General features: G+C 57.4%; 48 protein-coding genes and 5 pseudogenes (2 of these 53 cut by a window edge). 29 read left to right on the forward strand and 24 right to left on the reverse strand.

The window, feature by feature from the left end; all coding sequences use genetic code 11:
- Positions 1-254, reverse strand: the 5' portion of a protein-coding gene (locus tag H1Y61_RS25160; protein WP_180575554.1) for a CHASE3 domain-containing protein. 436 nt of this gene lie to the left of the window's left edge; the window shows 254 of its 690 coding nt (coding positions 1-254); it begins with the start codon at positions 252-254; its stop codon lies off the left edge, out of view.
- Between the two features lie 98 nt (positions 255-352).
- On the opposite strand from H1Y61_RS25160, the pseudogene H1Y61_RS27185 reads away from it, so the two are divergent.
- Both H1Y61_RS27185 and H1Y61_RS25165 read left to right on the forward strand, forming a co-directional pair.
- Positions 353-600, forward strand: a pseudogene (locus H1Y61_RS27185) (IS6 family transposase); the annotation flags it as partial.
- 192 nt (positions 601-792) lie between these two features.
- Positions 793-873, forward strand: a pseudogene (locus H1Y61_RS25165) (IS6 family transposase); the annotation flags it as partial.
- A 78-nt stretch (positions 874-951) separates the two neighbouring features.
- Here the strand turns inward: H1Y61_RS25165 and H1Y61_RS25170 are convergent.
- Positions 952-1,668, reverse strand: coding sequence for an IS6 family transposase (locus H1Y61_RS25170; protein ID WP_180575555.1), 717 nt, complete (start codon positions 1,666-1,668; stop codon positions 952-954).
- A 96-nt stretch (positions 1,669-1,764) separates the two neighbouring features.
- Here H1Y61_RS25170 and H1Y61_RS25175 point away from each other — a divergent pair.
- The 3 genes and pseudogenes from H1Y61_RS25175 to H1Y61_RS25185 form a co-directional block, all read left to right on the forward strand.
- Positions 1,765-2,103 (forward strand): annotated as a pseudogene (locus H1Y61_RS25175) (transposase); the annotation flags it as partial.
- A gap of 422 nt (positions 2,104-2,525) precedes the next feature.
- On the forward strand, positions 2,526-3,404 hold the full coding sequence (locus H1Y61_RS25180; RefSeq protein ID WP_409364015.1) for a 3'-5' exonuclease: 879 nt from the start codon (positions 2,526-2,528) through the stop codon (positions 3,402-3,404).
- A 171-nt stretch (positions 3,405-3,575) separates the two neighbouring features.
- A complete protein-coding gene (locus tag H1Y61_RS25185; RefSeq protein ID WP_180574108.1) occupies positions 3,576-3,722 on the forward strand; it encodes a DUF1127 domain-containing protein in 147 nt (48 codons plus the stop codon).
- Positions 3,723-4,045: 323 nt separating this feature from the next.
- Here H1Y61_RS25185 and dinB read toward each other — a convergent pair whose 3' ends face one another.
- The 3 genes from dinB to H1Y61_RS25200 form a co-directional block, all read right to left on the reverse strand.
- Positions 4,046-5,125 (reverse strand): DNA polymerase IV, encoded by a 1,080-nt coding sequence (dinB, locus tag H1Y61_RS25190; protein WP_180575618.1) that lies wholly within the window; start codon positions 5,123-5,125, stop codon positions 4,046-4,048.
- 84 nt (positions 5,126-5,209) lie between these two features.
- Complete coding sequence (locus H1Y61_RS25195) at positions 5,210-5,887, reverse strand: SOS response-associated peptidase (RefSeq protein ID WP_180575556.1); 678 nt, start codon at positions 5,885-5,887, stop codon at positions 5,210-5,212.
- A gap of 12 nt (positions 5,888-5,899) precedes the next feature.
- Complete coding sequence (locus H1Y61_RS25200) at positions 5,900-7,966, reverse strand: ATP-dependent helicase (protein ID WP_180575557.1); 2,067 nt, start codon at positions 7,964-7,966, stop codon at positions 5,900-5,902.
- A gap of 201 nt (positions 7,967-8,167) precedes the next feature.
- On the opposite strand from H1Y61_RS25200, the gene H1Y61_RS25205 reads away from it, so the two are divergent.
- The 3 genes from H1Y61_RS25205 to H1Y61_RS25215 are packed head-to-tail and all read left to right on the forward strand — an operon-like array spanning position 8,168 to position 13,618.
- Positions 8,168-8,923, forward strand: a complete 756-nt coding sequence (locus tag H1Y61_RS25205) for an ImuA family protein (RefSeq protein ID WP_180575558.1) — start codon at positions 8,168-8,170, stop codon at positions 8,921-8,923.
- Complete coding sequence (locus tag H1Y61_RS25210) at positions 8,844-10,355, forward strand: Y-family DNA polymerase (RefSeq protein ID WP_180575559.1); 1,512 nt, start codon at positions 8,844-8,846, stop codon at positions 10,353-10,355. Before H1Y61_RS25205 ends, H1Y61_RS25210 begins: the two co-directional genes overlap by 80 nt.
- Entirely contained in the window at positions 10,355-13,618 is a 3,264-nt protein-coding gene (locus H1Y61_RS25215; RefSeq protein ID WP_180575560.1) for an error-prone DNA polymerase, read from the forward strand. Before H1Y61_RS25210 ends, H1Y61_RS25215 begins: the two co-directional genes overlap by 1 nt.
- Before the next feature lie 64 nt (positions 13,619-13,682).
- Here H1Y61_RS25215 and H1Y61_RS25220 read toward each other — a convergent pair whose 3' ends face one another.
- The 3 genes from H1Y61_RS25220 to H1Y61_RS25230 form a co-directional block, all read right to left on the reverse strand.
- On the reverse strand, positions 13,683-13,886 hold the full coding sequence (locus tag H1Y61_RS25220) for a cold-shock protein (protein WP_060511813.1): 204 nt from the start codon (positions 13,884-13,886) through the stop codon (positions 13,683-13,685).
- Positions 13,887-14,011: 125 nt separating this feature from the next.
- Positions 14,012-15,103 carry a nucleotidyl transferase AbiEii/AbiGii toxin family protein gene (locus H1Y61_RS25225; protein ID WP_180575561.1) on the reverse strand — a complete coding sequence of 364 codons (1,092 nt, stop codon included), beginning with the start codon at positions 15,101-15,103 and terminating at the stop codon, positions 14,012-14,014.
- Positions 15,084-15,791 carry a DUF6088 family protein gene (locus H1Y61_RS25230; protein WP_180575562.1) on the reverse strand — a complete coding sequence of 236 codons (708 nt, stop codon included), beginning with the start codon at positions 15,789-15,791 and terminating at the stop codon, positions 15,084-15,086. The genes H1Y61_RS25225 and H1Y61_RS25230 overlap by 20 nt, the downstream gene beginning before the upstream one ends.
- Positions 15,792-16,409: 618 nt before the next feature.
- Here H1Y61_RS25230 and H1Y61_RS25235 point away from each other — a divergent pair.
- From H1Y61_RS25235 to H1Y61_RS25250, 4 genes are all read left to right on the forward strand, one after another.
- Complete coding sequence (locus tag H1Y61_RS25235; RefSeq protein ID WP_180575563.1) at positions 16,410-16,589, forward strand: hypothetical protein; 180 nt, start codon at positions 16,410-16,412, stop codon at positions 16,587-16,589.
- 175 nt (positions 16,590-16,764) lie between these two features.
- Entirely contained in the window at positions 16,765-17,700 is a 936-nt protein-coding gene (locus H1Y61_RS25240) for a DUF3991 and toprim domain-containing protein (RefSeq protein ID WP_180575564.1), read from the forward strand.
- 131 nt (positions 17,701-17,831) lie between these two features.
- Entirely contained in the window at positions 17,832-18,437 is a 606-nt protein-coding gene (locus H1Y61_RS25245; protein WP_180575565.1) for a DUF1419 domain-containing protein, read from the forward strand.
- Positions 18,438-18,535: 98 nt separating this feature from the next.
- Positions 18,536-23,623: a helicase-related protein gene (locus H1Y61_RS25250; RefSeq protein WP_180575566.1), complete on the forward strand. Its 5,088-nt coding sequence runs from the start codon at positions 18,536-18,538 to the stop codon at positions 23,621-23,623.
- 226 nt (positions 23,624-23,849) lie between these two features.
- Here the strand turns inward: H1Y61_RS25250 and H1Y61_RS25255 are convergent, their stop codons facing one another.
- On the reverse strand, positions 23,850-25,610 hold the full coding sequence (locus H1Y61_RS25255; RefSeq protein ID WP_180575567.1) for a phospholipase D-like domain-containing protein: 1,761 nt from the start codon (positions 25,608-25,610) through the stop codon (positions 23,850-23,852).
- Between the two features lie 131 nt (positions 25,611-25,741).
- On the reverse strand, positions 25,742-27,457 hold the full coding sequence (locus tag H1Y61_RS25260; protein ID WP_180575568.1) for an amidohydrolase family protein: 1,716 nt from the start codon (positions 27,455-27,457) through the stop codon (positions 25,742-25,744).
- A gap of 331 nt (positions 27,458-27,788) precedes the next feature.
- On the opposite strand from H1Y61_RS25260, the gene H1Y61_RS25265 reads away from it, so the two are divergent.
- From H1Y61_RS25265 to H1Y61_RS25275, 3 genes are all read left to right on the forward strand, one after another.
- Complete coding sequence (locus H1Y61_RS25265; protein WP_180575569.1) at positions 27,789-29,504, forward strand: ParB/RepB/Spo0J family partition protein; 1,716 nt, start codon at positions 27,789-27,791, stop codon at positions 29,502-29,504.
- An 81-nt stretch (positions 29,505-29,585) separates the two neighbouring features.
- Positions 29,586-30,422 (forward strand): DUF7007 domain-containing protein, encoded by an 837-nt coding sequence (locus tag H1Y61_RS25270; RefSeq protein ID WP_235681007.1) that lies wholly within the window; start codon positions 29,586-29,588, stop codon positions 30,420-30,422.
- A gap of 360 nt (positions 30,423-30,782) precedes the next feature.
- Positions 30,783-31,367, forward strand: a complete 585-nt coding sequence (locus H1Y61_RS25275; protein WP_180575619.1) for a hypothetical protein — start codon at positions 30,783-30,785, stop codon at positions 31,365-31,367.
- 95 nt (positions 31,368-31,462) lie between these two features.
- Here H1Y61_RS25275 and H1Y61_RS25280 read toward each other — a convergent pair whose 3' ends face one another.
- On the reverse strand, positions 31,463-32,290 hold the full coding sequence (locus tag H1Y61_RS25280; protein WP_180575570.1) for an oxidoreductase: 828 nt from the start codon (positions 32,288-32,290) through the stop codon (positions 31,463-31,465).
- Positions 32,291-32,371: 81 nt separating this feature from the next.
- On the opposite strand from H1Y61_RS25280, the gene H1Y61_RS25285 reads away from it, so the two are divergent.
- Together H1Y61_RS25285 and H1Y61_RS25290 are read left to right on the forward strand one after the other, a co-directional pair.
- Complete coding sequence (locus H1Y61_RS25285) at positions 32,372-33,298, forward strand: AraC family transcriptional regulator (RefSeq protein WP_180575620.1); 927 nt, start codon at positions 32,372-32,374, stop codon at positions 33,296-33,298.
- 416 nt (positions 33,299-33,714) lie between these two features.
- Positions 33,715-34,026, forward strand: a complete 312-nt coding sequence (locus H1Y61_RS25290; protein ID WP_041699667.1) for a DUF736 domain-containing protein — start codon at positions 33,715-33,717, stop codon at positions 34,024-34,026.
- Positions 34,027-34,071: 45 nt separating this feature from the next.
- Here H1Y61_RS25290 and H1Y61_RS25295 read toward each other — a convergent pair.
- The 10 genes and pseudogenes from H1Y61_RS25295 to H1Y61_RS25340 form a co-directional block, all read right to left on the reverse strand.
- Positions 34,072-34,191, reverse strand: a pseudogene (locus H1Y61_RS25295) (HU family DNA-binding protein); the annotation flags it as partial.
- 72 nt (positions 34,192-34,263) lie between these two features.
- A complete protein-coding gene (gene ltrA, locus H1Y61_RS25300; protein ID WP_180575571.1) occupies positions 34,264-35,805 on the reverse strand; it encodes a group II intron reverse transcriptase/maturase in 1,542 nt (513 codons plus the stop codon).
- A gap of 608 nt (positions 35,806-36,413) precedes the next feature.
- Positions 36,414-36,581, reverse strand: a pseudogene (locus H1Y61_RS25305) (HU family DNA-binding protein); the annotation flags it as partial.
- An 83-nt stretch (positions 36,582-36,664) separates the two neighbouring features.
- The gene (locus tag H1Y61_RS25310) at positions 36,665-36,937 is read right to left on the reverse strand and encodes a WGR domain-containing protein (protein ID WP_180575573.1); all 273 of its coding nucleotides are present in this window, start codon (positions 36,935-36,937) and stop codon (positions 36,665-36,667) included.
- A gap of 209 nt (positions 36,938-37,146) precedes the next feature.
- The gene (locus H1Y61_RS25315; protein ID WP_180575574.1) at positions 37,147-37,680 is read right to left on the reverse strand and encodes an AP2 domain-containing protein; all 534 of its coding nucleotides are present in this window, start codon (positions 37,678-37,680) and stop codon (positions 37,147-37,149) included.
- 162 nt (positions 37,681-37,842) lie between these two features.
- On the reverse strand, positions 37,843-38,127 hold the full coding sequence (locus tag H1Y61_RS25320; protein ID WP_180575575.1) for a PAAR domain-containing protein: 285 nt from the start codon (positions 38,125-38,127) through the stop codon (positions 37,843-37,845).
- Positions 38,128-38,149: 22 nt separating this feature from the next.
- Positions 38,150-39,025, reverse strand: a complete 876-nt coding sequence (locus tag H1Y61_RS25325) for a hypothetical protein (RefSeq protein ID WP_180575576.1) — start codon at positions 39,023-39,025, stop codon at positions 38,150-38,152.
- Positions 39,022-39,684 carry a hypothetical protein gene (locus H1Y61_RS25330; protein WP_180575577.1) on the reverse strand — a complete coding sequence of 221 codons (663 nt, stop codon included), beginning with the start codon at positions 39,682-39,684 and terminating at the stop codon, positions 39,022-39,024. The genes H1Y61_RS25325 and H1Y61_RS25330 overlap by 4 nt, the downstream gene beginning before the upstream one ends.
- Complete coding sequence (tssI, locus tag H1Y61_RS25335) at positions 39,681-41,825, reverse strand: type VI secretion system tip protein TssI/VgrG (protein ID WP_180575578.1); 2,145 nt, start codon at positions 41,823-41,825, stop codon at positions 39,681-39,683. Before tssI ends, H1Y61_RS25330 begins: the two co-directional genes overlap by 4 nt.
- A 381-nt stretch (positions 41,826-42,206) precedes the next feature.
- Positions 42,207-42,464 (reverse strand): WGR domain-containing protein, encoded by a 258-nt coding sequence (locus tag H1Y61_RS25340; protein WP_180575621.1) that lies wholly within the window; start codon positions 42,462-42,464, stop codon positions 42,207-42,209.
- A 358-nt stretch (positions 42,465-42,822) separates the two neighbouring features.
- On the opposite strand from H1Y61_RS25340, the gene H1Y61_RS25345 reads away from it, so the two are divergent.
- Positions 42,823-43,032 carry a hypothetical protein gene (locus tag H1Y61_RS25345; RefSeq protein ID WP_071205425.1) on the forward strand — a complete coding sequence of 70 codons (210 nt, stop codon included), beginning with the start codon at positions 42,823-42,825 and terminating at the stop codon, positions 43,030-43,032.
- A gap of 282 nt (positions 43,033-43,314) precedes the next feature.
- Here the strand turns inward: H1Y61_RS25345 and traG are convergent, their stop codons facing one another.
- The 3 genes from traG to traC are packed head-to-tail and all read right to left on the reverse strand — an operon-like array spanning position 43,315 to position 45,785.
- Positions 43,315-45,282, reverse strand: coding sequence for a Ti-type conjugative transfer system protein TraG (gene traG / locus H1Y61_RS25350; protein WP_180575579.1), 1,968 nt, complete (start codon positions 45,280-45,282; stop codon positions 43,315-43,317).
- Complete coding sequence (traD, locus tag H1Y61_RS25355) at positions 45,269-45,484, reverse strand: type IV conjugative transfer system coupling protein TraD (RefSeq protein WP_071205423.1); 216 nt, start codon at positions 45,482-45,484, stop codon at positions 45,269-45,271. Before traD ends, traG begins: the two co-directional genes overlap by 14 nt.
- Before the next feature lie 4 nt (positions 45,485-45,488).
- The gene (gene traC / locus H1Y61_RS25360) at positions 45,489-45,785 is read right to left on the reverse strand and encodes a conjugal transfer protein TraC (protein WP_071205422.1); all 297 of its coding nucleotides are present in this window, start codon (positions 45,783-45,785) and stop codon (positions 45,489-45,491) included.
- 255 nt (positions 45,786-46,040) lie between these two features.
- Here traC and traA point away from each other — a divergent pair, with 255 nt between their 5' ends.
- The 11 genes from traA to tnpB all read left to right on the forward strand — a co-directional run.
- Positions 46,041-49,343 carry a Ti-type conjugative transfer relaxase TraA gene (gene traA, locus H1Y61_RS25365; protein ID WP_180575622.1) on the forward strand — a complete coding sequence of 1,101 codons (3,303 nt, stop codon included), beginning with the start codon at positions 46,041-46,043 and terminating at the stop codon, positions 49,341-49,343.
- Positions 49,340-49,870 (forward strand): conjugative transfer signal peptidase TraF, encoded by a 531-nt coding sequence (gene traF, locus H1Y61_RS25370; protein WP_180575580.1) that lies wholly within the window; start codon positions 49,340-49,342, stop codon positions 49,868-49,870. Before traA ends, traF begins: the two co-directional genes overlap by 4 nt.
- The gene (locus H1Y61_RS25375) at positions 49,791-51,026 is read left to right on the forward strand and encodes a conjugal transfer protein TraB (RefSeq protein WP_235681010.1); all 1,236 of its coding nucleotides are present in this window, start codon (positions 49,791-49,793) and stop codon (positions 51,024-51,026) included. The genes traF and H1Y61_RS25375 overlap by 80 nt, the downstream gene beginning before the upstream one ends.
- An 11-nt stretch (positions 51,027-51,037) precedes the next feature.
- Complete coding sequence (locus tag H1Y61_RS25380; RefSeq protein ID WP_180575582.1) at positions 51,038-51,694, forward strand: TraH family protein; 657 nt, start codon at positions 51,038-51,040, stop codon at positions 51,692-51,694.
- Between the two features lie 725 nt (positions 51,695-52,419).
- On the forward strand, positions 52,420-53,298 hold the full coding sequence (locus H1Y61_RS25385) for an AraC family transcriptional regulator (RefSeq protein WP_235681011.1): 879 nt from the start codon (positions 52,420-52,422) through the stop codon (positions 53,296-53,298).
- A gap of 102 nt (positions 53,299-53,400) precedes the next feature.
- A complete protein-coding gene (locus H1Y61_RS25390; protein WP_180575583.1) occupies positions 53,401-54,315 on the forward strand; it encodes a DMT family transporter in 915 nt (304 codons plus the stop codon).
- A complete protein-coding gene (locus H1Y61_RS26850) occupies positions 54,312-55,529 on the forward strand; it encodes an argininosuccinate synthase-related protein (RefSeq protein WP_235681012.1) in 1,218 nt (405 codons plus the stop codon). The genes H1Y61_RS25390 and H1Y61_RS26850 overlap by 4 nt, the downstream gene beginning before the upstream one ends.
- Positions 55,530-55,550: 21 nt before the next feature.
- Positions 55,551-56,297 (forward strand): 2OG-Fe dioxygenase family protein, encoded by a 747-nt coding sequence (locus H1Y61_RS26855; protein WP_235681013.1) that lies wholly within the window; start codon positions 55,551-55,553, stop codon positions 56,295-56,297.
- A gap of 288 nt (positions 56,298-56,585) precedes the next feature.
- Entirely contained in the window at positions 56,586-56,792 is a 207-nt protein-coding gene (locus H1Y61_RS25400) for a hypothetical protein (protein ID WP_180575584.1), read from the forward strand.
- Positions 56,793-56,981: 189 nt separating this feature from the next.
- On the forward strand, positions 56,982-57,344 hold the full coding sequence (gene tnpA, locus H1Y61_RS25405; RefSeq protein ID WP_180572727.1) for an IS66-like element accessory protein TnpA: 363 nt from the start codon (positions 56,982-56,984) through the stop codon (positions 57,342-57,344).
- A protein-coding gene (gene tnpB, locus H1Y61_RS25410; protein ID WP_012478058.1) for an IS66 family insertion sequence element accessory protein TnpB crosses the window boundary here: on the forward strand, positions 57,341-57,671 show its 5' portion. Its footprint extends 17 nt past the window's final position; only the first 331 of its 348 coding nucleotides appear in the window; its start codon is at positions 57,341-57,343; its stop codon lies off the right edge, out of view. The genes tnpA and tnpB overlap by 4 nt, the downstream gene beginning before the upstream one ends.

Here is a 57,671-nt window from a genome sequence, read left to right on the forward strand (position 1 = left end):
AGGTAGCGACGATCGCCACTCAGAAGATATCCGCGTTGGCCGGTCTCGGCATCATCAAGACCGATCAGTACGTCCTTCGTCGTATCGATAATCTGATAGGTGCGAACGACAAGCTGCTGATGGTTGCTCAGAAGATTGTGCGTCCAGGCTGTCGCAATGACACCGGATGCGATCACGATGCCAACTGGGATCGACCGCAATAAAACCGATGTCGTCAGATAATTGCTACGCAGGCTGGGCCAAGACCAGTCCATGATCGATCTCCCTTCGCCAAAAAAAGGCTCGTGTTGGTGTTGTCCCATTAACTGCCTAGCAGTTGCCTGCATTTTGGGGGCGGGCGTAAATCCCGGCGATGCAGATATCAGATATCAGCTTCAAGCGTCACCATTTTTCGCCGCAGATCGTTTCTCACGCGGTCTGGCTCTACCTGCGGTTCAACCTGAGCCTTCGTGAAATTGAGGAAATGCTGCTCAAGCGGGGATCGATATTTCCTTCGAGACGGACCGCCGCTGCATCGCCAGATTAGGACCCAAGTTTACCCGCAACTTGGGGTGGCGGCAGGCCCGGCCAGGCAATGTGTGGCATCTGGACGAAGGTGTGCCGCGAGGCACTCACAGCAGTGTGGGAGCCGAGTTGCACGGAAGATGAGGGTAGGTCCGTAGGTCCCTCGAAACCGACCGTCAGGGGTAGCTTTCAAAGGTTTTGTCGCAAAATTTCCCGATGGTTAGCGGCCTCGATAATCATGCGATAGATGTGGCCTGAAGGAAAGCAGGCAGGCAGGGTTGAGAGGTCATGGTCGATTTCAAAGGCAGTTATTATCCGAAAGAAGTGATTTTATACGCCGTGTTTTTCTATGTCCGATATGCGGGTTCCTAGCGCTGTCTGGAAGAGATTATGGCGGCACTGTAAACTTAACGCTCTGAAAACAAGATCTGGGAGTGAGGCTTTGATTCACGCGGCGTGAAGACGTGCGATTTGGCGCCAAGTATCCACGGCCGCCGCCCGCAGTTCGCGATAGTGGGCGGACGGAATATCGTGGCGGGGGACGTGAAAGAGGTTGGCAATCGGGTCGTGGATGGAAACGAAACGCTGAAGCTGTCGTGCTGACTTGAAGCGTTTCATGATCTTCTCCCGTCGTCGGACGGGCTGATGCGAGTTTTCTGCCAGATTGTTCAGTCCTTTGTGAGAACGATGCTCAATGCCGGGCATGACCTCCCGCTTTGCTGCACCGTAGGATCGCAGTTTGTCGGTGATCATCACACGCGGCGCACGGCCTTGGGCTTTCAGAAGCTTGCGCATCAAGCGCTTTGCCGCTTTGGCATTGCGGCGGCTTTGCACCAACACGTCGAGAACAAAGCCATCCTGATCAACGGCGCGCCAAAGCCAGTGTTTCCTTCCACCGATGGTGATGACAACCTCATCGAAATGCCATTTGTCCCCGAGCCTGCCGGCAGATCGCTTGCGGATATCATTGGCAAAATGTCTACCGAATTTCTCAGCCCAGAGCCGCACGGTTTGATGAGAGACGATGATGCCACGCACTGCCAGCAGATCCTCGACCATACGCAGGCTAAGCGGAAACCGGAAATACAGCCAAACGGCGTGGGCAATCACTTCCGCTGGAAATCGGTGGCGACGATAAAGAGGATCACGGCTACACCTGGTCATCCCACCAGATCCCACATTTTGATCGCCGCCCGGTTAACGTTACAGTACCGTTTCAGTCTATGTAGCTGCGATTGAAAACAGCTTGATTGATCATCCATGCCACACAAACATAACGCCGCTCGCCGTCATCACATCGGCAAGATGAAGTTCAAGATGACGAACTGGGCCGAGTATGATGCGGGTCTGCGCCAGCGTGGCAGTCTGACCCTTTGGGTAACGTCGGAGGCTATTGACGGTTGGGCAGCGTCACGAAACAAGACAAGAGGAGGCCACCAGCATTGTTCCGATCTGGCGATTGAAACCGCTCTGACCCTGGGGCTCGTATTCGGCTTGCGCCTATGCCAGGCGGAGGGCTTTCTGACATCAGTGTTGCGGCTGGTGGGACTTGATCTCGCCGTTCCCGACCATACGACGCTGAGCCGTCGGGCAAATTCACGGCCGATGGCGCTTATGACGGCAAACCAACCTATGCCGCCGCCATGCATAGCACCGACGCTGCGGTGGTCATTCCGCCACGCGGTTGAACGGCCAGACACCGATCTCTCCTGGCAACAAAACCGCCATATCGCTGCTATAAACGCCGATGGCAGGATGAGATGTCAGGCATGCCACGGAAACCACTCACCACTTTTATGGGCGTCTCTGTTGTCTATGACCGCCGGGCTCGTTGATGTTGTCTCGTGTCAACATGGTTGATCTGCCCACCCTGCCGTGGTTTGAAGGTGAACACCGGCGACAGGATGATGACAGCAAGAATGGCAGAACAGTTCGACATGTTTTCGGGAGAAGTTTCTCGCGACCGGCTCGTTGTTCGTGCCAAATCAAAACCCGTGAAGCCTGAGCAGCCGGCCGCTTCCATGAGTGAAGAGGAGATGGTTCGCCATCTGTCGGATACGGGCCGCTACCGCATCCTCACAAAACTTATGCCGCGGGAGGTCGTACCGTTCCCACGCCCGGAATTCCAGCTCAAAGGCATCATCCTCGACACCGAGACCACGGGCTTGAATTGGCGCAAGGATGAGATCATCGAGATCGGGCTGATCGCGTTCACTTTCGATTCCAATGGAAACATCGGTGACGTGACCGAGGTCTATGGCGGGCTTCAGCAGCCAAGCGTGTCCATTCCCGCTGACATCACGAGGCTCACCGACATCACCGATGAGATGGTCGCCGGTCAATCGATCGACATGGCCGCCGTCCAGGCGCTGATCGAACCCGCGGATTTGGTGATCGCCCACAATGCCGGTTTCGACCGTCCATTCTGCGAGATGTTGTCTCAGATGTTTGCGGGCAAGGCCTGGGCCTGCTCGAATGCTGAGATCGATTGGTCGTCACGGGGATATGAAGGCACCAAGCTTGGCTATCTGATCGGGCAGGCGGGTTTCTTCCACGAGGGCCATCGTGCGGTTGACGATTGTTTCGCGCTTCTGGAAGTTCTCGCAAGGGACAATGATGGAACGGCGTCCATCGTTTTTGCTGAACTCTATCAAGCAAGCCAGCGATCGCGTGTCCGGATCCTTGCCGAGAATAGCCCCTTTGACATGAAGGACCACCTGAAAGCGAGAGGCTATCGTTGGTCTGACGGAAGTGACGGCCGTCCGAAATCCTGGTGGATCGAAGTCGATGAACAGGCGCTCGACGAGGAGCTTTCTTACCTGCGAACCGAAATCTACCGCTATCCGGATGCCGACCCCCCGATCAAGCGCCTGACTGCCTTCGACCGTTTTAGGGCTTGATGCCATCGCTTTGATCAGTTTCCGAGAAGACCAATGCTTTGAGTGCATGGCTGACCTCAGACCTTGTGTCTTATCGACGGGCGGGCAAGGGCCTATATTCCAATTATCGAAACGACGTTGGAACCAAGGCAAGGTTGCTGGCGTCAAGAGACCTCACGAAAGGGGATCATCATGAACGTAGCACGCACTTTCAACAATTGGCGCAAGTATCGTCAGACCGTTACCGAACTGGGTCGCATGAGCACACGTGAGCTGCAGGATCTGGGCATCAATCGCGCTGACATCAACAGCGTTGCCCGCCAGTCGGTTGCTCGCTAAGCGGCTTTTTCCCAAGCTATTGAATTGATACTACGCCCGCTGATGACGCGGGCGTTTTTGTATGTGGCCCACCACGGAACCTCAGCTCGATACTTCTGACGCCGCAAAAGGGCATTGCGCTTCTCGCATAGCTGCACTGCAGCAATGTCTGTTTCGTGTGCGGCGGAAACTGGTATCTGATTTTCATCGAAGCGATGCACCTCCTCCCGCAGAGCTTCGAATTCAGACGGCCCACTCCTCCTCCCAGCCGTTGTTCGGTTCTTTTCGGAAAGCCTGCCGCACCTCCTCCCGCGGCAGGCTTTTTCGTTTTTAGGGCCGTCGCATCAGAGTTCGAGCGCGAGCTGCGGTGTCTGCTCGCTTTCTTCGGTGTTCAGCGATGACAGGGTGATCCCAAGCAGCCGCACCGGATGTTTGAACGGGAATACTGAAGTGAGCAGGGGCTCCGCTATCCCGAGGATCATGTCGATGTCCGACACGTATCCTGCCACGGTCCTGCTGCGTGTCGCCTGGCTGAAATCTGAATATTTGATTTTGACGGTTACCGTCTTTCCTTTGATGTCGTGCGCCTCGCAATAGCGCCAGACTTTTTCGGCCAGGGGCCGCAGCTCCGCCCTGGCCGGATCGAGATCATCGATGTCCTCGACAAACGTATCCTCAGCACCAACAGATTTGCGGATGCGATCTGCTCTGACCTGCCGGTCGTCGATGCCCCGCGCGATGCCATAGAAGTAAGATCCGGACTTGCCGAAATGCGTCTGAAGAAACTGAAGCGACTTCGATTTCAGATCGAGCCCGGTTTCGATCCCATGGCGTTGCATGCGCTCGGCCGTGGCGGGCCCCACGCCATGGAATTTCTTGACGGGGAGGGCCTCGACAAACCCTGGCCCGTTTTTTGGCGTGATGACAGCCTGGCCATTCGGCTTATTCAGGTCGCTCGCCATCTTTGCCAGAAACTTGTTGTAGGAAATGCCGGCTGAGGCGTTGAGACCTGTGGCTGCCTTGATCTTTGCCCGGATTTCCAGCGCGATCTCGGTGGCGATCTCCATGCCCTTCAGATTTTCTGTGACATCGAGATAGGCTTCGTCCAATGACAGCGGCTCGATCAACGCCGTGTATTCGGCGAAGATCTCGCGTATCTGGTGAGAGACCTGCCGGTAGACGTCAAAGCGGGGTGGTACGAAGATCAAATCCGGGCACTTGCGCTTGGCGGTCATGGAGGGCATCGCCGAGTGGACGCCAAAGGCGCGTGCCTCATAACTTGCGGCCGCCACCACGCCACGGGCCGCGGACCCGCCAACGGCGACGGGCTTGCCGCGCAGCTGCGGATTGTCGCGCTGTTCAACAGAGGCATAAAAGGCGTCCATATCGGCATGGATGATTTTGCGCACGGGCGCGCTACCAATCGGTTCGGCTCACGAAGCGGGACGGCGAAGTCGGAGCTTCCTGAATGGGCAGTTGGCTGTCCGTGCAATGATGGCGCCCGCTGATCACAGCAACGAACCTTCATCATCTGAAGTGGGCTTGGGCTGCGGCGGCACGATCACCAGCATGCTGGAGGGGAGGGGGCGCTGCAGATGCATGGCCTCGTCCCAAGGCGCCGTCAACCAGGTATCGACCTCTGCCGGCGTGGTAAGAATTACCGGCATGGCCTTTTCATGAATGGGAGAAACGATCTCGTTCGGCGACGTCGTTAGAAACCCGAACAGTTCATATTCCTGCTCGCCATCCCTGACTTTGCGTACCCCCTTCCACGGTGTCCAGAAGCCTGCGAAAAACATCAGCGGCCGGTTTTCATTGTGGGCAAACCATGCATTCGGCACACGCCCGCCTGCGACCTTGGTGGCCGGATCAGGCTCGGCAAAAGACGTGAAAGGCACGACGCATCGGCTGCTCGCCCCAAGCCAGCGACGCCAGTGCGGGGAACCTACATTGCGGATGTTGGTGACGCCAGAATCGTAGTTCTTCACATAAGCAGGTGGTGACGGCATGCCCCAGGTCGCCCGGGCAATTTCGCGTTGTCCGTCCTCTGCAACGCGGACAATTGGCGCCTGATAGCCTGGATAGACATCGAAGCTCGCTTCATTCCAGCCGGCGCGATCCCGGAAGGCTTTCGTGAACTGCAGAACCGCGTCACGTGTGGTGGTGACATTATAGAGATTGCACATTCAACCCTCTCCCTATTTCCACATGGCCCGCATGCGCGCGCCGACATTGATGCGGATTTGCTGGGCGCTTCGCTCGGACGCGGCCGGCGAGACCTTCGGCCAAGTCGTCTTCTCGAAGAACTGCAGCAGGGTTGCCGGAATGAACCGCGTCCTTGCTGCATAAACGTGCCGGTCGCCTTGCGCGTTCTGCCCGTGGGTAAAAAATCGCTGCGGCGTGATCAGGGCCAGATGATCGCGGGCGCGGGTCATGGCGACATAGAGCAGGCGGCGCTCTTCCTCGAGTTCCTGGCTGGTGCCGGTTCCAAGATCAGACGGAATGCAGCCATCCACCACATTGAGCATGAAGACAGCGCGCCATTCCTGCCCCTTTGCCGAGTGAATGGTCGACAGGACCAGATAGTCCTCATCGAGCAACGGCACCCCGGCCTGGTCGCTGGTGGCATCTGGCGGATCAAGTGTCAGTTCGGTCAGGAAGCGTTCGCGCGAGGGATAGCCGCTGGCGATCTGCTCAAGCTGCAGCAGGTCGGCCTTGCGGGTGTCGGCATCCTCATGGATGCGGTCGAGATGTGGCTCATACCACAGGCGTGCCCGCCCGATATCCGAGGGCCAGGCATCCCTGGTCTTCACCAAACCGACGAGCAACTGGACGAACGATGTCCAGTCTTCGCCGGTCTTGGGCGGCGGCGGAATTTCTGCAAGGGCCAACAAGGGTTCAGGATCGGCTGCGATCGTCTCGAGAATATTGCCGGCCGTCTTTGGCCCGATCCCCGGCAGCATCTGCAATAGCCGGAAGCCGGCTACACGGTCGCGCGGGTTCTGGGCAAACCGCAGAACGGCCAGCATGTCCTTAACATGGGCGCTGTCGAGAAATTTCAGGCCACCGAACTTGACGAAGGGAATGTTGCGGCGGGTCAATTCGACCTCCAGCGGGCCGCTGTGACTGGATGTGCGAAACAGCACGGCCTGGTTCTTCAGCGTCATGCCCGTCTCGCGATTGGCAAGCACCTGGTCGACGATGAAATTCGCCTGCTCGGTCTCGTCCTTGACGGTGACGAGTTTCGGTCGCTCCAGCGATTGCCGGTCGGTCCACAGGTTCTTGGTAAAGCGCTCGCGTGCCAGATCGATGACGCCATTTGCTGCGGCGAGGATCGGCTGTGTCGAACGGTAATTGCGATCCAGCGTGATGATGTCGGCGGCGGGGCTGAAGGAAGATGGGAAATCGAGGATGTTGCGAACCGTCGCAGCCCGGAACGAATAGATCGACTGCGCATCGTCGCCGACAACGGTCAGACCACGCCCGCCGGGCTTGAGCGCCATCAGCACCGAGGCCTGCAGCTTGTTGGTATCCTGATACTCGTCAACCATCACATGGTCGAAGCGGTTGCCGATATCGTCGGAGAGATCTGGGTCGCTGACCATCTGCGCCCAATAGAGAAGCAGATCGTCGTAGTCGAGCACGTTCTGGGCCTGCTTCGCTTCGACATAGGCGGCAAACAACTGTCTCAGCTGCTCTTCCCAGCTCGCCACCCAGGGATAGTGCTGGCGCAGGATGTCGTTCAACGGCGATTGCGAATTGACCGCCCGCGAATAGATCGACAGGCAGGTGCCCTTTGTCGGAAAGCGGTTCTCGGTCTTGGAAAATCCGAGCTCGTGACGGGCAAGGTTCATCAGATCGGCGCTGTCTTCGCGATCATGGATGGTGAAATCCACGTTCAGCCCGATCTGCTCGGCATAGATCCGCAGAAGTCGCGCGCCGATCCCGTGAAACGTGCCAGACCAGGCCAGCGCGTCGGTGAGAATGCCAGCATTGGCGCCAAGCACCTGTTTGCAGATCCGCTCGACACGACGCGCCATTTCGGACGCGGCACGTCTCGAAAACGTCATCAGCAGCATGCGGCGCGGATCGGCCCCGTTGACGATCAGGTGGGCCACCCGGTGCGCCAAGGTATTGGTCTTGCCGGATCCGGCGCCGGCGATGATCAGCAATGGGCCGGCCGTCTGGCCGTCTGCCAGCCCAACGCCGTGCTCCACAGCCTGGCGCTGCTGCTCATTCAGTTTTTCCAGATAGGCAACTGTCATGCCGTGATCCCTGATAAGTGACTGTCTGTTCTGGTTTTTTAGTCAAGGTGCCCGTCGCTTGTGCGCGGCGTTCCGCCATTTGCACCCCGCCTACCGCCAGAATCAGCATTGACTCATTTACAAGATAAGAACAAATAATGAACATATCAGCAGTGATCGCCGCTGGAAAGCCCTGAGCAGCATCAGAAAGATCCGCAGCCTATGCTTAACTCCGCCGTCAATCCGACAATTGCAGATCTTCGCGAGCGCATACAGCGCCTCGAAGGCGCGGCTGTGCGCAAGGGTGATGTTCTGTCATTCGGTCTTGCCGAGATCGACGCAAAGCTTCCCGGGGGTGGGCTGGCCTGCGGCGCCTTGCACGAAGTGGCAGGTGGTGGCGCCGACGCGGTCCATGGTGCTGCGGCCGCTCTGTTCGTCGCGGGCATCGTGGCGCGCACAAAGGGCGACATTCTCTGGTGCCTGACGCGACCCGACCTGTTTGCACCGGCCCTGGCACAGGCGGGCCTCCATCATGATCGGGTGATATATGTCGAGGCCGACCGGGAAGAGGACGTGCTCACGAATTTCGAGGAGGGCCTGCGTTTTGGCGGGCTTGGCGCCGTCGTTGCCGAGCTTGTGCGCCTGCCGATGACCGCCTCACGGCGGCTGCAGCTGGCCGCCGAAGCTTCAGGAACGATCGGAATTGCGCTTCGCCGATGGCGTCGCCCGACGGAGGCGGCTGATTTTGGACAGCCGACGGCCGCCACCACGCGCTGGCGCATCAGCCTCCTGCCTTCCGAGCCGCTTCCCGTGCCGGGCATCGGGCGGGCACGGTGGCTGGCGGAATTGATCAGAGCAAGGGCGGGAGAAGCCGCAGAATTTGAAATAGGTGCCTGCGATGCCACGGGTCGTATCAGTCTTTCTCCCCACGCTATCAACGGACAGGATCAGGCGCGCGGATCCCGGAATTTTGCCTGAAACACCGGTCGTGGTCGTTTCCCGCAGTGGATCGAAACGCACAGTCTCTGCAGTCGATGCTGCGGCCTTCAAGGCCGGCGTCCGCATCGGCATGCCCGCCGCCAAAGCCCAGGCGATGATATCCGGCCTGCACATAGTTGATGCCGACCCGAACGGCGATGCCGCGGCGGTCGAGCGTCTGGCGCTGTGGATGCTACGCCAATATACGCCGGTCGTGGCAATGGACGGTCCCGACGGCATTGTCATGGATACCGAGGGCGCCGATCACCTGCGTGGCGGCGAGTTGCCGATGCTGACTGGTCTCGTCAACGCGTTGAGAGGTCATGGTCTTCGGGCCCATGGCGCCATCGCCGATACGTGGGGCAGTGCCCATGCGATCGCCCGCGCCACGCGGCGAGAGGTGATCATCGTGCCAGTTGGTGAGACAGCAAAGGCCGTGGTCAACCTGCCGATTTCCAGCCTTCGTCTGTCGCCCGACATCGTCAGCGGTCTGGCGGTACTCGGGTTTCGCACCGTCGGCGAGCTCTCGGCCACGCCGCGGGCGCCTTTGTCTCTGCGTTTCGGACCGGAGGTCGGCCGCCGGCTCGATCAGATGTTCGGACGCCTTGCCGAACCGATCGACCCCATTCGCACCGCAGACCTGATCGAAGTGATCACATCCTTTTCCGAACCGATCGGCGCGGCCGAGACTATAGCCAAATATATTGGCCGCTTGGTGGTCGAACTCTGCGCCGCGTTGGAAACGCGCGGGCAGGGCGTTCGCCGCGCCGATCTGATTGTCTACCGCGTCGACAACACATTGCAGTCTCTGCGCACCGGCACGGCAAAACCGGTACGCGATATCCCTCATCTGACAAAGCTTCTCTGTTCCAGCATCGAGAAGATCGATCCGGGTTTCGGCATCGAGAAACTGTCCCTAACTGCTACCATGATCGAACCGTTCGAAGAAAAGCAGTCCGTCTCCTCGCTGGTCGAAGAAACCATCGTCGATGTCACGCCGCTGCTCGACAGTTTTGGAAATCGCGGTCAGCGCATGTACCGGCTGGCGCCTGTTGAAAGCGACGTTCCCGAGCGCAATGTCGGGCGTGTCTCCCCCGTTTCCGCAAAACTGGGTCAGGCCTGGCCGACCCGCTGGCCCCGACCGAGCCGGATGCTGGCACGCCCGGAACGCATCGAGGTGATTGCGCTCACACCCGACCATCCGCCGGCATCGATGACCTGGCGGGGAAAACGCCGGCGCATCAAGCGTGGTGACGGGCCGGAACGGGTATTCGGCGAGTGGTGGGTCCGAAGTTCCGAGATGGAGGCGGTCAGGGACTACTATTCCGTTGAGGATGAGGACGGCAATCGCTTCTGGGTCTATCGCTCCGGCGACGGTGTGGATCCTGCGACCGGAACGGCCAAATGGTTCCTGCACGGGATTTATGGCTGATGCGCTACGCCGAGCTCCAGGTCACCAGTCATTTCTCCTTCCTGCGTGGCGCGTCAGGCTGCGATGAGCTGTTTGCGACGGCCCAGGCACTCGGCATCGAGGCGCTTGGCATCGTCGATCGCAACAGCCTGGCTGGGATCGTGCGGGCCTGGGAAGCGGCCAAGGAAACCGGCGTCCGGCTGGTCGTCGGCTGCAGGCTCGATCTGGCGGACGGCATGTCGATGCTGGTCTATCCGACGGACCGGGCCGCCTATTCGAGGCTTTGCCGGCTGCTGTCACTCGGCAAGGAGCGCGGCGGCAAAGGAAAATGTATCCTCGATCTGACGGATGTGGCTCTTTATGCAGAGGGCCTGCTCGCCGTCCTGATCCCCGACGAGGCCGATGATGCATGCGCCGTCCAGCTGCGCAAGGTGAAGGAGATATTTGGTGACCGCGCCTATATGGCACTGACGCTGCGCCGGCGACCGAACGACCAACTGCGCCTGCATGAGCTCAACACCCTGGCGATCCGGCAAAAGGTCCGGCCGGTCATCACCAATGACGTGCTGTTTCACGAGCCGGGCAGGCGACAGCTGCAGGATATCGTCACCTGCATTCGCCATCGCACGACCATCGACCGGGCCGGGTTCTTGCGCGAACGGCACGCCGATCGTTTTTTGAAGCCCCCTGAGGAAATGCACCGTCTGTTCGGCCGCTATCCTGAGGCACTCGCCCGCACCCGCGAGATTGTCGATCGCTGTCGCTTCGACATGAGCGAGCTCACCTACCAATATCCCGAGGAGGCGATCATCCCCGGACTGACGGCGCAGCAGACGCTGGAAAAATTCACCTGGGAGGGCGTTCACGATCGGTATCCCGAGGGTGTGCCGGATGATGTGGTGAAGACGCTCAATCACGAACTCGATCTGATCCGCAAACTCGACTACGCCCCGTACTTCCTGACGGTCTACAGCATCGTCCGCTTCGCGCGATCTCAAGATATCCTCTGCCAGGGTCGTGGAAGTGCGGCCAATTCAGCCGTCTGTTATGTGCTTGGGATCACGTCGATCGATCCGGCCGCCAACGATCTGCTGTTCGAGCGCTTTATCTCGGAGGAGCGCAACGAGCCACCTGATATCGACGTCGATTTCGAACATGCCAGGCGCGAAGAGGTGATCCAGTGGATCTACAAGACCTACGGCCGGCAGAAGGCTGCCCTTTGCGCGACCGTCACGCGCTACCGCGCCAAGGGTGCGCTGCGTGATGTCGGCAAGGTGCTCGGCTTGCCCGAAGACATGATCACGGCGCTGTCGGCAGGCGTCTGGGGCTGGAGCAAGGAGGGCGTCGGTGAAAAGCAGGTCAACGAGCTGAACATGAACATGTCCGACCGCCGCCTGCGGCTGACATTGGAACTGGCGCAGCAACTCATGGGCGCCCCGCGTCATCTGGGCCAGCACCCCGGCGGTTTTGTCCTGACCAATGACCGCCTCGACGAGCTGGTGCCGGTCGAGCAGGCCCGGATGGAGGATCGGCAAACGATCGAATGGGACAAGGACGACATCGAGGCGCTCAAGTTCATGAAGGTTGATGTGCTGGCCTTGGGAATGCTGACCTGCATGGCCAAGGGCTTTGCATTGCTGGAAGAGCACAAGGGAGTGAAGCTTGATCTCGCCACCATCGAGCAGGAGGACCCGGCCACTTACGCGATGATCCGCAAGGCCGACACGCTCGGCACCTTCCAGATCGAATCCCGCGCGCAGATGTCGATGCTGCCGCGGCTGAAACCCCAGACCTATTACGATCTGGTCATTCAGGTGGCCATTGTTCGCCCCGGTCCGATCCAGGGCGACATGGTGCATCCTTATCTGAGACGGCGCGAAGGCAAGGAGGCGGTCGTTTATCCCAAGCCGGAACTGGAGGCTGTGCTCGGCAAGACGCTGGGCGTGCCGTTGTTTCAGGAGAGTGCCATGAAAGTCGCGATCGTCTGTGCCGGTTTTACCGCCGGCGAGGCCGATGCCCTCAGACGCTCGATGGCGACCTTCAAGTTCACCGGCGGGGTCAGCAAGTTCAAGGACAAGCTCGTCCAGGGGATGGTGAAAAACGGCTACACCGAGGAATTCGCCGAAAAAACCTTCTCGCAGCTCGAAGGCTTTGGCTCCTATGGTTTTCCAGAAAGCCACGCGGCGTCTTTCGCCCTCATCGCCTATGCCTCGTCCTATGTGAAATGCCACTATCCGGATGTGTTCTGTGCCGCCCTCATCAACGCGCAACCGATGGGGTTCTATGCGCCGGCTCAGATCGTCACCGATGCCCGAGACCATGGTGTTGCGATCCGGCCGGTTTGTATCAACCGTTCACGATGGGATTGCACGCTCGAAGAGATCAAGGGAACCGACGATCATGCCGTGCGCCTCGGGATGCGACTGGTCAAGGGTTTGCCCGAACAGGATGCGGCGAAGATCGCGGTGGCGCGCGGCGGCGATCACTTCGTTTCCATCGACGATATGTGGCGGCGCGCCGGCGTGTCGTCGGCCTCCCTGGTCAAGCTCGCCGAAGCTGATGCGTTCCGGCCGTCCTTAAACCTTGAAAGACGGGACGCGCTCTGGGCGATCAAGGCATTGCGCGACGAGCCGCTCCCTTTGTTTGCTGCGGCTGCCGATCGCGAGCGGGCGGTAATTGCCGAACAGCAGGAACCGGACGTGACGCTTCGGCAGATGACGGAGGGCGCCAATGTCGTAGAGGACTACGGGCATAAGGGGGTCACTCTGCGAGCCCATCCGGTCAGTTTCCTGCGGGAGGATCTCGCCCGCCGAAACATCGTCACCTGTGCCGAGGCAACATCGGCGCGTGACGGGCGATGGCTGATGACATCAGGCCTTGTCCTCGTCCGGCAGAAACCGGGTAGCGCCAAGGGTGTGATGTTCATGACCATCGAGGATGAGACAGGCGTTGCCAATATCGTCGTCTGGCCAAGCCTGTTCGAAAAGCAGCGTCGCGTCGTGCTTGGATCGGCCATGATGGCGATCAACGGCAGGATCCAACGCGAAGGCGGCGTGGTGCATCTGGTGGCGCAACGGCTGTTCGATCTGACCAGCGATCTGGCGAGCCTCGGCGAGCGGGACACATTCCGGGTGCCGACAGGGCGTGGCGATGAATTCGCACATGGATCACCCGGCAGTCCCGACAGTCGTGAGCGGCCGCCGATGGGCGTCAAGGCCCGGGAAATTTACGTGCCTGACTTGCATATCGACACGTTGAAGGTGAAAAGCCGGAATTTTCAGTAAATCCGCAGATGTAGGGTGCAGTTAGCCTGCCACTTCATAGGCATGCTAATCGACTCATCAAGGATCAGAGTACGCTGACGTTCTCGGCCTTGGACTTTCCGGTCTTGCGATCCTGGCCAACCTCGAAGCTGACTTTGTCACCTTCTCTCAGCGACCCGCCTTGTTGCAAAGCAGATACGTGCACGAAGACATCCGTTCCGCCTGTCTCCGGTGTGATGAAACCAAATCCCTTGTCATCATTGAAAAATTTTACAGTACCGGTGGGCATGACAGTTCCTCTTCAAATCCCGCAGCCATTTGACTCTGCGACAGGCTTTTTATAGTGCGATTGCTTGCTCAACAACTGCCAACAGGGCGATAGCGGCATCGAGGCCTATTCTTAGAGGGGATGGGCTATTTGGTCGTGTTGACCGCTGCCTCAAGCTCCTCAATACTTTTCATCACCGCTTCGAAGCCGGGCGGCGTTGCAAAGATCATTGCCGACATTCTTTCGTAGTCAGCGGCGAGTTTCTTGCGCATGGTTGGTGTCGGCACGAGGCGATATGTGCCGGGCACGGCCCGATCATATCGGTGGTCTGGAGATCGGAACATGAGTTCCTTATGCTGTCTGCATGCCTCTGCGAGTTCACGCATTGAAGCCGTTGCCAGACCGTAGTCCTGATGTGTCCAAATCTGGTGGACGTCGTAATAGTGACGTGAATATCGATTGAGGTCCGGGATCCTTCTTTCCGGGTCTTCCTCAGCGCTGCGCTTTTCGGTCGTTTCCGTCATCGCGTGCAGAATGAGAACCTTTTCCCAAAACGTCCTCTCCGGCTTAACGGTCGTGACGTTGGGAACAGTGAAATCGCTTTCACCCATTTCCTTGGCGACATAGGCCAGAATCGTCCGCACCTCCGCCGGAAGTGGGTCTGGGCGCGCTCCGCCTTCAATACGCACTGCTGCCTCAACATAGCCCGCGCTTGTATCGAAAACGCTTTTGTATCCGACCACGAGAATGTCGAGGGCATCTTTCTTCCGGTAGGCATCGTAACCGAAATTGAGAGAGAAATGCCCGGCTTGGCCGATCTCGGCCTCGACCGCATCAATTTCTTGGCTAAGGCTTTCCTTGAGGGGGCCGGACATATATTGGCGTGCGGCCTCGTCGACCTCTTCCGCCAGTGCCTTTTGCTGCTTGGTCACCGAGGAGAGAGCCGCAATCTCAGGCTCAGTCGGCACTTTCAGATCGGCTTTGTAAATGCCGATATCGATATCCTCGGAAAAGCGATTGATCAGGCCATAGGCCTTGCTGAGGCTGGTGCCACCCTTGAAGTAGAGGCCGATCGGATCGTCGGTGCGCCCATTGAACAGGAAGTCGAGAACCCAGCAGACGTAGAGATCCTTTTCGATATTCTCGGCGCGCGTTTGTAGGTCGGAAGCCACTGTTTCGAACAAGGCCCGGCGCTCATCGGCGCTACTGCGAAGCACATTAATGAAGCCCTGGCGCATTTTCTTCCTCTGTGACGCGAGTGTCGCGCGTTATTGTCTCCACCACGGGATACATCCATGCAGGAAGTGCGCGAATGTTCTCGCGCAGATCTTCGACGATTGATCGCTTTTGCGAGCTTTGCGCGAGATGACGGACCACTCCGTCGACGATGGTTTCGAAATTCGACCGTTCGTCCCGAAACCAGCTCAGGGCCTGGACGATCCGCATGGCAGGTCGCCCGGCCCAAAAAGCCGTCTTTGCCGCTATTCTCTTGAAATCAAGCCGGTAGATGACCGGCTTCGTTGCGTTCGGATCGCCGGAGTTTGCTTGGATCTCAATCGTGCGAGGGTAGGTATCCGCGTAGATCGTCGAACGTGCGGGGACAGCTGTTGTCAAGCCAAGGTCGTTAGCGGCGGTCATGCCGTCAACCAAAACCCGCAGCTTGTCACGCCGCGCAATCGCGTCGACGAACGCGGCGCGCGGCGGGAACACCATTTTCCCAGTCAACTGGCTGATGCCCGGCTTGTCGTAGAAGCCTCGATATGGGCGCCGAATATCTCCGCGGGTGGTGAGCCTCTGCAGCGCCTTTTCGACCGCATTGGGTGTTCCGATATCGAGGAAGTCGTCACGCGACCAAACGCCTCCGGGGGACGCCGCAGCTATGCGATCGTGAATGCGCTCAAGAGTGTCCGATGTCGGATTCGGCATGGTTGTCCTACCTTCTGACCGAAGATTATATACAAACTTTGGTCACTAGCAACCGGCGCTGCCCTACTGACCAATTTTTATATCTAAATATTGGTCAGTAAAGCGCATGCAAAATTCGACGCATGCGTTGTTCCCAATCGTTGCAAACCGGAGAGAACGAGGCCTTCACAGTTGGACATAACGTCGCCCTGTCGGCCGGACTGTTGGCTATGCAGAAGCCTCGGGACGCGACTCTTCTCCCTTCTGGCTTTCATCCCTGACGCGTTCAGTGACTACGTTGGTCTGGCACCATCAAGCGTTGCCCCACAGTTCCCCTTTCGGAAAACCACAAGCAGCAACTGCCCAACACTTTCTTTGTATCGGAACCTGCAGGTCGCCTGATCAGCAAGCGGCAAGGCAATTCAGGCCGAGCGCAATAATGCTTCAACCATTGGCGTTGCCAACCCAGCTCTCTTGTCTGGCATCCCTAATCCAGTCCCGACCTTGGACGGTCAACCCACAGGGGGTTCGCAGCTACTGCGACCTCTCTGGCTACGCCGCCGAGGTGACCGCGGCCGGGTCCGGATCAAACGGGTGCCATCGAGCGGGGATCGGCCCCGCCAACGGATGGAGCCTCACATGTCGGATCTGACCCTTGCACAAAACCACGCATTCGATCTAGCCCGGACCCTGATGGTCCCGGTCACCCTCTTCGAAATCGATGGCGAGATCGGCGTCATGCTTTCCGCCGAGTATGACGGCGACGAGGACGCCATCATCAATATCTATGATCCCTTTGCCTACGGATCGGCTCATTGAGCCGATCACCCCTTTCGGGGGAAGGCGTGCCGCTTGCGCTGTTGCGCGCGCAAGGGAGGCTTCGCCGCGAGCTTACCTCGCAGATCTGCACATTGCGAACCGCGCCCTTGCGCGCTTCCATCTTCGCGGCCTGGGCGCTGCCAGTCCAAAAAGTCAGGAAAGCAGAGGAAGCGAAATGGGAAAAAATGATATCGAGGAGCTGCGTGCCCGGGTGGGCTGCGCAGCCGTCCTTGAGCATGAGGGGTTCGCGATAGACCGGAAAGAAAGCACGCGCCGGGCAGTCAAATTCCGCTGCGACGACGATATCATCATCGTGATTCATGACGACAGAGGCTGGTTCGACGCCCGTTCGGATGCCAAGGGCGATGTTTTCGCGCTCGCAAGCTATCTCCACGGGATCGGCTTTACGGAGGCCTTGGCGGTGGTCGGCGATCTCGTCGCGTTTCAGCCGACCGAGCCGGCCTGGGAGAGGCCTCTCCGTCAAACGCAAACAGGGGCTTCGATCCCTGGCCGGTGGAACCACCGAAAACGGCCATGGCGCGCATCGGCGACGTGGAGCTATCTTCGACAGAACCGGGCGCTGCCATGGCAGGTCATTTCTGCGGCGATCGAGGCGGACGTTCTTCGAGAAGGCCCATTTGGCTCGATGTGGGCAAAGCATGTCGATAAGGCGGGCGCGGTCATTGGCTGGGAAGAGCGCGGTCCGGACTGGCGCGGGTTTTCCACCGGCGGCGCCAAGGCGCTCTTCCGGTTTGGAATGAACGACGTTCGTCGGATCTGTGTGACCGAGGCGGCGATCGATGCGCTCAGCCTGGCCGCAATCGAGCAGACACGATCCGACACGCTCTACGTCAGCACCGGCGGCGGGTGGTCGCCGCTAACCGCGCTCGCGTTGAAAAACTTAGCGTCCGGGGAAGGCACGTGGCTGGTGGCCGCGACCGACAACAATGTTCAGGGTGAGGTTTTTGCCGATCGTCTGCGCCAGATGGCGGAATGCGCCGGCTGCGATTTCTCCCGGCTGAGGTCGCGATGTGAAGACTGGAATGAGGAACTGAAGGCCAGGAGGGAAAGAGGAGAGCTGCCGCATACGCGGCCAGCGCATCAAGGGTAAAGCTGCCGCCCGCCTGACGGCGGCCCTTGACCCGCTGCCCGCGAGGCGCCGGCTGAGGAGGGGTAATCAAAGGACTGAACAGAGAGGTCGATCAGGCTTCGCTTCAGTCGCAACCCCCAGAGGAGCCGCAGATGTTCGTTTCCCCCGCTATCCGTAAGGTGTTCGAAGGCGTGGCCAGCCGCCATGAGATGTACGCCCTGTTCAACCGCCACAGCCAGTCGCCATTCGACGATGACCGTATTTCCGGCACGCGTTATGTCGGTGAGTGGTTCGAGATATCCGAAGCCGACCACGACCGCATGTTCGAGATCCTCCCTCCGCTGTTTTACCGCGGTGACATGTTCGCCATGCGCGAGTTTCTGGCCGCCAGCGTCACCAGCGTGTTCTTCGCGTTGACGATCGATGATCGGTCTCGCTGGTTCCATGGCTATTGCGATCTCGGTGATCGCCAGTCGCCCGACCGGATGCGCGGCGAGATTATTGCCCGGGAATCCCGCCCGGTGCGCGCAATGAGCGCCCAAGAAAAACTCGATCATATCTGGAGCATGACCGGCCCCGATTTTCGTGCCTATGCCGACAACCGCTGGCCTGCGGATCTTCGCAATCGCCAGATCGTGCTCATCTATCCCTCTGCCCAGGGCAAAATCTGGAAGCTTCTGGCCGATCTGACCGACGAGGAGATCGCCGCCAAACTCCCGGTGCAATTCCGTCTTCTGCCGGAAACCATCGCTGCCTGACGGCAGTCTTCACGTCCAAACCTCCACCATCCGCAGCCTGGCAACACCGCTTCTTCCCGCGAGTGTGCCTCGGCGCGCCCACTCACAGGAGTTTTCCAATGGCGCATGACGATCCTTTCACGTCAGACTTGTTCGGTAACACAGCTCTCGCATCGGGTTTTGATCGCGGAGTGCCGGGTTTCGCAGCAGACTTCGGTACCGATATCGATATCGACCCCTGGCGCTCGACACCTGCGCCGGCCGCTCCGGTCCGCAAAGAACCCAAGCCCACACCACAGATACGCACGAAGGTCAATTTCCGGCTGCAGGGTTCACGCGGTCTCGCCAAGTCCTGGCGCGACCGTGCGCGTGACAATATCGCCGCCATCCTTTTCGCCCATGAGATCGAGCGTCAGGGCCTTCCGGCCCGACCTGACCAGCAGGCCAGGTTGATCAAGTTCACCGGCTTCGGCGCCTCCGATCTGGCCAACGGCATATTCCGGCGTCCGGGCGACGAGGCATTTCGCAAAGGTTGGGAGGAGCTCGGCGGCAATCTCGAAAGTGCCGTTGCGCCGGGTGATTACGCGTCTCTGGCGCGCTGCACGCAATATGCCCACTTTACTCCGGAGTTTATCGTTCTTGCCATCTGGGCAGGGCTGATCCGCATGGGCTTCAAGGGTGGCCGGATCTTGGAGCCGGGTATCGGGACTGGCATGTTTCCGGCGCTGATGCCGGAGGCGCTCTCCAAGGTGAGCCACGTCACCGGCGTCGAGCTCGATCCCGTCACCGCCCGCATCGTTCGGTTGTTGCAGCCGCGGGCCAAAATCATCAACGGCGATTTCGCGCGGACGGACCTGCCTGCGCATTTCGATCTGGCGATCGGCAATCCGCCCTTTTCCGACCGTACGGTGAAAAGCGACCCGGCCTTCCGCTCTTTCGGCTTGCGGCTGCATGACTATTTCATCGCCAGATCCATCCACCGGCTAAAGCCTGGCGGGCTTGCTGCCTTTGTGACCTCGTCCGGCACGATCGACAAGGCCGACGCCCGCGCCCGCGAACACATCGCCGGCATGGCCGATCTCGTTGGCGCGATCCGCCTTCCCGAAGGCAGTTTCCGCGCTGACGCCGGCACGGATGTTGTCGTCGATATCCTCTTTTTCCGGAAGCGCCGCGCCGACGAGCCGGCTGGAGACGATAGCTGGCTCGATCTTGCGGATGCGTCGGTGGCAGGCGAGGGCGGTAGCATGCGTACCAATAAGTGGTTCGTTGATCATCCCGAGATGGTGCTGGGACGCCATGCGATCACCTCAGGGCCATTCGGTGAGACCTACACTTGCCAGCCGACGGGTGATGATCTTGAAACGAGCCTGAACGCTGCCATCGAATGGCTTCCTGCGGACATCTATAACAGCGAGCCAACCACAATCGATTTCGAACTTGAGGATGAGGTGGCGGATGCGATGGCAGAGCGGCCTGATGATCCCAAGGTCCGCGAGGGCAGCTATTTCATCGGCAAGGGCACGGCCCTGATGCAGGTGGTGGATGGGGTTGCTGTTCCGGTCGAGGTCAGGAAAGGTCGCAGCACCAATGGCATCTTTGCCAAGCATGCCCTGATCATCCGCAAACTCATCCCAATCCGCGACGCGGTCCGGCTCATCCTCACGCTTCAGGAGCGCGACCAGCCCTGGCAAACGGCGCAGGTCTCATTGCGCATCGCCTGGTCGAGCTTCGTGCGCGAATTCGGCCCGATCAACTTCACCTCCGTCTCGACATCGGAGGATCCGGAAACCGGTGAAGTCCGCGAGACCCATCGCCGGCCGAACCTCGCGCCTTTCCTCGATGATCCCGATTGCTGGTTGGTGGCCTCGATCGAAGACTACGATCTGGAGACCAACACCGCGAAGCCAGGACCGATCTTTACTGAGCGGGTGATCGCGCCGCCGCCGGCGCCCGTGATCACCTCGGCATCAGATGCGCTCGCGGTTGTTCTGAACGAACGCGGTCATGTCGATCCCGACCACATCGCCGAGCTGCTGCATGGCGACGTTGAGGACGTTCTTGGCGAGTTGGGCGAGGCGATCTTCCGCGATCCATCCGACGGCTCCTGGCAGACGGCCGATGCCTATCTGTCCGGCGCAGTCCGCTCGAAGCTCTCTGTTGCCCGCGCTGCGGTCGAACTCGATCCGGCCTTCGCGCGAAACGTGACAGCACTGGAGCGCGTCCAGCCAGCCGATCTCAGGCCTTCTGATATCACCGCACGCCTTGGCGCACCGTGGATCCCAGTCGACGATGTCGTCGCCTTCGTGCACGAGACCATGGAGGCGGCGATCTCCATTCACCACCTGCAGGAACTGGCGACATGGACGGTCAATGCCCGGCAGCTCGAATGGTCGGCCGCCGGGACGACGGAATGGGGCACTCACCGCCGCCATGCCGGCCAGCTTCTCTCCGACGCTCTGAACTCGTCCGTGCCGCAGATCTTCGACACCGTCCGCGACGGCGAGACCGAGCGCCGGGTGCTGAACACGGTGGAGACGGAAGCCGCCAAGGAAAAGCTCGCCAAAATCAAGACCGCATTCCAGTCGTGGATCTGGTCTGACCCGGACCGCACCGACCGGTTGGCGCGGGTCTATAACGACACCTTCAACAACATCGCGCCTCGAGCCTTCAACGGCGATCATCTCCAACTTCCCGGCGCCTCTGGCGCCTTTTCTTTGTACGGGCACCAGAAGCGCGGCATCTGGAGGATCATCTCCGCCGGTGCCACCTATCTTGCCCACGCCGTCGGCGCCGGCAAGACGTTGACCATGGCGGCCGCCATTATGGAGCAGCGCCGGCTCGGTCTGATCAACAAGGCGATGCTGGTCGTGCCCGGCCATTGCCTGGCGCAGGCCGCGCGCGAGTTTCTGGCGCTCTATCCCAATGCCCGCATCCTGGTTGCCGACGAGACCAACTTCGTCAGGGAGAAGCGCCACCGCTTCCTGTCACGGGCAGCCACCGCCAACTGGGATGCCATCATCATCACCCATTCGGCGTTCCGCTTCATCTCCGTTCCCTCATCGTTCGAGGCCCAGATGATCCAGGACGAACTGGACCTCTACGAGGAGCTGCTGGTCAAGGTTGATAGCCGGGATCGGCTGTCGCGCAAGCGCATCGAGCGCATGAAGGAGGGTCACAAGGAACGGCTTGAAGCGCTGGCCACGCTTAAGGACGATCTGCTGACCATCTCCGAGCTTGGTATCGATCAGATCATCGTCGACGAGGCGCAGGAGTTTCGCAAGCTGTCTTTTGCCACCAACATGTCGACGCTTCGCGGTGTCGATCCGAACGGCTCGCAGCGCGCCTGGGATCTATTCGTCAAATCCCGCTTCATCGAGACAAAGAACCCGGGCAGGGCGCTGGTGCTGGCTTCGGGAACGCCGATCACCAACACGCTCGGCGAGATGTTCTCCGTGCAGCGGATGATGGATCCGACAGCATTGTCGGAACGTGGTCTGCAAGAGTTCGACGCCTGGGCCTCGACCTTCGGTGACACTTCAACCGAACTCGAACTGCAGCCGTCGGGCAAGTACAAGCCGGTCACGCGCTTCAGCCAGTTCGTCAACGTGCCGGAGCTGATCGCCATGTTTCGGTCGTTTGCCGACGTCGTGCTGCCGGTTGATCTGAAAACCTATGTGAAAGTGCCGGAGGTCTCCGGCGGCAAGCGCCAGATCGTCACCGCAGAGCCAACCGCTGCTTTCAAGGCGTACCAGAAGCAACTTGACGCGCGGATCAAGGCCATCGAGATGCGCGACGGTCCGGCAAAGCCCGGTGATGACATCCTGCTTTCCGTCATCACCGACGGCCGCCACGCCGCGATCGATCTGCGCTTGGTCGATCAGGCCATGGGCAATGAGGCGGCCAACAAGCTGAATGCACTGGTCACCAATGCCCACCGGATCTGGCAGGAAACGGGAGAGGCAGAGTATCGCCGCAAGGACGGCAAGGCGTTCGACCGGCCGGGCGCTGGCCAGCTGATCTTCTCCGATCTCGGCACGATCAATGTGGAGGCGACCCGTGGCTTTTCGGCCTATCGCTGGATCCGCGATGAACTGGTGCGATTGGGCGTGCCGGCATCCGAAATCGCTTTCATGCAGGACTACAAGAAGTCGGATGCCAAGCAGCGGCTGTTCAACGACTTCAACGCCGGCAAGGTCCGCGTGCTGATTGGCTCGTCCGAAACCATGGGAACCGGCGTGAACGTTCAGGCGCGCCTCAAGGCCCTGCATCACCTCGACGTCCCATGGCTGCCATCGCAGATCGAGCAGCGCGAGGGCCGCATCATCCGCCAGGGCAACCAGCATGACGAGGTCGACGTTTTCGCCTACGCGACGCTTGGCAGTCTCGATGCCACCATGTGGCAGAACAACGAGCGCAAGGCCCGCTTCATCGCGGCAGCTTTGTCCGGCGACACCAGCGTCCGGCGGCTGGAAGATATGGGCGAGGGGCAGGCAAACCAGTTCGCTATGGCCAAGGCCATCGCGTCCGGCGACGAGCGGCTGATGCAAAAAGCCGGGCTTGAGGCCGAGATTGCTCGTCTCGATCGATTGCGGGCCGCCCATATCGACGATCAGCACGCGATCCGCCGGCAGATCCGCGACGCCGAGCGTGACATCGAATTGGCTGGCCGGCGGATTGAGGATGTGGGTAGGGACATTGAACGTCTGATCCCGACTACGCGCGATGCATTCACAATGCAGGTCGGTGAATACACTTTCGACGAGCGCAAACTCGCTGGCCGCGCGCTGATGAAGGAAATCCTGACGCTGGTTCAGCTTCAGCAGGAGAAAGCGGTGATCATCGCCACCATCGGCGGCTTCGATCTCGCCTATCATGGCGAGCGGTTCGGCAAAGACGGTTATCGCTACGACACGTTTCTTCAACGCACGGGTGGCGAATACGAGATCGACCTCCCAGTGACCACGACGCCGATCGGCGCGATCTCCCGGCTCGAACATGCGCTTGGTGGGTTTGAACAGGAACGAGAGAGCCATCGCATTCGCCTCGCCGATGCGAAACGGCGTCTCGCCTCCTATACGCCGCGTCTGGGTGAAAGCTTCTCATTCGAAGCCGAGCTCGAACTCAAGCTGAGCCAACTGGACGAGATCGAGAGGGATCTGGCAGCAACCGCCGACGAACCAGAGGAGGATCGCAAGGAAGCGGCGTAAGCAGCGACATATCTGCCCCACTTGAAACGGGGCACGACCACACACATCTATTGGTCATCACCCGTTTCGATGGTTTCCTGCAGTGGCAATTGCCGCGCGTTCGAAGCTGTCCGGGTCAGAAAAGGCGCTCCCCGAAAGGGTCGAGCGCCTTTTTATTGATTGGATCTCTCGGACCGGAGCCAATTGGGTACCATGCGTTGTACTTTTCGAGAACGTCAGTAGCGCGCTATCTCGAAAAGAGCTGCCGGTCCCTCTCAGCTTGGCTGTCGGGCTTGTAGAACTTTTCGAACCACGCTTCTTCGCCGCTGATAGCTGTGGGTTTACGAAGGACCATCGCCTTCGGGGCCTTTGCCTTTTCGAGTTTTCCATCCTTCTTTCCAAAGGCATCCCGCATCCGGTTGCGAAACTGAAGGTGATCGAAGACCCGTACGGCCTCGATTGCGTAGGCAGTGGCGATCTTTCGGTCTTCGATCATGATCAGGTGGTCTCCGTTACCCTCTTCACCAGATGGCGAGAAGTTGCTGGAGCCGGTAAAGACCTTTGCTGTGGGCAAGTTGAAGTCAGTGACCAGAAATTTGTGGTGAATGTTGCGGCCCTTACCGCCGTTCCATTCGGTTTTGAAGGGTTCCGGCGCTTTGCGAGCCAGATATGCAAAATCGACCAGTCCCACGGATCCATCGGGCTTTCGCAATTCCATGTCACGCCGGGAATCCACGGTTCCGTAACTGAACACCGGCCGCTTCATCAGTCGTCGGAAGGCCTCCACTGTTGGCCCCTTGGTCATTTGGCCAAGAAACGCAACTGAATAGAAGACAGACGATGTGGCCTGATCGATCGCCCCCCGTATTGGATTGAGCGACAAGTCGGTTTGCGTATGCGGGGAGAAGCAAATTTGCACCGTCGGTTTTCCCTCGGTGTGAATGCTGTGCCATGTCTTTGCAAAATCCTGTCTCTTGAACGTTGCAGGGTCTTTAAAGGCGATATCAAACATCTGACCGAACAGCCCGGCTACGCCGGCGGAATGAAACACCAGCATATTGTTCGCCTGGATATACAGCCCACGGAACGTAAAGTTTGTGGAACCGCAAAGCACCTTCTCGGGGATGCCGTTGCGTCGGGTTATGAAGACCTTGTGATGTTGGAGATTTTGAAAGTGCGTGCGCTTGATTACCGCGCCGCTCTGAATGAAACGATCAGCTGATCGAGATTCCGGGCTGTCTGCGAGATCGTGGCCATTTGGAACTCCATCTTCCTTCGAAGAAGAGTCGTCAATGATTGCCCGCATGCGTTCGCCAAAGCGCTCCAGCCCTGCAACGATGTCAGGCTCATTGAGATCATAGGCCATCACGTCCAGGGTGAGGTCAGGGTCTGCGTGTGCCTCGTCAATAAACCTGAAGAGAAGGTCACGAGCCTCGAAACCAAGCCATTCATAGACGCTTTGGCCACGATCGTTTCTGACATCGGGCTTCACGAAATCCAGACCCTGCTTTGCCTTTTCGGGAATGATATCCTGCCTCCCGCCAAACTGTTCCTTATAGGCTTGTGACGACGCGAAATTGCGTGTGAATCCGATATCGACCAGTCCGTCGTGGGTCACCGAGCTCTGCTCGATGTCGAGTGTCAGACTGGTGCCAGCAACAAGTTCATTATCCCGGGGCATGTGGAGTTTCGTGACGCGATAGACATAGGTGCCGTCCACTGGCTGGTACGGGAAATGGACCCATCGGAACTTCTGGAACGGTGCCACGGTCGACAAGAAGTTCCTGTCGCCGGTAACTTCAGCCCCAGCCCCGGACGGATAGGAAAAAGCAAACCGATTCCGCAACGGCCAAAACTGGTTGGACGAGGGCGACTTGACTTCAATCGAAAACCCGACGAAGTCCGGCTCCGGTTCCAGGACGTCGAAACCAAGCATTGTCATGCGCTCGCCGCGCCAGAGTTTGCAGGTAAAACCATCTCTGCTGTCAGAATTCTCGAATTCGCCCATGACTATTCCCTTTGGCGGCAAGGCGGCCCCGCAGATCGCCGCTGAATTTCTGCGGGAGAATACCGAATGCGAAATCTCGTTATTATCGCATGGGTAGTTGTGGTCTCTGCGACACTAGGAGCTGGCACGCGTCAGCGAAACAGGCCTGCAAAAATGCTTTCTTGCGTGAGCGGCAGCCTTTCGGGCTCTAAGCCATTCCTCACGTACCAGCTCTCAAGCCGCCTTCTGCCAATGCTGCGCTGCTGGAGGGGAAGAAAATTCAGCGCGTTGCGCCTGAAAATCTTGTCGCAGACTTCCTCCGTGAAGCTGCAATCTCTGGTCAGGAAGGTTTTAACGCTATCGACGTAGTGTTCATAACCCTTCTCCTGACCGAGCATCAGCCAGTCGGTACCGAATATCAGACGATCTACCCCTGGATCGAACAAGTCCGTCCAAAGCCGGAAGTTCGCTGCCAGGGACTTCCGCAGCGCAACGTCGTCGTTCAGCGCTTCCGAAAAATAGCTGATATCGGCGTATATCTTCTGCTTGGGGTGTCCCTTGATATACTCACCCAGTGCCCACTCCCAGCTTCCTTGTGGAAAAGGGAGGTTTTCCCGCCCGCGTGAAAGGGTATCGAAGCGCCCGAAATGAGCCAGGCAGACACGAAGTTTGGGAAAGCCGTCGAAAACCGGAAGCCAGTAGTAAGGATCTCCCCGCTTGGCGTAGCCATCGCCAGATTCGTTTGACGAATAGCCATGAGCGAGAACCGGCGCATCAAGATTGACGCAAAGCGCATAGAGTTTGCGTAGCGCCTCGTCCATCTGCGTGCTGGGATCAAAACCGAGCATGTCAATCGATCGCTTAGGGTAGGGGCCCCTATTCCCTGATGGCTGAAAACCCATTGGTGGATAGAGCTTCACGCCTGCGAACCCAAACTCGTTCAACGCGCGTTCGACGGTGTTTAGAGAGCTCACCTTGCCTTTATTGTTATCGAAAGCGACTTCCCGAAGCGGGTCAAAGCCGATGTAGCCATGGAGCACCGGCCCGTCTTTCTGCTTGGCACAACGCACTGAAATTTCGGACATCACTTCGACTTGCTGGCCAAGCGGAGATTTGACATCCTGATAGAGCCACTCGTCGTAATCAACCAGCGCTGGCGCCAGCATCAAGGGTTTGAAGCCTTGCCGGGTCGTGTCGGTGATGAGCTTTTCGACGAGGACATGACGATACAATCTGAACAGGCTGAACCAGTTGAGATATCGCGAAATCGCTCCCCTGGATGTGAACGCTTCCCGGCTGGCCACGCGGGCATCGGTAAAACTCATTTCCGCGTCAGACCGCATGATCTCTGTGCGTGAGCCGAGCATGTAAACCAGAAATTTTTCGTCGCTGGCAGCTCGCTTTGTCTGCCGAGCCGTCGGGACCGTCATTGTCGCGATATTTCGCCGTCGCCGATCGAGCATGACAAGGAAGTTTGCGGTATCTGCTATGGCCGCTTCGCGCGCATCGGTCGGCTCTCGCCTTGCACGAGACCCGGGCACACCCCTCAGGAACGCTATCTCCTCCTTGGCTGTCGGTGCCTTGTCTACTCCCAGAAGTGTCAGAATGAGCTCGATGAATCGATCCGTAACGTCGGGATCCCTGATCTCGAATGTTCGCATCGCAGATTGCTTCGGAAAATCCCGGATAACGACCTGGCGCAGGAACCGTGCTGTCGGCAGGTCCGACGCATTGAAGACGTGGCAATGCGCATCGATGATCGACTGTGCTGTCCCCGGCAAAGATGGATCCGGCTCTGTTGTACGGCAGCCGCCACTTAGCACAGCAAGCGACAGCGTCGTATGGCGAAGAAATTCTCTCCTGCGCATCTACGGCCCCCAAATGTATCCCGAGAATGATGCAATCATAACGGTAGTATATTGGCAATGGTACTTAATAGGGGGAGAGAAGAAATGAGCGAGAAATAGGGAATAGCGCGCTCGCAGCACAGTCCAACGGCTGACGGTTCCCTCAATCGCGCCGGTCGCTGAGACCGGGCCAGCTTGTCTCGCAAGGCAGGTGTGCCTCGCTCTCCCGCAAGCCAGGTTTGCTCCGGCGCAATTGCAGCCGCCGGCTCGTCCTGCGGTTCGGGAGATGTCTTCGAGAAGAAGATGAGGAGGCAAGGACAGTCCGTCCGCCCGAAACCGAAAGGTCATTCCCATGCAGTTGATTACAGCCGATCCGCGCAGCCTGAAGGACAATCCTGACCGGTCCCGCCAGTCGAAATCCTCACTCCAGTCCGACGCGCTGCTCTGCGCATCGATCAGGGCCATCGGCGTCGTGCAGCCACCGATCGTCAAACTCGATCCGGAGGGTGGAAACAGTTACATCATCGTCTTTGGCCATCGCCGCGCCGCCCAGGCGATTGCCGCGGATCTCGTGGAAATCCCGCTGCTGCTGGCAGATCCCTCCGACGATCTCGGCGCCATGCAGTCTTTTGCCGAAAACATCGCCCGCGAACCGCTGAATCCGGTCGACCAATGGCGCGCCATCGAGCGGCTGGTAGCTCTCGGATGGACCGAGGAGTCGATCGCCATGGCGCTGGCACTTCCGAGCCGGCAGATCCGCAAGCTGCGGCTTCTGGCCAATATCCTGCCCGCGATGCTCGACCAGATGGCGCGCGGTGACATGCCGAACGAGCAGCAACTGCGCACAATCGCCGCCGCCGGACAGGATGAGCAGGCCGAGGTGTGGAAGAAGTACAAGCCGAAGAAGCAGGATCCGCAGGTGCCGTGGTGGGAGGTTGCTCGGGCACTGACCACGACCCGGATGCTCGCCAAACATGCAAGTTTCGGCGACGATCTGGCACAGGCTTACGGCATCACCTGGGTCGAGGACCTGTTTGCACCCGCTGACGAGGACAGCCGCTATACCACGGACGTCGAGGCGTTTCTCGGTGCTCAGCAGGAATGGCTCGCCGACAACCTGCCGAAGCGCGGCTCGGTTATCGAGGCCAATGAATATGGCCAGGCCAAGCTGCCTGCCAAAGCGCAACAGGTCTACGGCAAGCCCGGCAAGGGTGACCTGACCGGATGGTACATCAACGCGCGAGACGGCTCAGTTCAATCGGTTGCCTATCGCATGCCAGAGGCGAAGAAGCCAAAGCTGGTCAAGGATCTCGATGGTGTCGAAACCATCGTCGAGGAGGTTGAGACGCCGAAAGTGCGGCCCGATGTGACCCAGAAGGGTCTCGACATGATCGGCGACTTGCGGACGGACGCTCTGCACGAGGCGCTCGCCCGTGCGCCGATCGAGGACGATACGTTGATGGCTCTGCTCATTCTGGCCTTTACCGGCACGAATGTCAGCATCGCCAGCGGTGCATCGGACAATCCCTATGGTCATGCAAAATGCGGCCCACATGCTGCTAGGCTGATTGGCGAGGACGGCAAGCTGTCCTTCGATCGTGAGACACTGCTGCAGGCTGCGCGCTCGGTCCTGGTCGAAGTCCTGTCTCTTCGGCGCAATCGCTCAGATAGCTGCCTGATCGCCCGTATTGCCGGCGACGCCATCGGCGCTGACGAGTTCCTGCCCAATATGGCGACCGACGACTTCCTCTCATGCCTGTCCCGCACTGCGCTGGAGGCGACCGCGGAAACGGCGGGCGTGCCCGGTCGGATCAAGGTGAAGGATACCCGCGCGGCTCTGGTCGAGCATTTTGCCGAGGACAAGCTGGTGCATCCGGCAGCGCTGCTCGCGCCTTCCACGGACGACGTGCGGTCCTGGGCTGGACGTTTTGCCAGCGTCGACAGCGGATTGGAGGATGCCGCTCACGATCCCGATACTCTCGAAGATCAGCTTGTCGGTGGTGAACTGGTTGACCATTCCGCCGCCGAGGAAGAGGCCGACGAGGGTTTCCGCGAGGCTGCCGAATAGCGCCAGGCAACAGGATCTGAACCGACGCCGCTGGCTCACGCCGGCGGCGTTTTCGTTTCGGGCAATCAGAAGGAGTTTGTCATGGCAGAGATCCATGATGACATGGCCACAGAAAAAGCGGTGCATGAGGCCGAACTAAGGTCATTGGAACGGCCAACGATACAAGCAGGAGCATCGACGCCTTGGGGCATGGCACAGGTCTCGCGGCAATATGCCGACGGTATCGTTCTGCATTCGACCGCCAGTCATGGTGGTTTCCATCTCGCCGAGAATACCAATGCCATCGTCCATGCCCTCTATCGTAATGACACCGAATTTTACGAAGAGGATTGTGAATGGGCGAAGGTTGTCCATGCTTTCCCGCATCTATTCACGACCTATGAACGTCGGTTGGCCGATCGCACGCTTCGCGACTATTTCCCTGATGCCTACGAGTGCGTCACGGGCGCAATACTGAACGGCAGTCACTCTCACATGCGGGACCGGCAGGAATTCGAGAGTCGCCATCGCAACGACTGGGTGGTCATCGCAGCCCTCAATTCCGATCAACAGCCTGGCTTTGTCGAGTGCATCGCGACGCTAGGCGGGATCCGTGGGGGGATCGATGAACGACGGTTTCTTGTTCCACGCTCCGACTACGTGATCGGCCAACATGGCTTCGTCATCGATCCACTGAAGCACCAGCCATATGACGGTCCGTCCAGCTTCGTGACACACGAAGGCGCGGTGGAAATGCAAGCACCGCATGGCCGCGTACCGATCACGGCACGTAGATCAACCGAGCCGGATGAGAGCGGAAAGTCTGTCCAAGTCGAGGGTGCGGTGACGCTTCGATCGAAGGCGGAAGCCAAGGCAAGGGGCAACTCGCTTGCACTGGAGTGTGGTGTGGTCGAGATTTGTCGGGCCCCTTGTGAATGACGCGGCGGTGCCAAGGTCGGATCGCCATGGCGATTGCATCATGCTGTCGTGGACCAGATTGTCGGCCGGCACAGCACCTCGGTTTTGCTGCGGTCTGACATGGGCGCGTCCCGGTCAAAGGCCGCTGGCGCGCCGCGTTGCGGCAGGATCCTCGCCTCGTCGCAAGGCAGGTCCGCGTCTGTCGCAGCCCGCAAGTGCGGGCAGCACCATCCGCAAACCATCCTCGCTCCTCCTGGCGATGCCCTGACCTTGGGCCGGGCCGCTGGTGCCCATGTCCTTTTGCCCGCACCCAAGGGGCTGAGCCGGACGACGACCGGCACCCCGGGCTTCGCTGAAACATCGCTCATAAAGGATCCGATCATGGCACCGCTCAACCGCTCCACCCAGAAGAACCGTTCCGTAAAATCCCAGCGTGTCACCACACTCGAAATGGTCAGGCTCGCCTGCCCCGACGCCACCCAGGCACTGCGCATCTCCGAAAGCTTCGGCCTTGCCCTCATCGACAGCGACGGGATCCGCGATCTCCACCGCGGTCAGTTGATCGAAAGCGCCGATGCCCTGAAGGACGGCCTTGCCGAAAAGGCCATGCAGATCCACATGCAGCGCATCGTCGGATCCTTCGTCGGCTCCGCCTACGGCGCGGGGCAATTCTACAGCCGCGCGGTAACCGAAGCCCGCGATCTCACCACGAAGCTCTCCAACGATACCAGAGACGAGGACCTCGATGGCCCGGTAGGCTTCGACAGCCGCGCCCAGCGCAAGCGCGAGTTCGCAGCCGACATGGGTCTGCAGGCCCATGTGCTTCGTATGGCAGCCGAAGGCGCCGTCTCCGCCTACGAGGACATCACAGGCGAAACCTGGAAGCCTTACGAGCGCACGGTCGAGCAGCCCGCCAACTCGGTCGATCAAAAGGCCGCAACGGTCCAGATGGCAGCATTCGAATAGGACGATCGCGGGGCTTCGGCCCCGCCTGAGGCCTCATTTAGAAAAATCATAAATGGGTAAATGCGCCGTAGGGTCCGAGCGCCCTCTTTCTCCGGTCAGCCGTCCGTCGATACCGTCACGGACGTCCACGCATCGATCTCTTCTTGAAGACGCTTGATTCTTGCCGATACATGCTTGAGAGCGTCGCTGCCAAGGAGAAGCTGCGGTGGCGGGTTATCGGTCTCAACTAGGATCAAGACGGCTGCAGCGAGTTTCTCTGGATCCCCAAGCTGCTTGCCACTGACTGCCTGCCGGGCCTCGCGTATCGGATCAAAAAGGGAATCGTAATCCGCGATCGACCTTTCCGTGCGGATCATCGAACGTCCGGCCCAGTCTGTGCGGAAAGAGCCGGGGCATAACGCCGTCACATGCACGCCGAACGGCGCCATTTCTGAACGCATCACTTCCGATATGCCTTGCAGCGCAAACTTGCTGCCACAGTAATACCCGATACCGGGCATGGTGATCATGCCGCCCATCGACGTGACATTGACGATGAAACCCTGGCGCCGTTCGCGGAACCTGGGAATAAACGCCTTGGCGACAGCTACAGCGCCAAAGACGTTGACGTCGAACTGTCTTCGCATCTCTTCGAGAGGCGATTCTTCGATGACGCCCTCGTGGCCGTAACCGGCATTGTTGATGAGCACATCGACCGGCCCGTGCTTCTCTTCCGTATCACGGACGACATCCGGTATCCGGTCGAACGCGGTTACGTCGCAAAGGACGGGGTGAATGGCGGGTACGGCTGCGGCAAGCGCCGAGCGTGCTATCTCGGATCGGACGGTGCCGATCACCTGATGGCCCATCCGGGCAGCAGCTGTAGCGATGGCCAGGCCGAAACCGGAATTTGCGCCGGTGATGAAAAAGGTCTTTCTCGACATGATGTGCGAACTTCCTTGATTGCAGAGACGTTTGACCGATAGTATTAATCGTCCGGCTGAACGATTGCAGATCCGATGAAGTTGTTGCCAAATCCTATGATTGACGGACATCGCCAATCGATGCGAGACCAGCTGGTAGAATTGGCCGGCGGTCTAGCCACGCGTCACGGATACAATCCGACCGGACTCGATCCCGTTCGCATTCTGCGCACTGAGGCCGTGCTCCACGATGTCCCGGTCCTCTATAACCCAGGCGCGGTGTTCGTCCTTCAGGGCAGCAAGCAGGGCATGCTGGACGGAGAAATCTTCCGCTACGATGAAGACCACTATCTGGCTGTTTCTGTCCCCGTGCCTTTCCGGATGGAATCGACCGCCAGTCCGAAGCGGCCATTGCTTGCGGTCTATCTCGAATTCGATATGCAGTTGGCGGCTGAGATCGCCCTGCAGGTCGAAAAGCGCAGCGAGCTGGCTGGTCATCCGCCACGCGGTCTGATGTCGAACAAGATGGATGCTGACATCGAGGACGTCCTGTTACGCCTGTTGAGGGCGCTTCGCAGTCCGGTCGAAAGTGCCGTTCTGGGTGCGGGCATTCTGCGCGAACTGCACTATCGGGTGCTGGTCGGTCCGCAAGGCGGCGCAATGATTGCCGCGCTTCAGCACAGTGGGCCATACGGGAAAATCTTCCGGAGCCTGGCCTGGCTGCGGGAGCACTACAGCACTGAAATCTCCATCGCCGACCTGGCAGGCAGGGTGGGCATGAGCGTGCCGTCCTACCATGTACATTTCAAGGACCTGACTGGCACCAGTCCGATGCAATACGTGAAGGCCATGCGGCTGCAAGAAGCAAGATTGATCATCGCCCGCCAGGAAAAGACGATTGCGATGGTCGCGACGTCAGTCGGTTATGCAAGCCCGGCCCAGTTCAGCCGAGACTTTAAGCGACATTTCGGTCGCACAGCGTCGGAAGAGGCCAAATGGGTCAGACACCACCTTGGCGAACTCGTCTGAGTCTAAGCGAGGAGGCATAGTGCCCGTTCCGGCAATCTGTCACAGGTGGGCGTTCGCTACGACCATTCGATTGGGAGTTGTGGCCACTATGCAACCTGTTCCCATTCGACACCTCCCGATAATGCCATAGTCGTACCACTTGATCTGTCAGCCGGCACGTCCACTGCGGTCTCGATGGGGCATGTCTGACCAAAGACCGCCTCGCGAGGCTCGGCTCGATCGGCATCCGCAACGGCCGGCTCGTTTTCTTCCCCTGTGCGCTGAAGCGCCCATTCCTCGCGAGGCAAGAAAGCCTCTCCCTGGCCGTCCTCCACTCCGTTTCGGTCCGTTGGATGCAGGCCGATCGTCCCCGGTCCTATCGACTGCCATCGAGGCCGCGATGGACGCGGCCCGAACAACCGAAAAGGATTACGACAATGGCAACCATCGGCTCTTTCACCGCTTCCGGAAACGGCTTCTCCGGCACCATCAAGACCCTCAACCTCAACGTCAAGGCAACCATCCGCGCCGTCGAGCGCACTTCCGAAAAGGGACCGGACTACCGCATCCTCGCCGGGGCTACGGTCGAATTCGGCGCTGCCTGGAAGAAGACCTCGAACGAAGGTCGCGATTACCTCTCCGTCAAGCTCGACGACCCGAGCTTCCCGGCTCCGATCTACGCAACGCTGATCGAGGTCGAAGGCGAGGAAGGCCTCTCCCTCATCTGGTCCCGGTCGAACCGGGACTGAGACTGGATGCCCCGCCCGCCAAGGCGGGGCTCTCCACGTCAGGGATCACTTGTTCAGTGCATCCTTGAGGGCCTTGGCAGGCGCGAAAGTCAGCTTCTTCGAAGCTGCAACAGTCATTTTTTCTCCGGTCGCGGGATTGCGACCCTCGCGCTCAGGTGATGTTTGTCGGGTAGGAACGACCCGTTGCCGGGCCGCTCCTCCCTAAGAACTGTACGTGCGAGTTTCCCAGCATACAGCTCAAGCCTCCGCCAAGCCCTGTTTGACCAGAGCCGCCAGTTCCTGTGCATCGGTTTGAGATGTGGAATCACCGGGCCGATCCGTAACTTCCGACGGCATACCGCGCCTTCCGGCGAAGTAGCTGTCCCACATGGGATCGAAAGGATTTGCTTCGGCCCGGATTTTGCAGTGGCGACGTATCGGTACGTCGGACGCGTGGATGAGGCGGATGAACTTGAGGTTTCCTGCCTTATCCTTCATCCCTGTGCGGAATACCCAGTCTCGCGTACCTTCCCGAGCGAAGTAACGATACTTCACCCAGCGAAGCGGCTTGTCCGGGTGTCTACGACAGGCCCACTGCCAGAGACACTTCCAGATGAGATGATCGACCTTACGGAAGGTCTCCTTCGCCACCTGGTTGTGATGATAATTGGTCCATCCCCGGATGACCGGGTTCAGCCGCATTATCAGATACTCCTGTTTCACATCGGCGGCACCCTTGATGATAGTTCGGATCTTGCGCATGAACGCCGCCACGTTCTTCTTGGCGGGCTTGATGTGGGTGTGCCCATCATATCTGCGCACGTTCCAGCCGAGGAAATCGAAACCTTCCTCGACCCGCACGATGCGAGTCTTTTCTTCAGACAGAGACAGGCCTCGTTCCGACAGAAAGTCCTCGACTAGAGATTTCGCCTCCTCAAGCACCTCTTTCGAAGCACCTGTGACGACGAAGTCATCGGCGTAACGTATCAAGTGGACCTTGGTCAGGCTGTTGCGACGTCTTGGGCCGTAGAAGTCCCGTAACATCTTTTCCATTCCGTCCAAGGCCATGTTGGCGAGCGTGGGCGAGATTATTCCCCCTTGCGGAGTACCCGCTTTCGTCGCGTGCCAATCACCATCCTGTATGTAACCGGAGTCCAGCCATTTCCGGAGCACCACCTTGTCCATGGGGATGTTGGCGATGAGCCAGTCTTTGCTGATTTCGTCGAAGCAACCAGCAATGTCCGCATCTAAGACCCATTCCGCCGTGCCGCGCCCGCGCAGAGCGATATAGCACTGGCGGGCCGCATCACGGGTCGCTCGAAACGGTCGGAAACCGTACGAATTCGGGTCTGCCGTCGTTTCCGCGACAGGTAGCAGAGCGAGCAGGTGAAGTGCCTGCATGGCCCTGTCCTTCATCGTCGGAATACCGAGCGGACGCAGTTTCTTGCTATTTGCTTTCGGGATATATACCCGCCTCAATGGCAAAGGATGATACCCACGCCGTTTGAGCGACAATAATCCTCTGACGCACTTATCCGGTGTGTCCCAGATAATCCGGTCCACTCCGGGTGTTCTCTTTCCCTGATTTCCAGTAACCCGTTTCACGGCAAGCGCTTTGCCGCTGAACGAGTGGGTCAGCAGCCGTTGCAAGACTTTCACCTTGCCCCAGCGACCTTCCCTAACCGCCTTCGCAATACGCATCTGCAGCCATCGCACGTGTTGGTAAGCCTTGCGCCAGTCAATCTGGTCCCAGCTCACCGCTTCGCGGGAGGCCGCACCAGTCACTGTTGTGACCGTCATTTGCCTGTCCTCCTGCCGAGGTTCTGCACATTCTCTCGCAACGGGAGACCCGTCGGAAGTCTGCTCCCTTTCGGGCGGGGTGATGTTGGCGAGCCGCAACCCCTGTCCAAACCATTACAGTCCGGCGTTCGCTTTCTCCGACATCCTCTGCCCGCACCGCCAACAACTTCCCTTGCGGTCGGCCTGCCCGTTGCCGGGCGACGATACGGGTTTACCGTGTTTCACCTAAATAACGCGAGTGGGTTAGATCCTGCCTATCCGCCGGCGGTCCTTCGTCCGTGTGCCTCCAAGGTCAAGGGAAGCAGCCGCCCGCACACCTTTTGGTTCAAGCCTGTCAGCATCTTTGGCTTGTCAAATTTCACGACGTTTATCAGCAGTTCATTTGCATTGATCATACCACCCAGCCTAGCGCCCCATCCGCACTGATGCTCGCAGAAGATGCCTAAGCCTCACGACATCGGCATGGCCCGAAGGCCCGGCTACATTGTCCCGGCAGCTTCAAACCGAACCGTTACCAGTCCCGCATGTGCCGGTAGGCTACTGATGACGGAACATCAGGTTTGGCCCGGGATATAAATCCCGTACAAACAATTACTTAGGCGACTTCACGTCGCACTCACCTTAAATTTGCCGAAGCCGGGGATTGACGTTTCCATGTCGGAGCCTGCGGCGTCGGCGATGGCCTGGAACACGGATTCGACGATGCCCTTGGCCTGAACCTTTGTCAGGCCGTTGTCGGCGGCGATCTTGTCGGCGATTTCATTGGTGGTGGTCATGGAAATTCCTTGCATCTTCTCACAAAGATAAAATCCGTGTCAGCTTATGTGCGGATTGTCATCGGCGAGGATTGGGACGAGGGTCAGATCCGCTGGATGTCCACAGGTCGTTTTGGCCGATAACCTCGTTTGCGCTTCTTGCGAAGCACGTCGAGGAACAGGTTGGTGGCCTGGCTCTCATTGTCGAACAGACGCACCATCTGCTGTCTGCGCGTTCCGATCCGGCCCCAGGCGCGCACAAGCGACACCTCTCCGAACAATGTCGGCTGAACAGCAAGCGCATAGAACCGCGCCATGTTCTGTTCCGGCGCGATACGCTCGACATAGATGTGGTAGGGCGTTGGGGCAGGGATCAAATTTCAATGTTCTGCGTCTATACGGCCCGGATCAAAAACAGATTGATTGATCCCGGGTGCCGCACAAACATAACGCCGCCCGCCGCCATCACGTCGGTAAGATGAAGTTCAAACGGGTTTTCTTGTGATTTTCTCACGCCAATATCGGTCTATTCACGACCACCAGAAAAGCGGCCGTTTTTCTGGTGGTGCTGAAGACAATGCCTTCTCTAATCGTCGTTGTCGTCTCGAGTAAGCTTCTCATGAAGTTTCAAAGCTTGCGGGCTGCGTAAAGCCGGATCTTCGCCATTTTCGACAGCCATGACCATGCGAATGCGTTCTTCTTCCGCCATACGGCGGGCTTCCTCATAGCCGAATTTGCTGACGTTGAAGGTGCGCGTAAACTGTCGGCGGCGGCGCTTTCCTGCAGGGATCGGCGTTTTATCATCAAGGGCGATCTCAATACGAGCCATCCAGATACCGGTTTTATGCGCCCCGGTGGGTCCGATATAATAGACGCCCGGCACGCTGCTGCCTTCTGAGCGATTTTTGCGCACCAACATGCGCATATCATTGTTGCTCAATGGGGGTACGACCCGGAGAACGGCATCGCGGTAGGCTTGCGCGACTTCCAGCGCCGGTTCCTTGCCACCATAGGTCCCATCACTAAAGGTCATCTGGATTGTTTTTCCGCCACGGGTCAAGTGGACCAGCCAAGCATTCTGACGATGGCGGTTCGTATCCACGCGCTGGATTGCGTACATTGCCTCGTCGTGAAATCGTTTCTTACGGTCATTGTCTGGTCCGGACGGTTCTAGATTCGATGACGTCATTTTGGGTAGTTGGACCATTCTTTGTAAAATGCCTTTCAATCTTCCACTGAAATTCAGATCGCATAGAGCTGGCACCAACGATTGAAATATAATCTAATCGAATGTAACCCACTCTATTCCTTCGATAAGCTGTCCGCCGTGGCTACAGGAATCGCCTATACGGGCAACTTTTTTTCCCTCTATGCTTACTAAGATCGACCCCGAAGAAATGCTGTCATCAGTAGGAACTCCTGTACAGAGACAAACATCTCCAACGGTTGCAATTGGAATTCCTTCAACAGTCACAAAGCTTTGTTGTGTTTCTGTCACCGGCCCACCTTTATGCCTTGATAATGGGCAGGAGTGGTTGTGACCCTTTAAAGAAACGGGTTGGCCCATAGCAGTTTACCTCCCCAAAAGGTTAGTACGCGGGTGATACGAGTAGCGACAACGGTATATGGTCCTCAACTTGCCTGGTAACCGACCCGCTTGCATCGCGCCCTGTATGAGCTGCGTTCCATTTCTCGCGGCTCATTGCTCCCGACGCAATATCAAAAGGCCCGCCGCTTGACGCATAGTCATGACAAAACTGCACGTTTACCTGGGAACCAAATGTATCGTCGGGATTCCAATCAACCTCCAAAAGTGTGTTGCACATGGAAATTGCTCGACCTCCGGGCAGTTGAAATGCGGCGGTCCCTACCCGGATATGGCTTGCCAAAAACAGCACATTACCACTACCGTCGATAATAAAACTCTCGCAATTGGGGAAACTGTCGCCAGAAATATTACAGGTTACAATTGCTTTTTTTGATTTCCGATCGATACGGATCGATACCTTGTTAATGACGTCAAGATCGGGAACAAGATGACGCCATACCCAATTGCCCTTGGCGGTGCTAGCCCATGGAAATGCAAAATTCTGTCCTGCATATTTGACTGTTATATTGATGCTTTGATCACCATCTTGTCGATAAGGGGTGATGTTTTTAGGATCTTCGGAATAACGTGGCTGTGTTCTCTTTTCCTTGTAATCCTGGCTAAACTCGGCTCCAACATGGGACAGAATCCAGTTCGCACCGGACGCTTTAGCGACCGCGTTTTCACTATGATTCGATCCACAAGTTGCGGCTCCGAATTCTGACGCGGTTACATCAATATCAATATAGTGGAAGACTCTAGCTGTCGCTTTTGGATTTGAACTGAACTTTCGATTATCTCCCTCAAATCCTAATCCACCCACTCCGAAATTTTTATCCGGATGAAAAGACCGCGTATAAAGCGTCAGTTTACTCATGGCCGACTCTCCCCAGGGGGAACAACTTTATCAATTTGCTCACTAGACAGAGAATAAAGGACAGAGCCTTCATATTGAGTTTCAGCGGGGTGTAGCTCCATAAGTCGACCTACATACGATACAATACCTCGGCTATCAGCATCCGATGATTCAGGCCCTTGAATTTCGACAGCAGAAAAATAGTGCCAGGCTTCTTCGGACTGGTCATTTTCCCCCTTGGTACGAGATCCGAATGATACTTCTCTGGATGTAACGCTATCTTTTCCTTCTCCTGCCAGTGGCAGGAAATTGAAGCTGAATGTCCCATCTTCTGGATAGACAAATTTAACGATGCTAACCTGAGTTCGAGCAACCACGCCGAACAACCGGTCGTCGGGGTGCATGGTTTCCAGTCTTCGTTTGAGGTAGGAGGGATCATCCTTTGTAGAATTCGGACCGGATGGAAGATTTTTCCATTGCTGAACTGGAATAGGATTTGCGACAACGATGACTGTGCCCCCCTTCGCTAAGAGAGGCCCCGCGAGGTAAATTGTCATATGTGCTTTCACTCTATCATCCTCTTTAGAGCAGAAAATCAGCGCAATGATGAGGAAAATAAATGTTGCCGCAATCAGTGATTTTTTAACAAACGGCGCATAAGTTGCTTTCCTGGGCATCATTTTTTGAAATCAATCGCTTGAGATTTCATAGTTATATTAGCATCTTGCTCAACGTTTAACTTTATTCCTTTGATAAGTATTGAGCCGTCCGGCTTCATCAGTATTTCTGATTTTCCGCAACGAAGATGCAACTCTCCATGCGCATCAATTGTCTTTCGGCCATGGATGACTTCATCAAAGTCTTCTCCAGCAGCAATCCGTACCGTCCCACCAACGTTTTGTGTATGGTCGGTCCCGACAGACACAAATAGCGCTCCACCAGTCGTATGGATCGATCCGGCCATGGAACTCATCGTGATCGTTGAGGATGCAGAGACTGAAAAATTGCCCACTCCTGTCATAAGGGGTAGCGTATCCGTCAGAAAATATCCGGAACTGCGGATTCCGAATACGTTTTCGAGAAGTTGGCCTCTTGCTATATCCCCAGCCGGTCCAGTACCCACATTAATTGCCATGCTTTGGCCGATGTTTCGGATATCTGTTCTTTGAACCTCTGTGATTGCAGCGCCGCCGATAGATACCACGCGGTTTGAATCTATTCTTTCGGTTTTATGATTTTTCACTTTAACCGTCAGATCCTTTTGCGCATGGATATAGATTTCCTCGTCATCTGTCGCATCTTCAAAAGTTAATTCATTAAATTTATCTACTGAATTTCCCTTATGCGTGTTGGTTCTGAACACGCTCTTCGTCTTATTCGCTGGCAGCGGATAAGGCACTGGATTCTTGGGATTTGGCACGACGCCCGTCACAAGCGGCCGGTCCGGATCGCCATCGATGAAAGCAACCATCACTTCCATGCCGATGCGCGGGATGATCTGTCCTCCCCATTGGCCGCCCGCCCAGTTCTGGGCAACCCGCACCCAGCAGGTATCGCTACCATCCTTCTTGGCTCGCCGGTCCCAGGGATACCAGACCTTGATGCGCCCATATTTGTCGGTGTGGATCTCCTCACCCGATGGCCCTGCAACAATCGCCACCTGCGCACCTTCAATACGCGGACGCCTGGTCTCCCGGTGCGGCGTTAGCGGAACGCGTGATGGAATGGCCTCAAACGCGTTGGCATATTCCATCTCATTGCTGGCCGTCTCATAGGAGCGGTCCACCACCCGATGCATGATGCGGGTAATCACATGCTCTTCGTATTTATGCTCCGGATGCGGCTCCTCATAGGGCGTGAACCGGCGGCCCGCTTCCAGAAAGCGCACATTGGACTGGCCCGTCACCCGCTCATGGTCGGCTTCCGTCGCCTGCGTTCGAAAGGTTTCTGCCACTTCGGCTTCTTTGACATCGCTGATACGGGCTGGATATTCGTAAAGCTCGCGCTGCTTGGCGCCTGGCATCTGGATCAGTGACGGCGTGACATTCAGTGGCACAGTGCTGGGCGTCTCAAAATTCCAGTCCGCACCGGCGCGCTGGCCGGGGACATAGGAGAATTGCCGCATCCATTCGTTGATGTGGTTGCGGTCCGATGAACCCTGGGCCAATCTGACTGTATCGACACCTTCTGCCGCAGCCGATGGCTGGCTCCAGGCCACCTTGCTGTCGCTGACCTTCAGGCGATGAACGCCAGTCTCATGTTCAAACCAGTAGAATAACCCTTCTTGCTCGAACCGCCGCAACAGATAGTCGAGATCACTTTCATTCCATTGCACACTGAATTCGCGTGAAGGTGGCTGTTTATGGATCGGCGCATATGCGGCGGCTGGAATGCCATGCTCAGAAAACAGGGTTTCCATCACCTGGATGGCCGTCATATTCTGCCAGATCCGGCAATCGGAACGGCGCGACAGCAGCCACAGTTGCGGACGGATGGTCAGGGTATAGGAGCGAAGCCCGCGCGTCACCGGCGGTCCCTCGGACAGATTGGTCACCAGTCCATTGAATGGTCGGCGCACGCCATCCCCATCCAGTTCACCCTGGCGGATTTCAAGGGACACATCAACGAGCTTGCCGATCAGTTCTTCAGGCTTGACTGCCTCGCGCTTGGCCCGAACTGACACAGTGATTTCGAACAGGCGATTGACGCCTTCATCCACCGTCATCCGCTCAGGCAGCAACTGGTCTTCACCCAGGGACGAGGATAATTTTAGCACACGGCTGGCCTGGATGAAATCGGCGGGTGACAGAACGTCGTCCATGGAAGCCCCCAAATGTCGTTTTCAAAATCAACAGATCGTATTGCTGGCCATGCAATGGCTATTCTAATATTCACTCATGAAGTGTCGCAATCACGACATCGAACTTGGAACCTAGATCACCCTACCAAAAGGTCAAGGTCTCGGTTGTAGATTGTTTCCTGGTTGTGCTTGCGCAGCAATTCGCTTTAAACAGTCGCTTTTTGTTGAGCAACAGGCCAAAACCCAAGCATCCTGACCCATCAGTGCCATCAAAAGCTGCACACCCCTGCCGGAGTAGGTTCGAGGATCAATGAGCATGATACTCGAAATCAATCATGTGCGTTCATCGCAACGAATGTGATTTCATTCTCATTTATTGCGCGCCACTACAATAAGGGGCAGCTATTCAGTGCGATTGACCTCGGAATAACCCCGTCGTTTCTTTGCGCGCTCGAGGTGGGAAACGGCCAAATTCGCATCTTCCTGGCGATCGAAGGTTTCAATCATCGTCTGGCCGCCTGAGCCGATCCGGCCCCAGTTGCGAATGACTGATGCGCCACCAAACAGTGTTGGCTGGATTGCAAGCAAGTAGAAGCGTCGCATGTTCTGCGTCGTGTCAATGCGGTGAAGATGAACCAGGTCTTTCGCGTCTTTTTCCATGACCGCATTGTTGTTTCCTCTTGGAGTTGCGTCCAACGACTTTTCTGAATCGATACGGCTTGATTGATTCAAAGCCTTGATGAACCGCCGCTGTTGGACAACACCGAAATGGGCGAGGTGGTGTTGTCCCATTCGGGTTGCAGCGCGATCCCGCGGGCAAATTCGCAATGACGGCCAATGTGCTCTTTTGCGGGCGAAAGATCATCCATCGAAGATGGCACCAAACGCGCGGTGTCCCGGAATCTCTTGATAAGATGCACGGTCGAAGATGCCGTGGGGATCTTCGATATGTCGTGTTGAGGCTTGACGTTCTCTATCGATGATGAGAACATAAAGTGAACATTGATCGGAGGCCACCATGAACACAGCCGACATTGCAATTCAAAACGCCAGGCAGGAAATATCCAAGATACGCGCTGCCCGTGAGGTCCACATGGCTCAACGCTTGGAAATGCAACGCAAGGCAGAGGCCATGATACGTCGTCCTCCGACATATATGGTAAGGAAATACGGTGGCCAGCAACTCACTCTCAACATCGGGGCGGGCCATGCAAACAAAACCAATTGAACCCCAGGTTCATGATGAGGCGGCTCACCTCATCGCTTGGCACGATGGAGACGCGACGGCTGCCATCCGGACTTTGCTCAAAGATTGTCGCCATCTTCATGAACAGTTGCGGCTGGCGGCGGTTGCAATGGGCTGCGGATATACACGAGGCTGGATGCCAACAGCCGAGCCGAAACACCTCGACGTCGAAGAGACCTCGACTGGTTGCAAAGAAACGTAGCCGCGCCCAATGTGGACAAAACGGAAAGGTATGGATCGCCCTGTTGACAGGTGCGCACCACCTCAGTCTTCATCCGACTTCGTCACTTTGGATGCGGCAATGGCTGTTGTTGTCGTATGGTGGTGGTGGAACCTATTCTCTCCGACGCAGGCTTTCATATCTTCGCGTCGAAACCAGATAGCGCGCCCGCAGCGTAGCGGTGCATTGCCAGCAGTAAAGACGATTTGCTCGTCGCTGCGCATGCGCAGAACCTCATGCGGCAGGATCAGTGGCCGGCGGCTGAGCTGTTTTGATCGCGACCGTGACGATCCCTTCATTCCGGAAGAGCGATTGGTTTGGTCGACCTCAACCGTGGTGTCACCACAACGTTTCGAGATATAATCTGCGGTATCAGGATCGTTGATCGCCGCAAATGATATCCAGGATGCGGACTCGAACCATTTGGACGTCGCGTCCCGACCCCCATAAGCCTCGCGCATCTGGCCCAGCGACTGGAAGATCAGCGTCAGCGTGATGCCGTATTTGCGCCCGGCATCGCGTGCGGTTTCTAGGATACGCAGGTATCCGAGCCGGGCGACCTCATCGAGCAGGAAGAGCGTGCGTCCCTTCACATCACCGTTGCGATTGTAAATGGCGTTGAGCAGCGCGCCGATGACGACTCGTGCCAGGCCTGGATGGGCTTCCAGCACCTTCAAATCGAGTGCAATGAAGATATCCGTTCCACCGTTGGCTAGATCGTCGGTCGAAAAACTGTCACCAGATACGAGGCCAGCATAGTGCGGATAGGACAGCCAGTGTGTCTCCTTCACCGCGTTCGCGTAGACACCGGAAAACGTCTCCGGCGTCATGTTGACGAAGACAGCGACGTTCTCTTTCACGAAGTCGGATTCCGACTGTTCATAAATCTCGGTCAAACGTCCCCGCAGCTTGGGCTCCGGTTCGGAGAGATTGGCCCGGACACGGCGTAGTGTCTGGTTCTTCGCGTCGGTGTGGCCGGACAGACAAACGTCGGCGATGAGTGCGGTCAAAAGCTGCATGGCCGAGGCGCGAAAGAAGTCGTCGCGGACGGATGCGGTGCGCGCATTGTCGGTCATGATCCAGGTGGCCACGGCGACAATATCTTCTTCCTTCGTATTGCCGTGACGGCCGATCCAGTCGAGCGCGTTGAAGCCCACTCCCTGAAGGGTGGGATCCAGCACAATCACCTTCCGGCCAGCCTTGCGCCTGTGATCAACGACCATCGGTGCAACCTCGCTTGACGGATCAAGCACAACCAGCCCGCCACCCCATTTGAGCGCTGTTGGGATCGTCACCGACGTCGTCTTGAAACCGCCGGAGCCTGCAAAAACGATGCCGTGCGAGGAGCCAAACGACCCATCGAAGCAGAGCAGCTGCGACTTGCCGCCCGCACCCCAGCTCTGTGGCTCATCGGCCCGAAAAGGCATGGTGGCCACGCTGTCCTTGTCGACTCTATATCGCTCGCCAATAACGATGCCGCCGGGTTCGGGAAAGAGCTTTGCCGCCTCCTGCAACTTCATCCAGTCGGCTTCGCCATGCACCGCTCGCTTTCCGCCGATCCGCTTAGGTCCGGTTTGAGCAAAAGCGGCATTTCCCTTGATCGTAACGCGCAACGCAAACATTGCGCTGATGAAGGCGACGCCCGCACCGACCGCTGTCGCTGGATCGGCATAGGTGAGAACCGATTGCCCTGCCGGTACGCTGCTAGCGATGCCGGTCAGGCGGATCGTCTCGCGTATCATCGCGATAACGATCGCCGCACTGTTTGCGGCAAGGACGCTCACACCCACCGTCTTGATGTCGGCTGATCCATTTGCCGCAAACAATGCAATGGCACCAATTGCGGCGACGGCGATGTAGGGGAGGGCAAGGCCAGTTCGTCCTAGCATCAGCTTCGCCTGGGTCGAGGAGCCGAACTCCGCCAGCCGATGTTCCATTCCGGATGTCATTACCAACGCGGCAAGCATGATTGCCGCCAGCAGAACGAACAGCAAAAGCCTATTCGCTGTCATTGCCAAACGCCTCCACGCCGATGGACGTCAGGCGCGATCGCTCCGTCTCATTGTCCTTGATCCTTTTGCTCGCATCGATCAGAAGACCGAGCAGCAGCGCCCGCTTCTCATAGCGCAAGCCCGCTTTGACGATCAGGCCACCGAACTCGATCTTTTCGCGCGTGTCCTTTTTGCGCGCTTCTGTCGTCATCCCCTTCGCCATCCGATCAAGCCTCACCAGTGCTGCTCGCATCCGTGCCAGACGCGACCGAGGGGTGTGTGTTGTGACTTGGCTTTTCACCACGCCCATTTTCTTTTCCGGTCGCAGGTCCTTTGCCTCCGCGAAACCGTCGTGCAATTTCCTCGAAAGCCGCCTGAAGCTCGGCCTCGTCAATCTCGATCTCCCCAATCCCGGCCTTCAGCGCGATCCGGCCGATGCGCTCGGCCTCGCGTGTTTCAGCCGCTCTCAGTTGGTCCTGTAATCTGGCGATTTCTTCCCTGATCTTCGATGACGGCTTCTTCATTCCGGTTGCTCTCCTTGGCGTCGTGGCATTGCACTTGCGACGCCAAGTCTCCCCCGGATGCTCGAAAAATGGAATCTGCAGATCTGCAGATCGCCAAGGGCGATGCTTTCGTGAATGATCCCGCCGTTCCGAAGGAATGGCTCCAAGGGCGCAATTATACGTCGCTGATGCGACGTGGTTGCTTTCCGCCCTGGCGGGGCCGTAGTGGGCTCGTCGCCCCCGACGAACGAGATTCGAACCGGGAGTGTTTACGCGCTGGCCATCGCCCATTTCTCAGCCAGCATCATCAGCCGCGGCGACGGCCGCAGTGCCGTGCTGTCTGCGGCCTACCGGCATTGCGCGAAAATGGAATATGAGCGAGAGGCGCGCACGATCGATTACACACGCAAACAGGGCCTGCTGCATCAGGAATTTGTTCTGCCAGCCGATGCCCCGAATTGGGTCCGCTCCCTTATCGCCGATCGCTCTGTATCGGGAGCGGTCGAAGCCTTCTGGAACAAGGTCGAGGCCTTCGAGAAGCGCTCCGATGCCCAGCTCGCGCGAGACCTGACAATCGCACTTCCGCTGGAGCTGACGGCCGAGCAGAACATCGCACTGGTACGGGACTTCGTGGAAAAGCACATTCTCGCCAAGGGCATGGTTGCCGACTGGGTCTATCATGACAATCCTGGAAATCCGCACATCCACCTGATGACGACATTGCGGCCGCTGACCGAAAATGGGTTTGGGGCAAAGAAGGTTGCAGTCATTGGTGAGGATGGCCAGCCTGTCCGCACGAAATCTGGTAAGATCGTCTACGAACTCTGGGCCGGTTCGACCGAAGATTTCAACAAGCTGCGCGATGGATGGTTCGAACGCCAGAACCATCACCTGGCGCTCAGTGGTATCGATCTCCGTGTCGATGGCCGCTCCTACGAGAAGCAGGGCATAGACCTGGAGCCGACCATCCATCTCGGCGTCGGCGCCAAGGCGATCGAGCGCAAGGCGGAAAGCCAAGGCGTGCGTCCGGAGCTCGAGCGGATTGAGCTGAATGAGAAGCGGCGAAGCGAGAACACCCGTCGAATTCTGCGACGCCCGGAGATCGTGCTCGACCTGATCACCCACGAGAAAAGCGTCTTTGACGAGGGTGATATCTCCAAGGTGCTGCATCGCTATATCGACGATCCCGGCATGTTTCAGCAGTTGATGGCGCGCATCATCCAGAGCCCTGATGTTCTGCGCTTGAAGCGCGATACGATCGATTTTGCAACCGGCGACAAGGTGCCGGCCCGTTACTCAACACGGGCGATGATCCGGCTGGAAGCGAGAATGGCGACGCAGGCGATATGGCTGTCAAACCGGGAGGGACGTGCGGTTTCCCCAACCATACTGGATGAGACATTCCGGCGGCATGTGCGACTGTCGGATGAGCAACGGATTGCAATCGAACGTATCGCTGGCCCGGCTCGCATCGCGGCTGTCGTAGGCCGTGCGGGTGCGGGCAAGACCACGATGATGAAGGCGGCGCGTGAGGCATGGGAACTGGCCGGATATCGTGTGGTCGGCGGCGCGCTTGCGGGCAAAGCGGCCGAAGGCTTGGAGAAGGAAGCGGGCATTCAGAGCCGCACGCTTGCGTCCTGGGAGCTGCGTTGGGGCCGTGGCCGCGACATGCTCAATGAGCGGACCGTATTCGTCATGGACGAGGCGGGTATGGTCGCCTCAAAACAGATGGCGGACTTTGTCGATGCCGTTGTCCGGACAGGGGCGAAGATCGTGCTGGTTGGCGATCCGGAACAACTCCAGCCGATCGAGGCGGGGGCCGCCTTTCGTGCGATCGTTGACCGTATCGGATACGCCGAGCTGGAGACGATCTATCGCCAGCGCGAAGACTGGATGCGGCATGCCTCGCTTGATTTCGCGCGTGGCAATGTCGCTCGGGCGCTGTCTGCCTACCAGAGCGAAGGCAAGGTGCTTGGGTCGACGCTGAAAGCCGAAGCCGCCGACCATCTGATTTCCGACTGGTACCGTGATTACGACCCTGCGAAGTCCACATTAATCCTCGCTCACCTGCGCCGTGACGTGGGCATGTTAAACGGCATGGCGCGTGACAAGCTGGTCGAAAGCGGCATCATCGGTGAAGGCCATGCCTTTAGAACTGCCGACGGCATCCGCCAATTTGACGTAGGTGATCAGATCGTCTTTCTGAAGAACGAAGGATCGCTCGGCGTCAAGAATGGCATGATCGGTCATGTCATCGAAGCGGCGCCGAACCGGATCGTCGCTGTCGTGGGGGAAGGCGATCAGCGCCGCCAGGTGACGGTCGAACAGCGCTTCTACAGCAATCTCGATCATGGCTACGCGACAACGATCCACAAAAGCCAGGGAGCGACGGTCGACCGGGTGAAGGTGCTGGCTTCGCTGTCGCTCGATCGACATCTGACCTACGTGGCGATGACCCGTCACCGTGAGGATCTGCAGCTTTATTACGGGACGCGGTCCTTTGCCTTCAATGGTGGCCTCACCAAGGTTCTGTCCCGGAGAAACGCCAAGGAAACCACGCTCGATTACGAGCGCGGAAACCTCTACCGCGGGGCACTGCGGTATGCAGAAAACCGTGGTCTCAACATCGTCCAGGTGGCGCGTACGCTGCTGCGCGACCAACTCGACTGGACACTGCGCCAAAAAACCAGACTTGCCGATCTTGCTCAGAGGCTTCGTGCAATCGGTGAGCGCTTTGGCCTCCAACAATCCCCGAAAACCCAAGCGATGAAGGAGACAGCACCTATGGTCGCAGGCATCAAGACATTTTCCGGTTCCGTCGCCGATACGGTGGAGCAAAAGCTCGACTCTGATCCAGCCCTCAAGAAACAATGGGAAGAGGTCTCGACCCGCTTTGTTTACGTCTATGCCGATCCCGAGACTGCCTTCCGGGCGATGAACTTCGATGCAGTGCTGGCAGATAAAGATAGCGCCCGCCAAGTGCTTCAAACGCTTGAAGCGGAGCCGGCATTCATCGGACCATTGAGGGGTAAGACCGGCATTCTCGCCAGTAAGGCCGACCGCGAGGACCGTCGCGTCGCAGAACTGAACGTCCCCGTGCTGAAGCGCGATCTTGAGCATTATCTGAGGATGCGCGAGACTGCCGTGCAGCGGCTGCAGGCTGACGAGCAGGTATTGCGCCAGCGCATATCGATCGACATTCCAGCGTTGTCGCCGGCCGCACATGTGGTGCTGGAGCGCGTGCGCGATGCGATTGACCGTAACGACCTGCCAGCGGCCATGGCGTATGCGCTCAGCAATCGTGAAACCAAGACTGAGATCGACGGGTTCAACCAGGCCCTTGCCCAGCGGTTTGGGGAACGCACGCTGCTCACCAATGCCGCGCGGGAACCCTCCGGAAAGCTGTTCGACACACTCTCTGAAGGAATGCAGCCGGAGCAGAAGGAGCGTCTGAAGCAAGCCTGGCCGGTGATGCGCGCAGCCCAACAGCTTGCGGCCCACGAACGCACCGTCCAGTCGCTGAAGCAGTCGGAGGAATTGCGTCTCATCCAGAGCCAGACCTCGGTGCTCAAGCAATGACACGGCGGCAGCTACTCTTGTCTCTGGCGGGTGTCGGCGTGGTCATCTCCAGTCTTGTCGCGACCGGGTGGATTGGCGGCTATCGGCTGAACCTGACGCCAAGCGAGCCGCTCGGGCTGTGGCGTATCGAGGCGCTTTATAGCGACGTCGCGGTCGGAGATCTCGTGTTCGTCTGCCCGCCGGCTACAGCCACATTCGAAGAGGCATGGCAGCGCGGCTATCTCCGGCGCGGACTGTGTGCCAGCGGCTTTGCACCGCTCATCAAGACTGTTGCAGCACTCCCTGGCCAGCACGTCGCCATTGGCGAAACGATCGAAGTCGATGGCGTGCCGCTGGGCGCATCCCGCCTCCGAAAAAGTGATGGGCAACGGCGGGTGATCGTCCCGTATTCCGGTGGTGTTGTGCCGCGAGGATACCTGTTTCTCCACTCATCCTTTGAGAGCTCCTATGACTCACGATATTTTGGACCGATCCCCGATAGCGGGCTCCTCGGGCTTGCCAAGCCGATCCTCACGTTTGATCCCTGACAGCTGGCGCGGACCGGTCCTGGTCGGGCTGTCGATCGCGGCTGGGACGGTCGGCTGGAGTGGAAACATCATGACCTTGCCGGTCGTGATGCTGTTCCCGCTACTCTGGGCGCAATCGCCGTCACGTTTGGTCGCTGCTGCCGTCTCAGCTGGTTACTTCCTCGCCGCTTCCCGCGGCTTGCCCCAGGGCGTCGCCAATTTCTACGCCGCTGATCTTTGGCCCGGCCTGCTACTTTGGGCGGTTGTCTCGCTTGCTTTCGTTGTCGTGCATGCCGTCCTCTGGGCAAGGCAAACAGAAAGGTTACGGGCGGTACGTTATGTGGTGGCCATGGTGCTGATGGCTCTGCCGCCATTTGGGATCATGGGCTGGGCGCATCCATTGACCGCGGCCGGCATCCTGTTTCCAGGATGGGGATGGTTTGGTCTCGGTGCTACCGCGATCCTGTTGGTCGTCATGACCGGTCGAAGGTGGAAAATCGCCGTTGCGGCCCTGGTGGGACTATACGCCTGGTCCGCCACGAACTGGACGCAGCCCAAGGCACCCGACAGATGGAAAGGGGTTGATCTCGCGCTCGGGCAGAGGCTCGGTCGTGACAGCTCGCTCACCTATCAACGCGGTCTGATCGCAACCGCGCGTGCAAAGGCGGACGGGAAGGCTCGTTTCGTCGTTTTGCCGGAGAGTGCGCTCGGCTTTTGGACGCCGACCGTGGCGCGTCTTTGGCAGGATGGCTTGCAGGGATCCAGCGTCACCGTGATCGCCGGTGCAGCGGTCATCGATGCGGCCGGTTATGACAACGTCATGGTGGCTATCTCTGCCAGCGACGCCCGTGTTCTCTATCGAGAGCGGATGCCGGTCCCGGTCTCCATGTGGCAGCCGTGGCTCGATTGGACAGGGCAGGGTGGAGGTGCACGCGCTGACCTTTTACGAAATCCGACCGTCGATATCGACGGCCAGAAGATCGCTCCGCTGATCTGTTACGAACAGCTTATCCTTTGGCCGGTTCTGCAATCGATGCTGCATTCGCCTGATATCATCGTCGCCACAGGCAATGGATGGTGGACTGTCGGCACCTCGATCGTTGCCATCCAGAAGGCAAGCGTGACTGCCTGGAGCAGGCTGTTTGGCGTGCCCGTCATCATGGCGTTCAACAGATAGGAGATTTCTCGATGATCGATGCAGCCCTTATCCAGCAATGCGCCGATCCTGCTCTAAAACCCGCAATCGTCGAGCAGTTCATCGAACGGGCAGGGTCTCAGGATCCACTCGCTGTGACGGTCCGCTCTGGGAACCGAGTCATTCTGGCACCGAAGCCCGCGACACCGGATGATGCCCTGACGCTGATCCGCAACAACCTCGGTCGAAACACCGTGCGCGCTGGGATCACCCAATATCCCGCCGGCCTTGGCATCCTGGAGGCTGGACAACTGAAGCCGGACCTCGTCGATTCATGTGCGAACATCCGCATGGGCACGGCGCTGTTTGCCAAGGTCTACCGGATCGTCACCAAATGGTATGGCAATCCAACCAACAAAGATGTGATGCCACAGGTACTCGACGATGCCATCATGGCTTGGGAGACGGGGTATTTCGAGGGGGTGGCGGTGTTTCGGGCAGAGGATCCCGTGGACGTGAAGACTGATGAGCCCGAGCAAGAGCAAGCGGGAAAAGGTTCCATCCGTGATGAGGATGGGAATGAAATCAACCATACGACAGCACCGGCGGGCAATGATACAGACGACCCAAACAGCGCAGGCATTCGGATTGACCTTTCAGGTATTGGCGCTCGTTCGAGAGACAACCGCTTAGCAGTGGACCCCAATTAGACTTGCTGGCACCGATCTTCCAAAATGTTCTCGGTAACGTCTCCCCCGCGAGCGGAAATGCCAAGGATAAATAGCTCTTCATCCTTGACAATGAGGGCTATGTTGGCGGGCTTCTCCAGAAAAGTGCCGGTGCGTATCGTATGCTGCAAAACGCCACCATCGATACGGAGCGCGAAATTACGTTTGCGTCTGTAAGAAAGACCAGGCTGGAACACGACCAATCCTGTGTCCGGCTCAAGTTAAGGCGACGCGACTATGCCGTTGGCCTAGTGGCTTTCCCATAGCGAAGCGTATTCAGTTGCACTCGTCTTGTTGTGCCTTTCATACTTCTGGCCATGCGGCCATTTCAGGTCTTGCGGGATGCCCCAATATTGCGTTTATCAATCAGATATTACAAGGCTTCGGAACGGTAGAATGCCATGAAGTTTCGCGATTTAGAGATAAAATCCTTTCGAAAGAAAGTCGAAATCTGGTCCATATACGCGCTCATATATACAATGCTCATTGGAACATTTCTTTCGATTGCTATGAAGCTCTATAAACTATGTTCATCATAGAAACCCTCTTAGTGCTTACATGAATAAATTCAAATATTTCTATTTGATGTCGACATAATTATTGTTCATTGGACTGCACTTTCGTTCAATCTTTCGTTGTAGTATTTTTCTTCTATCGTGGAATAAAGGGGTGTCAGACGCAGATCGGCCGGGGCTGGCGTTTGGCTATTGGCTGAAACAATTGGGGTACAAACATTGGACGCCGAAGACGAAAGATCACGTGACTGGGTATCGATCCGTCGGCCGTTCGCAAAGGCTGGCCTGGAAACGATGACGGCGCGGTATATCCAGCAATCCTTTAAACCGCATGCACATGATGAATATGTCATAGGGATCATCGAAAGTGGGGTTCATTCGGTTTGGTGTCGAGGAATTCATAACAATGTGCCTTCAGGCACTGTGGTCACTATGCATCCAGGGGATGTCCACTATGGCAATGCGGCAATTGCCGAGGGCTGGAAGCAGCGAATGATTTATATAAGTGAGAATGAAATTCGGAAGTTCATTTGCGACATTGCGGGTGGAGACAAGTTTTTGCTACCCGATTTCAAACAAACGTTTCATGATAGGCCGGATCTCGCCCATTCCTTCGCGCAGTTTCATGAAGTCTTGCATAACTCACCCTTGGCGTTGGCGCGTGATGTTGCGCTTGATTCGATTATGCGCGTCACAATTGGTGCCTTGTCGCCAGATTTAGTGAAGGCAAAAGACGCAAAGCAGCCGTCCGGTCGCATCGCAGATGCCGTTGAGTTCTTGCACAATCGCATCGAAGACGATGTCACGCTGGACGAACTTTGTGATGTCGCTGGTTTGAGGCGGCGCCAAACCATTGAAGCATTCAAGCGGTGTACTGGATTACCCCCGCACGCTTATCACGTCATTCAAAAAGTGAAGGCCGTCAAAACCATGCTGCGGAGTGGCTTTTCGGCAACCGAGGCGGCCGCAAGAGCAGGATTTGCTGACCAAAGCCATATGACGCGCCACTTCGTTGGGGTGGTTGGAATGACACCCGGTGCCTATGCTCTGGATTGCCAAAAAAAATATTAACCCGCATTTTTATTCTATCCGGTTCATGACCGGCTCTCTTAGCTTGGTTGCGTACAGCCCGCTCATCTTGCGGGAAATGCAATCAAAGAGGAAAGCCTTATCGTGAATGGTTTTAGAAATGCCTCATTATCGAGAAGACCTGTTGCTGTCTCCATGTGGGCAGACTTGGCAGTCCTCGGGGTCGCTGTCGTGTGGGGGGCTAGCTATCCCGTTGCAAAGGGAGCGCTACTATACGCTCCAGTCTTGATCCTTATTCTTTATCGCTTCCTGATCACGACGATTATCATGATGATCGTAGCGCGTCGCGAGATTGTGGCTATGTCGCGGGGAGATACTCTACGGGGATTTTTACTTGGGTCGATCCTGTTTTCAATTTTCCTTGCGGAAACCTATGGGGTCGCTTTGACGACTGCGACGAATACGGCGCTAATCATCTCCCTTTGTGTGATCTTTACACCAATTTTGGACTACGGGTTGTCACGGAAACTTCCGCCGCCTGCCGTTATTGCGAGTGCCATCGTTTGTTGCGTTGGCGTCGGTATCTTGACCGGTGGTATAAACGCCTTCGGTGCAGGTGACTTGCTCGTTTTGGGTGCAGCAGTATTGCGGGCTATTATGGTTGTCTCGACAAAGCGGCTTATGTTCGGCCGCCAGATTTCCTCTGCGGCACTCACTGCAATCCAGGGTTTTTCGGTCACAACACTGACCTTGGTTGTCGTGATCGCTCAATTTGGTGCCAGCAGCATTGCGGTTGATGCCGATCCCCAATTTTGGTTTGCAGTCGCATTCCTTTCGCTCTTTTGCACCATCGCAGCATTCTACATACAGAATGCTGCGGTCAGGAGAACAACGCCAACGCGTGTTGGATTTCTGATGGGAACTGAGCCCTTTTTCGGCTTCCTCCTCGCGCATCTTTTGCTCGCCGAACCGATCAGCGCGACAAGCGTATCGGGTGCCGCCCTCATCCTCGTAGGGACCTTTGCCGGAATTCTCTCCGAAAACAGGAAAAGATCATGAATTTCGTTCCACAATCGATAAAGATATCTGCCAATCGTGTTTCAAATTTTGAAGATCTTATCGCTTTACCAGACAGAAGCGCCCCGGTCGTTACCATGTTCAGCGGCGGCCTTGACAGCACGTACCTTCTCTACAAATTGCAAAGCTTGGGTTTTAAAAATGTTCAGGCAGTTGCGGTCAATGTCGGAGAGACCATTGACGGGCGGTTGCTTGAGCAAGTTGCAATGCAATTGGGCGCGCGATTTGTTTATCTTGATGGTCGCGAAGCCTTCGTGGAAGGTGGCGTCAAACCTGCGATTCGAGCTCATGCGAAATACCTTGGCAATTACCCTCTCAGCAGTTCGCTCAGCCGGCCAGTGATTGCGTCACTGGTCGTCGATTATGCCACCTCGATCGGGGCAAGGGTTCTGTTGCACACTGCAAACCTGTCTCAAAATAGCCTTCCGCGGCTCAACAACAGTATAAAGCGGTGCGGCTTTGAAGGCTATTTTGGGAGCCCTTATCAAGGCTCTGTATTGTTGCGCGAACAGAAGGCCGCTGCCCTTGCGCAAGTCGGGCTCACATTTATGACGGACCGACACCTGAGTGGAGATGAAAATCTATGGTGCAGGGAGTTTGAGTCTGGTCCTTTGGACGATCCCGAGAGTTTTTCCATACCAGAAGACGCTTTTTCCTGGACCAGAGAAGCTGCTGATCGACAGACGGAAGATCTCAATCTTGGCTTTTTAGACGGGAATCTTGTCTCCATTGATAATGAAGATATTGCGCTCATTGATGCCATATCAATCTTGAATCAGAAAATCGGCAAATTCGGTCATGGCCGTTTCGTCGGCCTCGAGCATATTTCGTCCGGCGAGAAAGTTCTTGAGGTTCGTGAAGCGCCTGCGGCAGCCATCATCATGGACGCTTTGCGCCACTTGGAAACAGCGTCTCTCAGTACCGGTTCGATCATCCTGAAGCAAGGTCTTGAACAAGCCTGGGCCCAAGAGGCCGTATCCGGGAATTGGGGCAGCACCATTCACAAAATGTGTGATCAGGCAATTATCACTGCGCTCCAAGGCGTAAGTGGGTACGTCCGTTACAGCATCGATAGCACTCGCTTTTTGCCGAAGTCCATCGTTGCTCACAATCCGAAATATATTCGGGATCGGGAACTCTGGGAATACCAGGCTGCAGGTGCGACAGCACCGGTTAGAGATTTCGACTTTGCTTAACCACGATAACAGGAAGCAATCATGCTGAAGAAAATCGCATCTCAAGCGCAGTACAACCATAAGCAGGAAGGCGTTGACCATCTCTTGAAAAACGGCTGGTGGTTCTCAAGAGGCGAACATACAGAAGCAGCCTTTGACATCGAAATAGATGCCGATTGGTATGATTTTGCCGGTCACTGGAACCGCTTATTGTTGGATGAGTATATGCGTGACGGTGGAACTTACCGTTATCGTCGCTATAGCGCTTTCGAATATAGCTCCAAGGACGAAAAATTTCACCTCTTGCCGCATGCCCCTTATGAGCAATCCAAACGGGTTAACCACTTGAATGGCGGCTTCAAGCGTCATTTTGAGCCATTAGAGAAGTGCTTTGTCAACCATCCGGTCCTGAGCAAGATCCTGATCAATTTTGGCCGAATGTTCTCGGAAGCTGCCGGGCATGATCGCTGGGATATCAAACTCCACCCATACCGGATTACCGCTCGGGAAAGCACCTGCGGTGAGCCGACACCTGAAGGGCTGCATCAGGACGGAGTTGATTTTATTGTTTCTTATATGATCAGCCGGGTGAATGTGACTGGGGGCACGAGCACGGTAACAAATTCTGAAAAGCAGCCGATCGGAGACGTCGAGATGAACATGCCAAACGATTTCGTCGTTGGTAATGATCGTGAAACATATCACGGGGTAACGCCTATTGCGATTGAAAATACCAAAATGCCAGTTGCATATCGTGATGTTCTCGTCATCGCTTTCGAAAAGATCTGAGCCACTGCATGGCTGCATCACGACCCATCAATGGAGTACGGACCTTGTCAGAAGTCATATGCGTTACGGATGAACATGAGGGACTTCAGGAAAAAACTGAACGGCAAATTCTTGCGGCTGTGCAATCTGCAAGAGAGATGGAGGACCACTTCCTGACCTATTTGCTCACCATGGCTCTTCAATACCTTGCTCAAGGTGATTGCCAAAAGTCAAATTGACACCTTTTTCTCTGGCCAATTTTGAATAGAGTAATTTACTCAAATTTGCGATTTCGGTTAGGGACACAAGATGGTTCAAAAGCGTGTGAGTTACGCAAAAATAATTTATGCGCGAATTGTTTCCGAATACAATAAAAGCACACCGCCAAAAGAGACTTTGGCGGTGGCTCGCGGGATTTTTGATAAGCAATTTCAAGCAGATGAATGTCGAAAAAAAATCATGGAAGATCGTAAATCCGTAGATATACATGCCGTAGAGAAAAATATTAAACAATGAATTTCATTTAGATGCCGTATCTATAAAGAAATCTGGAATTTATAAAGCGTATACATATTGATAGCGTTATAGTGGCAGTTGGTGCGTGAGCGTCCGGTGAGCGGATTTTGCCGATCGGGCAAATCGGGGGATGTTCTGGCATTAGAACCAGCATTAGTGCTGACATTAATACCAGAACGAAGAGGTTGCATGGCTCGCATGGAGATCATGTCCGGCAGTGAGCGTCGGCGGCGCTGGTCTGACGAGGCGAAACTGAGGATATTGGCGGAAGCGGATCAACCTGGTGTTCGCATTGGTGATGTGGCTCGCCGGCATGATATCTACCCATCCCAGATCCGTTTGTGGCGGCAGTCATTCAGTTATGTCGGTCAACCGGCGATGTTCCTTCCGGTTGAAATCACCGAGGAGGCAAGCGCTACCCAGGCACCTGACACGCCACCGACGCCAGCGCTCATCGAGATCTCGCTACGAAACGGTCGGTGCTTGAGGGTTCCGGCTGACATAGAGCTTAGGATGCTCGGGTCGTTGATCGCCTGCGTGGAGGCGGCATGATCGGGCCATCGGGAAATGTGCGGGTCTATCTGGCCTGCGGAGTGACGGATATGCGGCGCGGCATTGATGGCCTATCGGCGCTGGTCGAGACGGTCGTAAAGGAGGCCCCTGGCTCGGGCGCAATCTTCGGCTTCCGCGGAAAGCGCGCGGACCGGATCAAGCTTCTCTGGTGGGACGGTCAAGGGTTCTGCCTGTTCTACAAGATTTTGGAGCGCGGATACTTTCCTTGGCCGACGGCGAAAGAAGGTGTCGCGCACCTAACGCAGGCACAGCTTTCGATGCTCGTTGAGGGGATCGATTGGCGCCGCCCGGCGTGGACATCCGCCC

The organism is Agrobacterium vitis, from assembly GCF_013426735.1.
In the GTDB taxonomy this organism is placed as follows: Bacteria; Pseudomonadota; Alphaproteobacteria; order Rhizobiales; family Rhizobiaceae; genus Allorhizobium; species Allorhizobium vitis_D.

Excerpts from the sequence above, each read along its gene's own strand:
- H1Y61_RS25170 (WP_180575555.1), bottom strand. The coding sequence starts at position 1,668 with ATGACCAGGTGTAGCCGTGATCCTCTTTATCGTCGCCACCGATTTCCA.
- H1Y61_RS25180 (WP_409364015.1), top strand. The coding sequence starts at position 2,526 with ATGAGTGAAGAGGAGATGGTTCGCCATCTGTCGGATACGGGCCGCTAC.
- H1Y61_RS25185 (WP_180574108.1), top strand. The coding sequence starts at position 3,576 with ATGAACGTAGCACGCACTTTCAACAATTGGCGCAAGTATCGTCAGACC.
- H1Y61_RS25195 (WP_180575556.1), bottom strand. The coding sequence starts at position 5,887 with ATGTGCAATCTCTATAATGTCACCACCACACGTGACGCGGTTCTGCAG.
- H1Y61_RS25200 (WP_180575557.1), bottom strand. The coding sequence starts at position 7,966 with ATGACAGTTGCCTATCTGGAAAAACTGAATGAGCAGCAGCGCCAGGCT.
- H1Y61_RS25205 (WP_180575558.1), top strand. The coding sequence starts at position 8,168 with ATGCTTAACTCCGCCGTCAATCCGACAATTGCAGATCTTCGCGAGCGC.
- H1Y61_RS25210 (WP_180575559.1), top strand. The coding sequence starts at position 8,844 with ATGCCACGGGTCGTATCAGTCTTTCTCCCCACGCTATCAACGGACAGG.
- H1Y61_RS25215 (WP_180575560.1), top strand. The coding sequence starts at position 10,355 with ATGCGCTACGCCGAGCTCCAGGTCACCAGTCATTTCTCCTTCCTGCGT.
- H1Y61_RS25220 (WP_060511813.1), bottom strand. The coding sequence starts at position 13,886 with ATGCCCACCGGTACTGTAAAATTTTTCAATGATGACAAGGGATTTGGT.
- H1Y61_RS25225 (WP_180575561.1), bottom strand. The coding sequence starts at position 15,103 with ATGCGCCAGGGCTTCATTAATGTGCTTCGCAGTAGCGCCGATGAGCGC.
- H1Y61_RS25230 (WP_180575562.1), bottom strand. The coding sequence starts at position 15,791 with ATGCCGAATCCGACATCGGACACTCTTGAGCGCATTCACGATCGCATA.
- H1Y61_RS25235 (WP_180575563.1), top strand. The coding sequence starts at position 16,410 with ATGTCGGATCTGACCCTTGCACAAAACCACGCATTCGATCTAGCCCGG.
- H1Y61_RS25240 (WP_180575564.1), top strand. The coding sequence starts at position 16,765 with ATGGGAAAAAATGATATCGAGGAGCTGCGTGCCCGGGTGGGCTGCGCA.
- H1Y61_RS25245 (WP_180575565.1), top strand. The coding sequence starts at position 17,832 with ATGTTCGTTTCCCCCGCTATCCGTAAGGTGTTCGAAGGCGTGGCCAGC.
- H1Y61_RS25250 (WP_180575566.1), top strand. The coding sequence starts at position 18,536 with ATGGCGCATGACGATCCTTTCACGTCAGACTTGTTCGGTAACACAGCT.
- H1Y61_RS25255 (WP_180575567.1), bottom strand. The coding sequence starts at position 25,610 with ATGGGCGAATTCGAGAATTCTGACAGCAGAGATGGTTTTACCTGCAAA.
- H1Y61_RS25260 (WP_180575568.1), bottom strand. The coding sequence starts at position 27,457 with ATGCGCAGGAGAGAATTTCTTCGCCATACGACGCTGTCGCTTGCTGTG.
- H1Y61_RS25265 (WP_180575569.1), top strand. The coding sequence starts at position 27,789 with ATGCAGTTGATTACAGCCGATCCGCGCAGCCTGAAGGACAATCCTGAC.
- H1Y61_RS25270 (WP_235681007.1), top strand. The coding sequence starts at position 29,586 with ATGGCAGAGATCCATGATGACATGGCCACAGAAAAAGCGGTGCATGAG.
- H1Y61_RS25275 (WP_180575619.1), top strand. The coding sequence starts at position 30,783 with ATGGCACCGCTCAACCGCTCCACCCAGAAGAACCGTTCCGTAAAATCC.
- H1Y61_RS25280 (WP_180575570.1), bottom strand. The coding sequence starts at position 32,290 with ATGTCGAGAAAGACCTTTTTCATCACCGGCGCAAATTCCGGTTTCGGC.
- H1Y61_RS25290 (WP_041699667.1), top strand. The coding sequence starts at position 33,715 with ATGGCAACCATCGGCTCTTTCACCGCTTCCGGAAACGGCTTCTCCGGC.
- ltrA (WP_180575571.1), bottom strand. The coding sequence starts at position 35,805 with ATGACGGTCACAACAGTGACTGGTGCGGCCTCCCGCGAAGCGGTGAGC.
- H1Y61_RS25315 (WP_180575574.1), bottom strand. The coding sequence starts at position 37,680 with ATGTACGCAATCCAGCGCGTGGATACGAACCGCCATCGTCAGAATGCT.
- H1Y61_RS25320 (WP_180575575.1), bottom strand. The coding sequence starts at position 38,127 with ATGGGCCAACCCGTTTCTTTAAAGGGTCACAACCACTCCTGCCCATTA.
- H1Y61_RS25325 (WP_180575576.1), bottom strand. The coding sequence starts at position 39,025 with ATGAGTAAACTGACGCTTTATACGCGGTCTTTTCATCCGGATAAAAAT.
- H1Y61_RS25330 (WP_180575577.1), bottom strand. The coding sequence starts at position 39,684 with ATGATGCCCAGGAAAGCAACTTATGCGCCGTTTGTTAAAAAATCACTG.
- tssI (WP_180575578.1), bottom strand. The coding sequence starts at position 41,825 with ATGGACGACGTTCTGTCACCCGCCGATTTCATCCAGGCCAGCCGTGTG.
- H1Y61_RS25340 (WP_180575621.1), bottom strand. The coding sequence starts at position 42,464 with ATGGAAAAAGACGCGAAAGACCTGGTTCATCTTCACCGCATTGACACG.
- H1Y61_RS25345 (WP_071205425.1), top strand. The coding sequence starts at position 42,823 with ATGAACACAGCCGACATTGCAATTCAAAACGCCAGGCAGGAAATATCC.
- traG (WP_180575579.1), bottom strand. The coding sequence starts at position 45,282 with ATGACAGCGAATAGGCTTTTGCTGTTCGTTCTGCTGGCGGCAATCATG.
- traD (WP_071205423.1), bottom strand. The coding sequence starts at position 45,484 with ATGGCGAAGGGGATGACGACAGAAGCGCGCAAAAAGGACACGCGCGAA.
- traC (WP_071205422.1), bottom strand. The coding sequence starts at position 45,785 with ATGAAGAAGCCGTCATCGAAGATCAGGGAAGAAATCGCCAGATTACAG.
- traF (WP_180575580.1), top strand. The coding sequence starts at position 49,340 with ATGACACGGCGGCAGCTACTCTTGTCTCTGGCGGGTGTCGGCGTGGTC.
- H1Y61_RS25375 (WP_235681010.1), top strand. The coding sequence starts at position 49,791 with ATGACTCACGATATTTTGGACCGATCCCCGATAGCGGGCTCCTCGGGC.
- H1Y61_RS25380 (WP_180575582.1), top strand. The coding sequence starts at position 51,038 with ATGATCGATGCAGCCCTTATCCAGCAATGCGCCGATCCTGCTCTAAAA.
- H1Y61_RS26850 (WP_235681012.1), top strand. The coding sequence starts at position 54,312 with ATGAATTTCGTTCCACAATCGATAAAGATATCTGCCAATCGTGTTTCA.
- H1Y61_RS26855 (WP_235681013.1), top strand. The coding sequence starts at position 55,551 with ATGCTGAAGAAAATCGCATCTCAAGCGCAGTACAACCATAAGCAGGAA.
- H1Y61_RS25400 (WP_180575584.1), top strand. The coding sequence starts at position 56,586 with ATGGTTCAAAAGCGTGTGAGTTACGCAAAAATAATTTATGCGCGAATT.
- tnpA (WP_180572727.1), top strand. The coding sequence starts at position 56,982 with ATGGCTCGCATGGAGATCATGTCCGGCAGTGAGCGTCGGCGGCGCTGG.